The sequence below is a fragment of the Ruegeria sp. BA12 genome (genome assembly GCF_056539625.1).
The window spans coordinates 115,343-172,784 of sequence record NZ_JBQFVF010000007.1 but is presented as its reverse complement, the minus strand read 5'-3'; the positions used below and the strand labels follow the sequence as shown (position 1 = coordinate 172,784).

At 55.2% G+C, this 57,442-nt stretch carries 51 protein-coding genes, 1 pseudogene and 1 riboswitch (2 of these 53 cut by a window edge); of the genes and pseudogenes, 29 read left to right on the top strand and 23 right to left on the bottom strand.

Going from position 1 to position 57,442, the window contains the following annotated elements; all coding sequences use genetic code 11:
- The 8 genes from ACR0B0_RS14670 to ACR0B0_RS14635 form a co-directional block, all read left to right on the top strand.
- Positions 1 to 486, top strand: the 3' end of a protein-coding gene (locus ACR0B0_RS14670; protein ID WP_480648411.1) for a CocE/NonD family hydrolase. It extends 1,491 nt beyond the left edge of the window; 486 of the gene's 1,977 nt are visible here — the last part of the coding sequence; its start codon lies off the left edge, out of view; the stop codon is at positions 484 to 486.
- Positions 487 to 507: 21 nt separating this feature from the next.
- Positions 508 to 2,073: an ABC transporter substrate-binding protein gene (locus ACR0B0_RS14665; RefSeq protein WP_480648409.1), complete on the top strand. Its 1,566-nt coding sequence runs from the start codon at positions 508 to 510 to the stop codon at positions 2,071 to 2,073.
- Positions 2,074 to 2,160: 87 nt separating this feature from the next.
- A complete protein-coding gene (locus tag ACR0B0_RS14660) occupies positions 2,161 to 3,099 on the top strand; it encodes an ABC transporter permease (protein WP_170351176.1) in 939 nt (312 codons plus the stop codon).
- Positions 3,100 to 3,111: 12 nt separating this feature from the next.
- The gene (locus ACR0B0_RS14655) at positions 3,112 to 3,969 is read left to right on the top strand and encodes an ABC transporter permease (protein WP_170351177.1); all 858 of its coding nucleotides are present in this window, start codon (positions 3,112 to 3,114) and stop codon (positions 3,967 to 3,969) included.
- Entirely contained in the window at positions 3,966 to 4,946 is a 981-nt protein-coding gene (locus ACR0B0_RS14650; protein ID WP_480648407.1) for an ABC transporter ATP-binding protein, read from the top strand. The genes ACR0B0_RS14655 and ACR0B0_RS14650 overlap by 4 nt, the downstream gene beginning before the upstream one ends.
- On the top strand, positions 4,943 to 5,866 hold the full coding sequence (locus ACR0B0_RS14645; protein WP_170362623.1) for an oligopeptide/dipeptide ABC transporter ATP-binding protein: 924 nt from the start codon (positions 4,943 to 4,945) through the stop codon (positions 5,864 to 5,866). Before ACR0B0_RS14650 ends, ACR0B0_RS14645 begins: the two co-directional genes overlap by 4 nt.
- A gap of 11 nt (positions 5,867 to 5,877) precedes the next feature.
- Positions 5,878 to 7,524: an amidohydrolase gene (locus tag ACR0B0_RS14640; protein ID WP_480648405.1), complete on the top strand. Its 1,647-nt coding sequence runs from the start codon at positions 5,878 to 5,880 to the stop codon at positions 7,522 to 7,524.
- The gene (locus ACR0B0_RS14635) at positions 7,524 to 9,062 is read left to right on the top strand and encodes a M81 family metallopeptidase (protein ID WP_480648403.1); all 1,539 of its coding nucleotides are present in this window, start codon (positions 7,524 to 7,526) and stop codon (positions 9,060 to 9,062) included. Before ACR0B0_RS14640 ends, ACR0B0_RS14635 begins: the two co-directional genes overlap by 1 nt.
- Here ACR0B0_RS14635 and dld read toward each other — a convergent pair.
- From dld to ACR0B0_RS14615, 4 genes are all read right to left on the bottom strand, one after another.
- On the bottom strand, positions 9,038 to 10,732 hold the full coding sequence (gene dld, locus ACR0B0_RS14630) for a D-lactate dehydrogenase (protein WP_480648401.1): 1,695 nt from the start codon (positions 10,730 to 10,732) through the stop codon (positions 9,038 to 9,040). The genes ACR0B0_RS14635 and dld overlap by 25 nt on opposite strands.
- Positions 10,729 to 11,913 carry an alpha-hydroxy acid oxidase gene (locus ACR0B0_RS14625; protein WP_170395148.1) on the bottom strand — a complete coding sequence of 395 codons (1,185 nt, stop codon included), beginning with the start codon at positions 11,911 to 11,913 and terminating at the stop codon, positions 10,729 to 10,731. Before ACR0B0_RS14625 ends, dld begins: the two co-directional genes overlap by 4 nt.
- Positions 11,914 to 11,925: 12 nt before the next feature.
- Positions 11,926 to 13,989, bottom strand: a complete 2,064-nt coding sequence (locus ACR0B0_RS14620; protein WP_480648399.1) for a TRAP transporter large permease subunit — start codon at positions 13,987 to 13,989, stop codon at positions 11,926 to 11,928.
- Between the two features lie 118 nt (positions 13,990 to 14,107).
- Positions 14,108 to 15,157, bottom strand: coding sequence for a TRAP transporter substrate-binding protein (locus ACR0B0_RS14615; RefSeq protein WP_170518204.1), 1,050 nt, complete (start codon positions 15,155 to 15,157; stop codon positions 14,108 to 14,110).
- A 326-nt stretch (positions 15,158 to 15,483) separates the two neighbouring features.
- Between ACR0B0_RS14615 and ACR0B0_RS14610 the strand changes: the two genes are divergently transcribed.
- Entirely contained in the window at positions 15,484 to 16,269 is a 786-nt protein-coding gene (locus tag ACR0B0_RS14610; protein WP_170351185.1) for a FadR/GntR family transcriptional regulator, read from the top strand.
- Between the two features lie 5 nt (positions 16,270 to 16,274).
- Here the strand turns inward: ACR0B0_RS14610 and ACR0B0_RS14605 are convergent, their stop codons facing one another.
- The gene (locus ACR0B0_RS14605) at positions 16,275 to 16,769 is read right to left on the bottom strand and encodes a hypothetical protein (protein ID WP_480648397.1); all 495 of its coding nucleotides are present in this window, start codon (positions 16,767 to 16,769) and stop codon (positions 16,275 to 16,277) included.
- Positions 16,770 to 16,806: 37 nt separating this feature from the next.
- Here ACR0B0_RS14605 and ACR0B0_RS14600 point away from each other — a divergent pair, with 37 nt between their 5' ends.
- Positions 16,807 to 17,661 (top strand): Rossmann-like and DUF2520 domain-containing protein, encoded by an 855-nt coding sequence (locus ACR0B0_RS14600; protein WP_480648395.1) that lies wholly within the window; start codon positions 16,807 to 16,809, stop codon positions 17,659 to 17,661.
- A 157-nt stretch (positions 17,662 to 17,818) separates the two neighbouring features.
- On the opposite strand, the gene ACR0B0_RS14595 is transcribed toward ACR0B0_RS14600, so the two are convergent.
- From ACR0B0_RS14595 to ACR0B0_RS14575, 5 genes are all read right to left on the bottom strand, one after another.
- Complete coding sequence (locus ACR0B0_RS14595) at positions 17,819 to 18,001, bottom strand: AraC family transcriptional regulator (protein WP_480648393.1); 183 nt, start codon at positions 17,999 to 18,001, stop codon at positions 17,819 to 17,821.
- 98 nt (positions 18,002 to 18,099) lie between these two features.
- On the bottom strand, positions 18,100 to 20,031 hold the full coding sequence (locus ACR0B0_RS14590) for a class I adenylate-forming enzyme family protein (RefSeq protein WP_480648391.1): 1,932 nt from the start codon (positions 20,029 to 20,031) through the stop codon (positions 18,100 to 18,102).
- Between the two features lie 1,022 nt (positions 20,032 to 21,053).
- Positions 21,054 to 21,782 carry a hypothetical protein gene (locus ACR0B0_RS14585; RefSeq protein ID WP_480648389.1) on the bottom strand — a complete coding sequence of 243 codons (729 nt, stop codon included), beginning with the start codon at positions 21,780 to 21,782 and terminating at the stop codon, positions 21,054 to 21,056.
- Between the two features lie 255 nt (positions 21,783 to 22,037).
- Positions 22,038 to 23,123, bottom strand: coding sequence for a polyamine ABC transporter substrate-binding protein (locus ACR0B0_RS14580; protein ID WP_480648387.1), 1,086 nt, complete (start codon positions 23,121 to 23,123; stop codon positions 22,038 to 22,040).
- Positions 23,124 to 23,355: 232 nt separating this feature from the next.
- Positions 23,356 to 23,760, bottom strand: coding sequence for an RrF2 family transcriptional regulator (locus ACR0B0_RS14575; protein WP_170351190.1), 405 nt, complete (start codon positions 23,758 to 23,760; stop codon positions 23,356 to 23,358).
- 104 nt (positions 23,761 to 23,864) lie between these two features.
- On the opposite strand from ACR0B0_RS14575, the gene ACR0B0_RS14570 reads away from it, so the two are divergent.
- The 10 genes from ACR0B0_RS14570 to ACR0B0_RS14525 all read left to right on the top strand — a co-directional run bounded on the left by ACR0B0_RS14570 (position 23,865) and on the right by ACR0B0_RS14525 (position 34,467).
- The gene (locus ACR0B0_RS14570) at positions 23,865 to 25,076 is read left to right on the top strand and encodes a GTP-binding protein (protein WP_480648385.1); all 1,212 of its coding nucleotides are present in this window, start codon (positions 23,865 to 23,867) and stop codon (positions 25,074 to 25,076) included.
- Positions 25,073 to 25,708, top strand: a complete 636-nt coding sequence (locus tag ACR0B0_RS14565) for a DUF1826 domain-containing protein (RefSeq protein WP_480648384.1) — start codon at positions 25,073 to 25,075, stop codon at positions 25,706 to 25,708. Before ACR0B0_RS14570 ends, ACR0B0_RS14565 begins: the two co-directional genes overlap by 4 nt.
- Positions 25,705 to 25,977 (top strand): DUF6525 family protein, encoded by a 273-nt coding sequence (locus ACR0B0_RS14560; RefSeq protein ID WP_170362608.1) that lies wholly within the window; start codon positions 25,705 to 25,707, stop codon positions 25,975 to 25,977. The genes ACR0B0_RS14565 and ACR0B0_RS14560 overlap by 4 nt, the downstream gene beginning before the upstream one ends.
- Positions 25,978 to 26,142: 165 nt before the next feature.
- Positions 26,143 to 26,349: riboswitch (cobalamin riboswitch) on the top strand.
- Between the two features lie 102 nt (positions 26,350 to 26,451).
- A complete protein-coding gene (locus ACR0B0_RS14555) occupies positions 26,452 to 26,808 on the top strand; it encodes a DUF1636 domain-containing protein (RefSeq protein ID WP_170351193.1) in 357 nt (118 codons plus the stop codon).
- Complete coding sequence (locus ACR0B0_RS14550) at positions 26,805 to 27,590, top strand: ABC transporter ATP-binding protein (protein WP_170351194.1); 786 nt, start codon at positions 26,805 to 26,807, stop codon at positions 27,588 to 27,590. Before ACR0B0_RS14555 ends, ACR0B0_RS14550 begins: the two co-directional genes overlap by 4 nt.
- Before the next feature lie 18 nt (positions 27,591 to 27,608).
- Positions 27,609 to 28,556, top strand: a complete 948-nt coding sequence (locus tag ACR0B0_RS14545; protein WP_170351195.1) for an ABC transporter substrate-binding protein — start codon at positions 27,609 to 27,611, stop codon at positions 28,554 to 28,556.
- Between the two features lies 1 nt (position 28,557).
- Entirely contained in the window at positions 28,558 to 29,571 is a 1,014-nt protein-coding gene (locus tag ACR0B0_RS14540) for a FecCD family ABC transporter permease (protein WP_480648382.1), read from the top strand.
- 272 nt (positions 29,572 to 29,843) lie between these two features.
- A complete protein-coding gene (locus tag ACR0B0_RS14535) occupies positions 29,844 to 31,358 on the top strand; it encodes an FMN-binding glutamate synthase family protein (RefSeq protein ID WP_480648380.1) in 1,515 nt (504 codons plus the stop codon).
- Between the two features lie 53 nt (positions 31,359 to 31,411).
- On the top strand, positions 31,412 to 33,073 hold the full coding sequence (locus ACR0B0_RS14530; protein ID WP_480648378.1) for an acetolactate synthase large subunit: 1,662 nt from the start codon (positions 31,412 to 31,414) through the stop codon (positions 33,071 to 33,073).
- Positions 33,070 to 34,467 (top strand): aldehyde dehydrogenase family protein, encoded by a 1,398-nt coding sequence (locus ACR0B0_RS14525; protein ID WP_480648376.1) that lies wholly within the window; start codon positions 33,070 to 33,072, stop codon positions 34,465 to 34,467. The genes ACR0B0_RS14530 and ACR0B0_RS14525 overlap by 4 nt, the downstream gene beginning before the upstream one ends.
- Positions 34,468 to 34,658: 191 nt before the next feature.
- On the opposite strand, the gene ACR0B0_RS14520 is transcribed toward ACR0B0_RS14525, so the two are convergent.
- From ACR0B0_RS14520 to ACR0B0_RS14505, 4 genes are read right to left on the bottom strand one after another with little or no spacing between them, the layout of a single operon-like run.
- Complete coding sequence (locus ACR0B0_RS14520; RefSeq protein ID WP_480648374.1) at positions 34,659 to 36,461, bottom strand: metallophosphoesterase family protein; 1,803 nt, start codon at positions 36,459 to 36,461, stop codon at positions 34,659 to 34,661.
- A 23-nt stretch (positions 36,462 to 36,484) separates the two neighbouring features.
- Positions 36,485 to 37,993, bottom strand: a complete 1,509-nt coding sequence (locus ACR0B0_RS14515; RefSeq protein ID WP_480648372.1) for a tripartite tricarboxylate transporter permease — start codon at positions 37,991 to 37,993, stop codon at positions 36,485 to 36,487.
- Positions 37,994 to 38,006: 13 nt separating this feature from the next.
- Positions 38,007 to 38,522, bottom strand: a complete 516-nt coding sequence (locus tag ACR0B0_RS14510; protein WP_170362600.1) for a tripartite tricarboxylate transporter TctB family protein — start codon at positions 38,520 to 38,522, stop codon at positions 38,007 to 38,009.
- Between the two features lie 2 nt (positions 38,523 to 38,524).
- The gene (locus ACR0B0_RS14505) at positions 38,525 to 39,724 is read right to left on the bottom strand and encodes an ROK family transcriptional regulator (RefSeq protein ID WP_170551044.1); all 1,200 of its coding nucleotides are present in this window, start codon (positions 39,722 to 39,724) and stop codon (positions 38,525 to 38,527) included.
- Positions 39,725 to 39,816: 92 nt separating this feature from the next.
- On the opposite strand from ACR0B0_RS14505, the gene ACR0B0_RS14500 reads away from it, so the two are divergent.
- The 3 genes from ACR0B0_RS14500 to ACR0B0_RS14490 all read left to right on the top strand — a co-directional run bounded on the left by ACR0B0_RS14500 (position 39,817) and on the right by ACR0B0_RS14490 (position 43,443).
- Complete coding sequence (locus ACR0B0_RS14500; protein WP_480648369.1) at positions 39,817 to 40,800, top strand: Bug family tripartite tricarboxylate transporter substrate binding protein; 984 nt, start codon at positions 39,817 to 39,819, stop codon at positions 40,798 to 40,800.
- Positions 40,801 to 40,876: 76 nt separating this feature from the next.
- Complete coding sequence (gene betC, locus ACR0B0_RS14495) at positions 40,877 to 42,412, top strand: choline-sulfatase (protein ID WP_480648367.1); 1,536 nt, start codon at positions 40,877 to 40,879, stop codon at positions 42,410 to 42,412.
- 860 nt (positions 42,413 to 43,272) lie between these two features.
- A complete protein-coding gene (locus ACR0B0_RS14490) occupies positions 43,273 to 43,443 on the top strand; it encodes a site-specific integrase (RefSeq protein WP_254440255.1) in 171 nt (56 codons plus the stop codon).
- A 66-nt stretch (positions 43,444 to 43,509) separates the two neighbouring features.
- On the opposite strand, the gene ACR0B0_RS14485 is transcribed toward ACR0B0_RS14490, so the two are convergent.
- Together ACR0B0_RS14485 and ACR0B0_RS14480 are read right to left on the bottom strand one after the other, a co-directional pair.
- Entirely contained in the window at positions 43,510 to 44,616 is a 1,107-nt protein-coding gene (locus ACR0B0_RS14485) for a ParB/RepB/Spo0J family partition protein (RefSeq protein ID WP_480648365.1), read from the bottom strand.
- Entirely contained in the window at positions 44,613 to 45,920 is a 1,308-nt protein-coding gene (locus ACR0B0_RS14480; RefSeq protein WP_170351206.1) for an AAA family ATPase, read from the bottom strand. The genes ACR0B0_RS14485 and ACR0B0_RS14480 overlap by 4 nt, the downstream gene beginning before the upstream one ends.
- 466 nt (positions 45,921 to 46,386) lie before the next feature.
- Between ACR0B0_RS14480 and ACR0B0_RS14475 the strand changes: the two genes are divergently transcribed.
- The 4 genes and pseudogenes from ACR0B0_RS14475 (at position 46,387) to ACR0B0_RS14460 (ending at position 48,642) form a co-directional block, all read left to right on the top strand.
- Positions 46,387 to 47,070 carry a DnaA N-terminal domain-containing protein gene (locus tag ACR0B0_RS14475; protein WP_170351207.1) on the top strand — a complete coding sequence of 228 codons (684 nt, stop codon included), beginning with the start codon at positions 46,387 to 46,389 and terminating at the stop codon, positions 47,068 to 47,070.
- A gap of 194 nt (positions 47,071 to 47,264) precedes the next feature.
- Positions 47,265 to 47,612: a hypothetical protein gene (locus ACR0B0_RS14470; protein WP_480648363.1), complete on the top strand. Its 348-nt coding sequence runs from the start codon at positions 47,265 to 47,267 to the stop codon at positions 47,610 to 47,612.
- 114 nt (positions 47,613 to 47,726) lie between these two features.
- Entirely contained in the window at positions 47,727 to 47,915 is a 189-nt protein-coding gene (locus ACR0B0_RS14465) for a hypothetical protein (RefSeq protein WP_480648361.1), read from the top strand.
- 44 nt (positions 47,916 to 47,959) lie between these two features.
- Positions 47,960 to 48,642, top strand: a pseudogene (locus ACR0B0_RS14460) (IS6 family transposase).
- A 222-nt stretch (positions 48,643 to 48,864) separates the two neighbouring features.
- On the opposite strand, the gene ACR0B0_RS14455 reads toward ACR0B0_RS14460, so the two are convergent.
- Positions 48,865 to 49,866, bottom strand: a complete 1,002-nt coding sequence (locus tag ACR0B0_RS14455) for a LysR family transcriptional regulator (RefSeq protein WP_480648359.1) — start codon at positions 49,864 to 49,866, stop codon at positions 48,865 to 48,867.
- On the opposite strand from ACR0B0_RS14455, the gene acdA reads away from it, so the two are divergent.
- On the top strand, positions 49,848 to 51,053 hold the full coding sequence (gene acdA / locus ACR0B0_RS14450; RefSeq protein ID WP_480648358.1) for a 3-sulfinopropanoyl-CoA desulfinase: 1,206 nt from the start codon (positions 49,848 to 49,850) through the stop codon (positions 51,051 to 51,053). The two genes, ACR0B0_RS14455 and acdA, sit on opposite strands and share 19 nt — an antisense overlap.
- 61 nt (positions 51,054 to 51,114) lie before the next feature.
- Here the strand turns inward: acdA and ACR0B0_RS14445 are convergent, their stop codons facing one another.
- The 6 genes from ACR0B0_RS14445 to ugpB form a co-directional block, all read right to left on the bottom strand.
- Positions 51,115 to 51,408: an NUDIX hydrolase gene (locus tag ACR0B0_RS14445; RefSeq protein WP_480648356.1), complete on the bottom strand. Its 294-nt coding sequence runs from the start codon at positions 51,406 to 51,408 to the stop codon at positions 51,115 to 51,117.
- Positions 51,409 to 51,615: 207 nt separating this feature from the next.
- The gene (locus ACR0B0_RS14440) at positions 51,616 to 52,563 is read right to left on the bottom strand and encodes a glycerophosphodiester phosphodiesterase family protein (protein ID WP_170351213.1); all 948 of its coding nucleotides are present in this window, start codon (positions 52,561 to 52,563) and stop codon (positions 51,616 to 51,618) included.
- A complete protein-coding gene (gene ugpC, locus ACR0B0_RS14435; protein WP_170351214.1) occupies positions 52,563 to 53,618 on the bottom strand; it encodes a sn-glycerol-3-phosphate ABC transporter ATP-binding protein UgpC in 1,056 nt (351 codons plus the stop codon). The genes ACR0B0_RS14440 and ugpC overlap by 1 nt, the downstream gene beginning before the upstream one ends.
- A 3-nt stretch (positions 53,619 to 53,621) precedes the next feature.
- Positions 53,622 to 54,458, bottom strand: coding sequence for a sn-glycerol-3-phosphate ABC transporter permease UgpE (gene ugpE, locus ACR0B0_RS14430; RefSeq protein ID WP_170351276.1), 837 nt, complete (start codon positions 54,456 to 54,458; stop codon positions 53,622 to 53,624).
- 20 nt (positions 54,459 to 54,478) lie between these two features.
- Positions 54,479 to 55,360 (bottom strand): sn-glycerol-3-phosphate ABC transporter permease UgpA, encoded by an 882-nt coding sequence (gene ugpA, locus ACR0B0_RS14425; RefSeq protein WP_170351215.1) that lies wholly within the window; start codon positions 55,358 to 55,360, stop codon positions 54,479 to 54,481.
- 61 nt (positions 55,361 to 55,421) lie between these two features.
- Positions 55,422 to 56,732 carry a sn-glycerol-3-phosphate ABC transporter substrate-binding protein UgpB gene (gene ugpB, locus ACR0B0_RS14420; RefSeq protein WP_480648353.1) on the bottom strand — a complete coding sequence of 437 codons (1,311 nt, stop codon included), beginning with the start codon at positions 56,730 to 56,732 and terminating at the stop codon, positions 55,422 to 55,424.
- Between the two features lie 180 nt (positions 56,733 to 56,912).
- Between ugpB and ACR0B0_RS14415 the strand changes: the two genes are divergently transcribed.
- Positions 56,913 to 57,442, top strand: the 5' portion of a protein-coding gene (locus ACR0B0_RS14415; RefSeq protein ID WP_170351217.1) for a LysR substrate-binding domain-containing protein. The gene runs 385 nt beyond the window's last position; the window shows 530 of its 915 coding nt (coding positions 1–530); the start codon lies at positions 56,913 to 56,915; its stop codon lies off the right edge, out of view.

The window sequence follows — 57,442 nt, the reverse complement described above, 5'->3', positions numbered from 1 at the left end:
TCTGCCGAAGTGTCTTTGCACTTGCAAGAGTGCGCCCTGCATCTGCCGGTGCGTGAGGTCACACGCGAAATTCATGCCTCGGAACCGGGACCGGCACAGACATATCCGGTTCTTGAAGCTGAACTTTTGCGCCCACCTTCAGCCCAATCTGAACGCAGGATGACCGGTGACGGTCGGGTGGTTCTGGAAACGTTCGATGACTATGGCAAGACGCGCGATCCTTATCATGATCTGATTGTCGGCAGCGATGTGCGAATGCACTACGGTATCCACCCCGATGATCCTGCCACTGCGGTCTTTGAGACCGCCTGGAACTTTACCTTTGAGCGGGCGGATTGGCAGGTGGCCATCTCGACCGAGTGCCGCATGAGTTGCGATGCGCAGAATTTCTATCTCTACCGCAAACTACGCGCCACCGAAGGCACAGACGAAATCGAAGTTCTAACAAAGGAATGGTCCGAAACCATTCCGCGTGGGCTTCTGTGATTAAATCCAAGGGAGGATAAAATGAAGATCGAATGGACAAAGGCCAATGTCGGTCGCCGGAGGTTTCTGAAAGGCGCAACCGCGCTTGGGGCCGCAACCGCGCTTCCGATGGGGTGGGCGAACCGTGCGTTTGCAGCAGATGACGGTGTTTTGCGTGTGCGGGCCTATGGTGATGCACAGAACATGGATCCGGCCCATTCCGTTGGTGTTGTTGAAGAGGAGGTACATGCTTCGATCTACAACAAGCTGATCCAGTACAAACCAGGCGAGGAATGGGGCTGGCAGTTGGATGCCGCAACGATGATCGAGCAGGTTGATCCGACCCACATCAAATTCGCACTACGTGACGATATCGGGTTCACCAACGGTTTTGGTGCCATGACCGCCGAGGATGTCAAATTCAGTATGGAACGGGTCGTGGACGACGCGACCGACAGTCCGAATAAGCCCGACCTGGGGCCATTCAGCCATGTTGAAGTGACCGGTGAACGCGAAGGGACAATCGTTCTGAACAAGCCGTTCGCACCGATCTGGTCGATTGCCCTGCCCTATATCACCGGAAACATCGTCTCAAAAGCGGCAGTCGAAGCCGCCGGTGGCCGGATCGGGGCTGATCCGGTTGCAGAGTCCGGGCCGTACCTGCGGGACAGTTGGTCACCCAAGGAAAAGACGGTTCTTAAGCGCAACCCTGATTGGAAAGGGGATGCACCGACCTGGGATACTGTCGAGATTTATCCAATTGACGATGAAAACACAGCCGAGATTGCGTTTGAGGCAGGTGAGCTGGATGTAACCCGTGTGTCGCTGGGCTCGGTCGAGCGGTACCGCGCCGGTGTTCCGAATGGCGGATCGCTGGTTGAAAAACCCTCGCTTTATTATGTCTGGTTGGGAATGAACGTCGAGCATCCGAAGCTGCAAAATCAAAAGCTGCGGCAGGCGATCCAGCACGCGGTGGATGTACCCAGCATTCTAGAGGCCGCCTATTTTGGTGCCGCTGATCCATCGACCGGCATCATTGCACCGGGTCTTGCCGGGCATCGACCTTCTTCGCTTGTGCCACCCGAGGCGAATTTTGAAAAAGCGGCGCAGTTGCTGGCGGAATCCGGTGAAACCAATGTTACGCTGACCCTCGATACACTGAACAAGACGACCTTTACGACAACCGCCCAGATCATTCAGGCGACACTGGCGCAGATCGGGATCACGGTTGAGGTGAATGTTCTAGAATCCGGGGCGTTCTGGGCGTCTGGCGACAATGAGAACCTTCAGCTTGTACTGAATCGCTATTCCATGACCCCTGATCCGTACTATGCGACGTCGTGGTTTACGCCCGAACAGATTGGCAAGTGGAACTGGGAGCGTTTCAATAGTCCTGAATTCAACGAAATCCATGAAGCCGCGGCTGCGGAAACGGATATCGCAAAACGGGCTGAAATGTATCAGCGCGCGCAAGACTTGATGGAAGATAGCGGTGCCTATCGCTTTATCACCCACGAGGCGACACCGGTCATCCACAGCGCACGTGTCATTCCTGCGCTTCGGCCGGATGGCCTGTCCCTGCTTCGCTATTTCGGCAAGGCGACCTGATCTCCCCAGGTCGACCGAGGTACGGCGGGCGCGTAACGCTCGCCGTACCAAAAACAAAGCCACCAAGCCGCAAGGAGCCAGTTGGCCATGCTGAATTTCGCAACCCGTCGCTTCGGGCTGTCGCTGCTTATCCTCTTCGTGGCGGTGACCGTCATGTTCCTGATGATCCGCGCCGTGCCAGGCGATCCGGTCCAGATCATGCTGGGCCCGCGCGCCACGCCCGAGCTTCAGGCTCAGCTAACCGCGGCGCTGGGGCTTGATCAACCGATCTGGAAACAACTTTTGATCTTCTATGGAAACCTCCTGCAAGGTGACCTTGGCACTGACGTCTTCTCGGGCCGTTCCGTGACCGAGATTGTGTTTCAGCAATTGCCTTTCACTCTGGAGCTGATCTTTGCGTCTATCCTGTGGTCTGCAAGCTTGGGCATTGCGCTTGGTGCCTATGCGGCTGCGCATCCTAACACTTTGATCGACCGGATCGCTGCTGCAGTATCCGTCAGCTTTGTTGCTGCGCCGGCCTTTGTTGTTGCACTGTTGGCGCTGCTTGTTTTTGCCGTGCATCTGCAATGGTTCCCTGCCATTGGCGCGGGCGAAGGGTTCTGGGATCGACTGGACCATCTTGTCCTACCCGCCTTTGCAATCGGGCTCAGCTGGGTTGGCTATATTGCCAGGCTTGTGCGGGCTTCGATGCTGGAAGTTATGGGCGAAAGCCATGTACGCACGGCCCGGGCCTTTGGTATCGCCGAACGTCGCGTGGTCATGGTTTACGCGTTGCGTATTGCCATACTGCCAGTGGTTACCGTGATTGGGGTCGGGATGGGCTTTCTTCTCAGCTCGGCCGTTTTTGCAGAAATCGTCTTTGCCCGCCCCGGGCTGGGAAAGTTGGTGATCGATAGCATCACGACCCGCAACTACCCGATTGTCATGGGTTCGGTCCTCGTATCCACCGCGCTGTTCGTGGTGTCGACCGCATTGGCTGATCTGATCAATGCGTTGCTCGATCCACGTGCGCGTACGGCTCATTGAGGAGGGGGAGTTATGGAAAAATCTCGTTCTGAACTGAGCCAGATCATAGTCGGTGTCGCTCGCGACCCGCTTGGCTTAATGGGCTTGATCATCGTTGGCATCATCGTGTTCTGCGCGATATTCGCGGCCTGGATCGTGCCCTATGACCCGATTGCGATGGATATCAAATCCCGCATGCAAGGACCGTCCGCGGCGCATCTGCTGGGAACCGACCAGCTAGGTCGTGATACGTTTTCGCGTGTGATTGCCGGAGGCCAAGTCGCGCTCAAGGTGGCTTTGCCTGCTGTGTTTGGTGCCATGGCGATTGGCCTGACGCTGGGTATGGTTGCAGGGTACGGGCCGAAATGGCTCGACAATCTTCTGATGCTATTTTTCGACACCATCAGGTCCTTTCCGACCGTGATGTTCGCGCTTGCTGTTGTGGCCCTCGTCGGGCCGAGCCTTCAGACCGTGGTGTTTGTGGTCATGGCGACCTCGATCCCGACATACGGGCGAGTGGCGCGGACCCAGACGCTGACGCTGCGCAACTCCGAGTTCATACTGGCCGAACGCTCGATGGGGGCCAGCATGGCGCGCATCTTGGGTGTGCATATGCTGCCCAACATCATTGGCGTTCTGGCGGTACTGGCGGCGATGGACATCCCCACAGTTATCGCGCTTGAGGCTGGCCTCTCCTTCTTGGGACTGGGTGTCAAACCCCCAACCCCCAGCTGGGGCGCATTGCTCAAGGATGGCTATTCGCTGATCCGCCAAACACCGTGGCTGGTAGTGGGCGGCGGCCTGCCAATCATTCTGGCAACGCTTGGGTTCACCTTCCTGGGTGAAAGCCTGCGCGACGTGGTTGACCCGAAACTGAGGAAACAGAGATGACCGATATACTTCTGGAAATCGACCACCTCAGCGTCGACTACGAAACAGGACGCGGCGACCTGAAGGCCCTGCGGGATATCACTTTCAACGTCAACAAGGGTGAAATTGTCGGCATTGTTGGGGAATCTGGTTGTGGCAAATCCACCTTGATTTCATCTATCCTGCGTTTGACCGCACCCAATACGCGCTTCCGCGAAGGAGAGGTTAGGTTCAAGGGGCAGGATTTGCTGCAAGCCTCTGAGCGTCAGATGCGTGACCTGCGTGGGGCGGATATATCCATTGTCTTTCAGGATCCGATGCAAACGCATAATCCGGTTCTGACTATCGGGCAGCAGATGCTGGACATTCAGCACCGATCCAAGCAATCCAAAGCGGACAAACTGGCCCACGCAGCCAAGACGCTGGGTGCCGTTGGCATTCCCGATCCCGAAGCGCGATTGAAACAATATCCCCACGAATTCTCGGGCGGGATGCGCCAGCGGATCGCGATTGCGATGGCGTTGATGTCCGAACCTGACCTGTTGATCGCGGATGAGCCGACAACTGCATTGGACGCAACGCTTGAGGTGCAGATCATTGAGCGCCTGCAAGAACTACAACGCGAATTTCACTGTGCCATCCTGTTTATCTCGCACCATCTGGGTGTGATTGCTGAACTCTGCGACCGGGTGGTGGTGATGTATGCCGGTGCAGTTGTCGAAAGCGGCGACGTGCGGGAGATTTTTCACAACCCCAAACACCCCTACACGCGCCGTCTTATAGAATGCGACCCCGGTCACATCAAAGAGCGCGCCCGTATATTGCCGACCATCCCCGGCGAAGTGCCCGATCTGGCCAACCTGCCAGGTGGCTGCATTTTCAGAGATCGTTGCGATCAAGCGATGGCACACTGCGCGAGTGAGGTGCCCCCTTTGGATCAACTAAAAGAAGGCCATCATGCTGCGTGCTGGCTGAACCATGAGGAGGCCACAACATGAGCTTGCTGAACGTCGTGGACCTTAAAACCAGCTATGGACCGGTCAATGTTCTGGCGGGCGTCAGCTTTACCGTAGAACCCGGCGAGACCTACGCGCTGGTTGGTGAAAGTGGCTCTGGCAAAACGACGGTTATTCGCGCCATCGCGGGACTTGCCCCGGCGCAGGATGGTTCGGTCACTTTCGAAGGCCAGGAAATTCGAGGCGCGCCGGAAAAGGTCATGCGTCCGCTTCGCAAGGACATGGCAATGATGTTTCAGGACCCAGTCGGAAGCCTGTCGCCACGCTTGACGATCCGCAGCCTGATCACAGAACCCTATCGCATTCAGGGCATGAAAGACCGCGATCTGGATGCCGAGGCCAAGCGACTGCTGGAAATGGTCAACCTGCCCACGCATTTTGCGGATCGTTATCCTTACCAGCTGTCTGGCGGTCAGGCACGGCGTGTGGGCGTGGCCCGTGCGTTGGCGCTGGAGCCCAAGCTGATCCTGGCGGATGAACCAACCGCTGGCCTTGATGTGTCGGTGCAGGGCGAATTGCTGAACCTGCTCAATGACCTGCGCGAAAGGCTGGGTTTGGCGATGGTTATCATCACACATAACCTCAGCGTCGTGCGCCACGTGGCCGACAGGATGGGCATAATGTATCTGGGCCGATTGGTCGAAGAAGGCACAACCGAGACGATTTTCAACGACCCGCGCCATCCTTATACGCGCTGTCTTCTGAGTGCCAATCCAGAGCCCGACCCGGATGCGCGATTGGAACGGATCGCCCTTAAAGGTGAACCCCCGAGCCTGCTCAAGCGCCCTTCCGGGTGCGAATTCCGCGAGCGCTGTCCTTTTGCCAAGGATATCTGCACCCAGACACCAGAATGGGAAGTGGGCGAAGGCCACGGCCTGCGTTGTCTGGCCCCGCTGTCCTAATAGGTAGTCCAATGCCAAGCACACTCTATTTCAATGGCACAATCCTGACGATGGATGCACAGAACTCTTCGCCTGAGGCAGTTTTGACTGCCGGTGACAGAATCCAGGCGGTAGGGTCCGAAGCTGACCTGCGCGCGCGCATGCCTTCTGATGTCCAAGAGCATAACCTGCAGGGGCGCACTCTGATGCCTGCGTTTATCGACCCACACGGGCACTTCCCGGATCCGGGGTTTATCCGACTGTTCCGTGTTGACCTGTCCCCGCCCCCATTGGGGGATTGCACACAAATGGCCCAGGCGCTGGACAGACTTCGAGAAAAAGCCGACGCGACGCCCGAGGGTGAATGGGTCATGGGGGTGTCGTTTGACAATACGTCCATTCTAGAACACCGAATGCCCACACGGGCCGAGTTGGACGACGTATCATTACGCCATCCCATCTGGGTTATCCATGCGTCGGGTCACAACGGGGCCGCAAATTCTGTTGCACTCGAGAGGCGCGGGATAAACCGTCAAACCCCTGACCCGGAAGGTGGCCGCTTTGGTCGCGATCCCGATACCGGCGCCTTAACGGGGTTGATCGAAGGACTATCGGCCATGGGTGAGATGGGCGACACGGATTTCCTTATCAACCGGGAAAGATTCTGGCAGGGCTTTGATGCCTGTCGTGACGAATACCTGGCCCATGGCGTGACCTATGCGCAGAATGCCTGGACGTCGCAAGCCATGCTGGATCACTTTGCCAGTTTGCCCGCGGATCAGGACCCGGGAATAGACATTGAGCTTTTGCCCATCGCAAGCCTGGAGCCCAAACTAAGCACGCATTGGATCGGCGCGAATTGGCCCGGCAACCCACATTTTACACTGGGTCCGCGCAAGCTGTTCACGGATGGGGCGTTTCAGTTGCAGACCGCCTATCTGTCGGCCCCCTATTATCGACCGATAGATTCGGATCATCCATGCGGAATGGTCTACACCTCGCAACAGCAGCTGGATGCTGACGTTCGCAAGCTTCATGAAAAAGGTCTGCAAATTCATTGCCACTGCAATGGCGATGCCGGCGCCGAGATGTTCATTGATGCGGTTGAAAAAGCCCTGCAGGCACACACCCGCGCAGATCATCGCCATACCATTATCCACGGTCAGGCCCTGCGGGATGATCAGCTAAGGCGTATGGCCCAGCTTGGCCTGACCGTCAGCTTCTTTCCCGCTCATGTGTATTTTTGGGGGGATCGCCACTTTGACACCTTCCTGGGGCCCGAGCGGTCTGCGCGAATTTCCCCTGCGGCGTCAGCGGAAAAGTTCGGCGTGCGATACACGATCCACAACGACGCCTCGGTCACGCCGACACGTCCAATCCACTTGGCCCATTGCGCGGTAAATCGCAAAACCGCTTCGGGCCGTATGCTTGGCGAGGGTCAAAAGATCAGCGTTCTGTCGGCCTTACGCGCACAAACTATCGACGCAGCCTGGCAAGTCTTCAAAGAGGACCAGCGCGGGTCTATCGAGCCGGGTAAGGTCGCTGATTTCGCCATTCTTTCGCGTAACCCCTTGCACGCCCCGGATCACCTGACAGACACGCGGGTGCTGGAAACAATTCGCAACGGTCAAATAGTATTTTCAGCACTGCCCACCGAACAAGAAGTCGAGCATACCTAATGACGGCCAAGCGTATCGCGATCGCGGGGTTTCAGCATGAAACCAATTGCTATGGTGTGACAAAGGCTGGTCTGGCCGAGTTTGAGATGGCGGATTCCTGGCCTAGTATGCTGCTGGGCGCGCAGGTTATTTCGGAAACGGCTGGCATGAACCTGCCCGCCGCAGGTTTTGCTGCAGCGGCTACCGCAGTAGGGTTTGAAGTCGTGCCGATACTGTGGTGTTCGGCAGAGCCGTCTGCTCATGTAACAGATCACGCATTCGAAACGATTTGCGGGATCTTATTGGATGGAATCCGCGCTGCGGGTCAGATTGACGGCGTGTATCTTGATCTGCACGGCGCGATGGTCACCGAAAGCCTAGCTGATGGTGAGGGAGAGGTTTTGCGTCGCGTCCGCAATCTCGTGGGCCCAGAAATTCCAGTGGTGGCAAGTTTAGACCTGCATGCCAACATCTCGGCTCAGATGGTTGAACACGCAGATTACCTGTCGATCTTTCGCACCTACCCTCATCTGGATATGGCGGAAACAGGCGCAAGGTGTGTTCCTGTGCTACAGCGTTTGCTGGCAGGTGAAACACTGAGCAAAGCGTTTCAAGCGGTGCCATATCTTATTCCGCTGCATGCACAATATACCGGCTCTGCGCCATTCGACGAAATCTATCAATTGCCAGCAAGATTCGAGCAGCAGGATGTACTGACAGAAATCGCGCTTGGCTTTACGGCGGCGGATTTTCCCGACACCGGCCCGTCCTGCGTTGCCTACGCAACCACAGCGAATAAAGCGGCCGTTGCCGTTGAAGATATCGTCAACTTGTTTTTGGCCCAGGAAACCCGCCTTGATTGTTCCATGCTGTCTCTGGAAGAGGCTATTTTGACAGGCCGCCAAAGACGGGAAAAGCCGGTTGTATTGGCTGATGTTCAGGACAACGCCGGTGCGGGTGGGACGTCTGACACCACTGGATTGCTGGCAGCCCTGATTGAGGGTGGAGTCACAAGCGTTTTGATGGGCCTATTCAATGATCCCGAAAGCGCAGAGCAAGCCCATGCGGCGGGTGAAGGTGCATTGGTCAATCTGGCTGTTGGTGCAAAATCCAACTTGGCGGGTCACGTTCCGGTCAAAGCAGAGTTTGAAGTTCTGGCATTGGGTGATGGCACATGTCGCTATACGGGTGAAATGTATGGTGGTGGCATTGCAACGCTCGGCAAGACGGCGGCCCTTCGATTGGTTGGGCACAAGGCCGAGATTGATCTTGTCGTCACAAGTATACGCAACCAATGCCTGGATCGCGCGCATTTCACGCATATTGGTTTAAATCCAACGAGTTATTCGGTGATTTGCGTGAAGAGTACAGCCCATTTCCGGGCAGATTTCGAACCTATTGCAGAAGAGGTTTTTGCGGTTTCTTCACCAGGCACCTTTCTCTGCGACCTGGAAAAAATCCCCTACACCCGTATCACCAGAAGGCTGCCCATCGCTGCTGGGTCTGCTGCTGACGACGTTCCCGACACTGTTGGCTATTCGGGTGCAACCCCGGCATAGTTCCGTGCTTTGGACATCTTTCCAATTCCGGGGTTGAACGAATTGGTGGGATCACAACATTTGTAATGTGCCGCCAGATCGGGTTTCGCGGCATACAGGTGGCCCACATTGTGTTCGGCCGGATATTCCGCGCCACGCGCATCAAACAACTTGAGCATCGCCGCCTTCAATGCCTTAGGGTCCGCCCCTTTTCGAACCACATAGTCCTGATGCATCACGTGGCACATGAAATGTCCATAATAGAGCTTGTGGACAAGCTGATTACTTATCTCGGGTGGTAGGTTTTCCAGCCAATCCTGATCATTGCGTCGCAGGGCGACGTCCAAGGCGATGATGTCCTCGACCTCATCTGCGTGAATGGCCATATAGCGCACGGCGGCCCCCGCAGCGGCGAAACGGTGCAGCCCCGCAATCTTGGCCTCACGCGCTGTGCATTCAAAGAAATCGGCGTCACGATCTTCCAGAAATCCGGGCAACCAATTGGCCGCTTCATCTATCCCGGCATCCTTCATTTTAAGGATCAGGTGATGTTCAAATCGGTCGCGGAAACCCAGCATTCTTTTGGGCAGAACTCGTGGCCACAGCGCCACTGCCATTTGCATGAAGCGGTCGGTAAAATTGCGCAGGAACGGAACCCGTCGCAACCGCACATCCACAGCCCCTTTCATGGCAAAGAACATCGGCAGGCGGTCAGTGCCTAGCTTATCGATCATCACGACCGTGTCCTTGCCATAGCGCGCAGTAATATCGAACACGTCGCGGTGCATGTATTCTGCGGACACTGGCAAGACTTTAAACTCGGACAGAATATGGCGGCGTATGGCGGCCAGATCACCGGGATCGTTGGCACCGATGTAAAACACCTTCTCAGCATCGTTCTGGGGAAAGGTATCAAGGCGCACGGCGAATACGGCCAACTTTCCAGCAGAGCCGGCGGATTCGAACAGTTTTCCCGTGTCGGCGTTGAACCGCGCAGGCGTTTGAGCATCCACATCGCGCACGATCTGCGCATAGTCACTGGCCGAGGCGCGTTTGTTAGAGGATTCTGGTGTCCGGTTGAAGGTTCCGGCGTCCAGATTGGTCAGAATTTCTTCGGGCGTCTCGCCCAGATCAATACCCAGATGATTGACCAACTCTAGATCACCCTGTTCGGTGATCCGGGCATAGACCGAAAGTTCGGTGTAAACTGGGCCGCGTTCGACCAGGGAACCTCCCGAGTTATTGCAGACTCCACCAACAATCGACGCCCCGATACAGGACGACCCAATTACCGAATGCGGCTCGCGTCCCAGCGGAGCCAGTAGTTTTTCCAGTGCGAAAAGTGTGGCACCCGGAAAGCTGACAATCTGCGCGCCGTCATTCAATGGGACCAGGGTATCCATCCGGCGAGTGTTAATCAGGACCACATCTCGGTCATAGTGGCCGGACGGGGTCGAGCCCTCGGTCAGGCCGGTGTTGGCTGCTTGCATGATGACGATTTTATCCGCCGCGACGCAGGCTTGCAGCACTCTCCACTGTTCCAACAGCGTACCCGGTCGGATGACACACAATGCCTCGCCCTCACCCGAGCGAAAGCCGCGGCAAAACCGTTCAGTCGCGCGTTTGTCGGTCAGGACATGGCGAGAGCCGACGATGGCGCGGAACGTCCCGATCAGGTCCTCATTGGTCATGCTGCGTCCCTTTGTACATTCAAAGTGGGTGCAGTGTCCCTGAACCGGACATTATTGCGGTTCAACTGGTCGATACGTGTCACACCCATCAGTTTCATATCGCGTTCAATCTCGGCCTGCATCAATCCCAACGCGCGTTCGACACCTGCCTGCCCCGCAGCGGCAAGCGGATACAAATAGTGACGCCCTACCCCAACGGCCTTTGCCCCCAGTGACAGCGCCTTCAACACATGGGTTCCGCGCTGGATACCGCTGTCCATCATCACGTCCAGCTTGTCTCCGACCGCATCGACGATCTCGGCCAGTTGGTCGAACGGCGTGCGCGACCCGTCCAACTGACGACCGCCATGGTTTGACAGGATAATCCCGGTGCACCCGATCTCGGCCGCGCGACGCGCGTCTTCAACGGTCATGATCCCTTTCAGGCAGAATTGACCGTCCCAATCCCGCACCATCTGAGCGACGTCGTCCCAGGTCATCGACGGATCCAGCATGTCGGTGAAATACCCGCCGATCGAACTGGCACCTCCACCCATGTCTACATGTTCCTCTAACTGCGGCAGGCGGAATTTCTCGTGGGTCACATAGTTGATCCCCCACATCGGCTTGATTGCGAACTGGATCATACCCCCCAACGTCAGCCGGAACGGAATCGAAAAGCCGGTGCGCAAGTCACGCTCGCGATTGCCGCCGGTGATGCTGTCGACGGTCAGCATCATGACTTCGACACCGGCCTCTTTGGCGCGCTGCATCATGGCGGCGTTCAGGCCGCGGTCCTTGTGGAAATAGAATTGATAGACTTGCGGGTTCTTGTGCTTTTGCCGCAGCTCTTCAAGCGATACGGTGCCCAGTGACGATACGCCAAACATGGTGCCGTATTTCTCGGCCGCTGCGGCCACCGCGCGTTCGCCCTGATGGTGGAACAGGCGCTGCAGTGCTGTGGGCGAACAATAGACGGGCATGTCCAGCTTTTGACCCATCACTGTGACGGACATATCAACATCCGATACCCCGCGCAGAACCGAGGGCAGCAGATCGCAGCGGTCAAACGCGTTTGTATTCTCGCGATACGTCACCTCGTCATCTGCACCGCCATCGATATAGTTGAAGATGGGCCCCGGCAGCCGCTTTTTGGCCAGCCGCCGAAAGTCATGAAAGTTGTGGCATTGGCTCAGACGCATCACGCGAACTCCTTAATAGGCGACCGAAGGCAACCAGGTGGCAAGGGTCGGCCATAAGAAGACCAGGGCCAGACCGGTAAGCTGCAGCAGCACAAAGGGAATGATCCCCTTGTAGATGTGCATCAGCTTGATCTCGGGCGGGCAGACGCCTTTTAGATAGAACAGCGCGAAACCCACGGGCGGTGTCAGGAAGCTGGTTTGCAGCGTTACCGCGACCAGGATCACGAACCACACCAGCGCGGGTTCGTCCAAAACGCCAAAGCCCGGAATGTCGATGCCAAGGCCGTTCACGATGGGGCGCATCAGGGGTAGCACGATCAGCGTGATTTCGATCCAGTCCAACACAAACCCCAGCAGGAAGACGATGAACAGAATAAAGAGGATGGTACCGTTTGCATTGAATCCGGTGGATTGCACCACATGTTCAATCAACTCGTCGCCGCCCAGTTCCCGCAGGACATACGAAAACACGGTTGCACCAAGGAAGATGGCAAAGATGTAGGCGGTGGTATTGAAGGTCGACACCAGCACGTTCCACAACTTGTGGAAGGTAAGCTTGCGATAGCCCAGGGCCAACAGCGTCGCGCCCAGTGCGCCGATGCCAGAGGCTTCGGTCGGCGTGGTCAAACCAGCAAAGATCGAACCCAGAACCGCAAGGATCAGCATTAGCGTCGGGATGACGGCGATCATTACGTCTTTGACCGCAGCCCAGTCGGGGGCCTTCGCGCCTTCAGGCACGGGGGCCGCGTCACGTTTCACCAGTGCGAGTATGAAGATGTATGTCAGGTAAAGGCCACCAATGATCACACCCGGGAAGACCGCGGCCATGAACAGGTCACCCACCGACAGCGCCATCTGGTCGGCCATGATCACCAGCATGATTGAGGGCGGGATCAGAATACCCAGAGTACCGGATGCCGAGACCACGCCCGCCGCAAGCGTCGGCTGGTATTTCTGTTGCATCATCGACGGCAGCGACAGCACGCCCAGCAACACCACAGATGCACCGATGATACCGGTCGAGGCCGCCAGAATGATACCGATCAGGGTAACGGTGATGGCCAATCCTCCACGCACTGTACCAAACAGGCGCTGCATCGAGGACATCAGACGTTCCGCAACACCGGATTCGTCCAGCATCAGACCCATAAAAATAAACATCGGCAACGCAACCAGAACCGCATTGGACATCGTCGCATAGACACGGTTCACAACCGCACCAAGGGTCAGATAGTCGAGCCCTGTAAAGGTGCTCTCCAACCCGGTCCACAGCATCAGATCGTTGTCGAACAGATAGGCCAGACCACAATAGGCAACGCCGACACCCGCCAGAACCCAGGCCACCGGGTACCCGGTAAACAACAGCGCGATGAAGTTCAGGAACATGGCGATGACAAGCTTTTCCTCGGTAGTTTCCACGAGGAAGGTCAAGCCGACGCAAACAGCGGCAAACACGGCCAGAACCAGCAGGATACGACGCAAAGATGCACCTTCGCGCTCTGAGGCCGGTCCATACAAAAGCGCGTGCCCATCGTGGATCAGTCGCGCAAGCGCCGCCAGTGCTAGAAGAACAAAGCTGATCGGGATTACTGCCTTGAAAGCCCAGCGGGCAGGCAGGCCGGTTGGGCTGTCCGAGCGTTCATTGACCCGGAAGCTTTCGTAGAAATAGTCGTACCCCTGATCGATCATCAGATAGATGAACGGGGTCAGCAGGGTAAGAATACCGATCACCTCGATGACCCGCTGAGCCCGGCGTGACAGCTGCATGTGCAGAACATCGACGCGCACGTGACTGTCGGTGATCAAAGCATAAGAGATGCCGATCATCGTCACGATGCCGTAGAAATGCCACTGGATCTCGTCCAACTTGGGGTAGTTCTGGCTGAGCAAATAGCGCAGAGCGACCTGGGTGAAAATTGCCCCCATCAGCAGGACATTTGCCCACATGACCACATGGCCGACAGCCTTGACGCTTGCGTCTATCGCGACCGCGATCTTCTGACGATCGGTTTCGGGATGTTCCAGGATGCCTTCATAGGCTTCGACCGGATCGGTAAGATTGTTTTGTGTGGTCATGGTCATACCTCGCTCAACAGCCCGGCGCGCGGGCAGTGAAAGGTTAGAAATTCCGAAGATCAGGAAATAGGTACCGGAGCGACGGATCACGCCGCCCCGGTTGCGTCAGTAAGGGAGATTACTGACGAGGGAGGAACGCGTTCGTTTTCCAGAGGTCGTAACCGTCGCGGAACTCGTTCATGTCGGCCAAAACCTGAGCGAAGAAGGCGTCGTTAGCGGCTTCTTCTGCTGCAACCTCATCCCAAGTTGTGCGGAAGGTATCCAGCATCTCAGGCGACCACTGTTTGATGGTGACACCGTTGTTTTCAATATTGTCGATCAGCGCAGCGTGCTGAATGGCTTCGCCTTCGGCAAAGCTGTCCGCCATCGAAGCTTTACACGCGCTTTCAATGATCGCTTTGTGCTGGTCGCTGGTTTCGTTCCAGACGTCCTTGTTGATCAGCAGTTCGAACACAGTTGCCTGCTGATGCCAGCCGGGGAAGTAGTTGTATTTCACCAGCTTGTGGAACCCCAGACGCGCGTCGATGGCAGGCATCGAAAATTCGGTAGCGTCGATCGCGCCTTTTTCCAGCGCAGGAAAGATCTCACCACCTGGCAGCAGCGAGGTCGCCACGCCCAGTTTCTGCATCACTTTGCCGCCCAGACCAAAGAAACGCATCTTCAGGCCGTTCAGGTCTTCGGGTGAATTGATCTCGGATGCGAACCAGCCCGAAGTTTCAGGCGCAATGATCGCGCAGGGCAGAACTTTGACGTTGAAGCCCGCCTGATCATACATCTCTTGGTAAAGAGTCAGGCCGTTGCCGTAATACAGCCAAGCCATGTATTCGCCCGCCTCGGGGCCAAAAGGAACGGCCGAGAACAGCGGCGCGGCAGGGATTTTACCCGCCCAATATCCGGCCGTAGTGTAGCCAGAATTGATCTTGCCGGTAGATACAGCGTCAAGAATTTCAAACGGCGGAACCAGTTTGCCTGGCTCGTAGACTTTCATCTTCAACGTACCGCCCGACATCAACTCAAGCTGTTCGGCAACGCGCGGGATCGGTGAACCCAGGCCCGGCAGCTCGGTCGAAAAGGCAATCGGGGTTTTCAGCAACAGTTTGTCTGCGGCAACCGCAGGTGCGGCCAGCAGGCTGGCAGCTACGGCGAGGCTCGTCAGGGTCTTCTTCATGAATTCTCCTCCAGGGTAGGTCGGAACATTGTCCCGATCAGCGGCGCAGGTCCCTCCCACACCATTCCGGTGGTAAACTAACTTTACCAATAAAAACCAGTCAACAACTTTATTTACCATTGGAATTAAGTCGACGTAACAACGCAGTCACCTCAGCTACAAACGTCACTCGCAAAGAAGAAAAGAAAATCGATCAAATTACGTTCAAAAACAGTCATCTGTGATACGGTGATCTACCGGATCTCACTGCTTGAATCTAAACAGATTATGGTTATATTTATTTACCAGTGATCTTTACTTAAGACATCGAACAGAGGCACAGCACCATGAGCCCCACAGCGATATTTGAACCGGTTGGACACGAATCACTGGCCGAGGCTGTTGTGTCTCAGATCGAAGATTTGATCGCCTCGGGCATCCTGAAACAGGGTCGCAAACTGCCTTCGGAACGAGACCTCGCGGAGATGCTGCGCGTTTCACGCCCGAAACTGCGCGAGGCTCTGTCTGTTCTGGAAGAGCGCGGCTTGGTCACGACGCAACATGGTGAAGGAACCTTTGTCGCGGCTCTGACAGGTCAGGCCATGATGCCGGCACTACTCGCACTTTATGAGAGACATGAGCCCGCCTTTTTCGATTATCTGGAATATCGGCGCGAACAGGAAGGCTTTGCCGCCCGCCTTGCAGCGCGCCGCGCGACAAAAGCAGATCAAGAGAGGATTGCCGAGATTTTGGTCGAAAATGAACGCGCCTGGCGTGAAAACGACACCAAAGCCTCTCAAGAGGCAGATTTTGCGCTGCACTCTGCAATCGTCGACGCCAGCCAGAACGCAACACTGATCCATATCATGGCTTCAATCTACGAACTTACGCGCAAGGGCGTATTCTACAATCGCGACTTTCTTAAGACGATCGATGGCACCGGCAAGAAGCTGCTAGATCAACATATGGAGCTTGGCCGGGCGGTAATCGACGGCGACGAGGAACGTGCAGAAAAGGCCGCAACCGACCACATCGATTTCGTCGAGGAGTCCTTTAGGTTGGGGATCGAACGCAGCCGCAGGGAAGCAATGGCTGAAAAACGCCGTCTGCTGTCGGATCAAAAACCCTCGTAGCGCTTTCAGATCATGAGGATGGGCCACACATCTTTGCCTAAGGAAAATGCGATCTGTTGCCCAAGGCAGCGCAGCCGAATATTCCGCTGCTGGTTGTTGGTGGGTCGCAACAATCGATCCCGTGGATTGCCGAACATCTGGCTCAGGCCGGAGCAAAACTGCGCGATAACAAAGTCTAGTGGATCAGCGAATTTGTCGACCGTTGTATAAAGATAGCCCTGCGCGCTTTTCAACTTCGGGCTAGTCGCATCTAGCCACCGGCGACATTCGCACTGTTCAAATAGAAGCCAAGTATTCTCATAGCTGTTCTCATATTTCGCAAATGATGGATGTCGAGCAGGGTTTTGCAAATTTTTACAATCGCAAAAATCATCTGTGACATGTCTGATCCTTCCTGACGGATGATCGATTGCGGCAACCACCATCTGAAGCTGCAAGCCCTGAATGTAAAACTGCGCGGTCCCAAAATCTTTGAGGCGGACCGGGAAGCCACGTGGCATATTGCACCTATCGAATTTTGCATTGGACCGAATGGATATGGACCAGATCAAAGCAAACCTGATCGGCGCGGGCCGGGTCGGCCAGACCTTCCTGAGCCTGTTGAACTCATTACCATATTGCCAAATTCAAGACGTCCTGAGCGCGCGTTTCGCTTCCGCTCAGGAAGCCGTTGAGAGAGCAAACGCCGGTCATGCCGTGCAAAGCATTTCCGATTTACGGCCCGCCGATCTTTGGGTCATCGCTGTCCCTGATACTCAGATAGCAGCGGTTGCCTCTGATCTGGCAACAAAGCTTTCCGCGACAGATGGCACACCAAAACCACCCATCGCCTTTCACTGCAGCGGGTATTTTGCGGCCGATGAAATGACTCGGCTGCGCGAATTGAACTGGCGTCTGGCAAGTGTCCATCCGGTTCTGTCCTTTGCAGATCCCGACAAGGCAAAGGATCAGTTCAAGGGTGCGCTATGTGGGCTGGAAGGAGACGCCGACGCCCTTGAATTCCTTCGGCCCTTGTTGGGCAATCTTGGCGCTGAATGTTTTTCGATCCGTTCCGACGCCAAAAGTCTTTATCACGCCGGGGCTGTGATTTCGAACAATTTTGCCGTGGTATTACAAGCAATTGCGCAAGAAGCATGGACGGTGGCCGGCGTTTCGGAAGGTGTTATCGCGCCACTGAACGCCAAACTGATGGAAAGCACTGCTCAGAACGTCATTGCCCTGGGCCCCCAACGCGCGTTGACCGGTCCAGCAGCCAGAGGAGACGATCAAGTTGTCACCTCGCAGGGTGAAGATGTTGCGGACTGGCACCCTGATGCTGGGGAGGTTTACCGAATTTTGAGCGACATGGCCCGGTCACTCAAAACGAGTGGCGTAACCAAATCTGATCGTTGAGTTTCGATAGTCAGCTTTCGAGAGATCGCATTGCCCCAGCAAGAACCAAAAGAAGATGGTGGAGCAGCGCGTGATCTAAAGGCCTGTTTCAAACTGCACAGGTTTTCAGTGGTTCGTCGTCGACCTGGTCAAAGTTCAGTGGTATTTTCTAACTCAGCTATGTCGGAGTGTTCTGATCGGGGAACCGTTCTCCCGGGGCAGCTTTGCTGTTGACGTCCAGTACCTCTGTCGGGCCGACATTGAAAACTTTGCGGAATGTAAAGGAAAAGGCGCTGGTACTGCCGTACCCACAATCCTGTGCCACAACACCGACGGGCGTGTTTTTGGCAAACGCCTCCAAAACACTCCTCTGGGCCGGAACCTTCCAACATTCCTGGCAGGCTATTGACCCTCAAACTGTTTCAGGCGCTGCGTCAATAAAGTCCGACCCTAGGAACATCAGTTTTCAGACCGCGAGTTAACACAGGCTTTCGGTCCAAGAGCTTCTGCAAGCTCGCGCCAGGTTGCTGATTCCTGACGATCAAAGACGTTTGCGGGTGGGATATTTCCAAACTTCTCTTCAATGCTCAGCATGAGTATCAGGCTAAGGATGGAATCGAGAAACGGGTGTGTGTTGTCGGGATCAAAACCTGCGCGCGGGACCAACCCCTCGTGACCTGCGAAGTTTCGCAACACCTCAAGCATAGGGGACAGAGGTGACTCAGACACAGTAGCAGCCTTCGGTTGCCGCGTTGGCAAACCAGATGTGTCTGTCCCCCCATTTTCCAATATTGATCTAAGCTTTTTACGATCCAATTTCCCACTGGGAAGACGCGGCAGTTCCTCTGTGTGTAAAAATCTCAATGGCGCGGCGGCGGGAAAGAAATTTTCGGTAATGGCCTGCCGCAATTCCTTTTCCAGAATGTCGACATCCTTGCGTTTGGTTTCAATGGCAATGGCAACCGCATCTGCCTCGCGAATTTGCGCGACGGTGACAAAGGCCCGCTCGATCCCTGCTACGTTTTCTGCGATTTCGGTAACGGCATTCAGCGACAGTCTACGCCCCCGGATGTTAACCACATCGTCCACTCTTCCCAATACATCTAAACTCCCGTCAGGCAGAATGGTCACCCAATCATCAAGAAGAATGGGATCCTTGAGTGGATCAAAAACCGGCTCACCTGCCTGCAAATTCTTGAAATTGCCCAGGGTCCGGTCGTAGCCAACGGCCTTGACCCGGCCAATTTCGCCGGGTTGCAAGTCGTGACCGTCTGCATTGACTGCTTTTGCACCAGCCAAGAACATTCCACCCGGAGATCCCTGATACTTGGCAAAACCTTCGGCGGGAAGCTTTCCATGTGAAACTTCAATAAACTCCGAAGCGCCGTAGGTCGCGTTTAGTTCAGCTTTGGGAAAACGCTTCACTAAATCCCTGATGAGACGCGCGCGACTCGGTTCCCCCCAGGGGTAAAAGACGAACAATCCGGGCAAAAACTCGGGTGAGAAATCGGGGTTTTGCAACATACCGTGCAATACGCTGCACGGTGCGGATAAAGCTGTGGTGGACGTTGCGACCATAAGATCACAAAGCTGCTTTAGATCGGAGAACCCGGTGATTGGAGGCAGAACAATCGTGTGCCCCCCCACAAAAGCAGGCAGTGTTTCCAGCGCAGTTGCCGTGTCCCAACGCACAACTGTTAGCAAAGTTTGCGGCCGATCATAATCGAACACCCGCATCCGCGAGGCCATGCCCGCTGCCAGGACAACGCCTTTGGGCTCGCCCGAGCTGCCAGACGTGTAAACAACATAGGCGGGACACCGAAGATCAAGGGGTGGTAAAGCCGGGGCTTCGGCAAAACTGTCTAAAAGAAAGTCCAGAGCAGCTGCGTCGCAATCGTCGCCGATGATCACAGCGTTCACATTCTCAAGCTCTGGGTTTGAAGCTATCAAACGACTCCAAAGTGAAAACGTGACAAGAACCAAATCAGGGTCAAACGCTTTCAGGCGATCGACAAGCTGTTCGTTTGAATCCTCTGGCAGACCAACGCAAAGCAGACTTCCGGTTGCCGTCGAGGCCAGTTGCGTCACAATTGCCGCAGGGCTGGCCGGTAGCAGGCACAAAACCCGGTGTTGGCACCCAAATTTACGCACGGGGTCTGAGTGATTGGGGGCAATATCCTGAAAATGCAACAACATGCTGGACATGCGCAAACACAGGCTTGCCAAAACCCCATAGGTGATAAACCCAGACGCGGTTTGAATAGCGACATGGTCCGGGTCATGATTGGATAGCCAACACAACTTACTACGGCGCACCGTGTCGCTGCGCGTCCAGGTTTCCAAATCAACCAGTTCGCGCCTTGGCATTGCTCCTCCGTAAGCGGCGATCAAGTGCCGCTGAACCGGCATTTTCTGTGTCAAAACAAAGCTTCGGCAAGTGCGGGCCAGTTGCTGGGTAAGCCACAACCGCTGAACCAGATTTGAACCCGAACGAGGCGGCAGTTTGAGCGGGACGAGGTCAATGACCGGCACGCCATCCTCGTCAATCCATGTCGCAGCAAAGCAGACCTCCGCACCGCTGGAAATCGCAAGTTGCGCCGGAAATCCGGGCAGTTTGCCGGGGCGTAAAAGCCACGGTACCAACAACCGTTTGCCGGGGGCTCTTTCTCCGTCGAAGTATATTTGAAGCACTCCGCCCGCCCGCAAATGGTCCAGGTATCGGTTTGAGTAGGAATTGCGTTTCGTCACCCGCCGACCCGATAAAGTGATGTCGTAGCCTTCGCGACGCGCGGCGGTCAGAAAGTCCGAGGGTTCAGCAGGGTCGCCAGCTTCGGGTGCAACCTCGACAAGTGTTTGTACCGGCTTCCCCATTCCCGCCAACGCGACTTGCAAACGTCTTGAAGCGAAAGTCAGGTTCTGAGAGTGAGGCGAGTACACTACGATCCCGCTGGTGTTTTCAGCATTTTTTTCCAGCCAGGATTTTGCCCGATCGGTAAGCGCAGAGCCGACACCGTATGCTACCCCTTTCGACGAGGTTGCATAGTCCTGATCTGCTGGAAATGCGGTGGGCATTGATTCTGGACCAACCACGCGCACACCCTGAGTTTTCGCCGCCTCAATCAATAGATCATTTCCAAACGACACCCAACCCCTCGCAAGGCGTAACAGTTTGTCGAACAACCGCTTCTTGGCCGCGTTCTTTTTTGGCGGAGATATTCGACCCGACATCGCACGAGTAAGCGATGCTTCGACATGATAGGTTTTACCGTCTGAGATTGCCTCATCTAGCGCGTTAACCAGATGCTTTTCATCGACCCAATGCCAGTGTGAAAAAATCACGAAACGCGCCATTGGCGGAAGGGGCGATGCAGAAAAAATCAGCGTGGATTTGTAGCTGGCATCCAAACCATCGTTCAGAAAAACAACCAATGACAGGGCGCGCTGGGGATCATTAAAATGTCGCAAAGCAACGCATCGATATCTGAAGTGTTCCCTGCTTCGTTGGCCAAAAGGGCATTCACAATTTCCTGGTTAGCTGTTCGCCACTCCGTTTCAAAAGGTTGTTCAGAGCCGGGTTTTCCAACCGAAGCTTCGCCAGGACGGCCCGCCAGCCTGTGACCGCATTCCGAAATTGGATCCCCAGTCTCGTGCCTGATTAAGCGTGTCCTAAGCGGTTCATATTTCTCACGCAGTTCGGTCTTATTTTGCGTCAACAATTTGCGCGCGCTATCGAAGGCGCGCAAGCCAATAAGGCTTTGAACTCTTTGCACAATACGATCGGAGTTATCATCCGGCGTGCCGACAATCGCCTTGTTCACCACATTTGGGTATTGGTCGTTCAACGAGCCCGCTGCATCGTCAATTGCCTGTGACAATTTCCAACGGGGGACTTTTGCAAGACCCACATCCCGCATTGATTTCAGAACAAGTCGGCCCAACCTTCTGCGCGGTGTTGCGCCAAACAAAAAAAGCAACCAACCGACTGCGCAAATCTGGTTTTGTCGTACCTGGTAACCGAAATCTGGGCTGGAGAGGTTTGAATTTGGGTATTCAGGCGAAGTCTCTGCTTGCCGATCCAAACCCACGGCAATTGCGCACAGGATTTTTTCTAACGTACTCGCGCTGCCATCATTCGGCGTCATCTGACTTTTCCTGCCCCAAATTAGCTGTTTGGTCGCGATCCCTTTTCAAACCCTTGGTTTCCGCTCTGAAGCTAAGTCTTATTGCGTCGTCAGCCGGGGTCAAATGTGAAAAAAGCACAGACTGCGACCTACGACACCGGCTGGGGCCTTCTGCAAAGTGCATTGGGGCAAGGTAAGCTTTTCCCAGCCCCAACATTTTGCACGTATCAGTCGTTTTGTGCTTCTTAGACGAATAGGTTAGCGTCAAAAGACGACCTACACGCCAGATTTAACCCGCGTCCACATGCGCGTCACGAAACGCTGCATCTCAGCGTCCCAAGGCATCTTCATATAGAGGTTCTTCATCCCTTCTTCAGACGGATAGAGGCCCGGGTCATTCAAAATCGCTTCGTTCAGAAACTCTTGCGACGCAAGGTTTCCGTTTGCATACCAAACATAGTTTGAAATTGCGGCCGCGTTTTCTGGCTCCATCAGGAAGTTGATGAACTTATGGGCCAGTTCCGGATGAGGGGCATCCGCAGGGATCGCGATCTGGTCGAACCACATGCCCGAACCTTCTCGGAAAGCGCTATACTCAATTACAATCCCGTTTCCGGATTCGGCGGCCCGGCTTCGGGCTTGCAGGCCATCACCTGACCAGGCCATTGAAACGCACACTTCACCGGTCGCAAGGTCCGAGATATAGCCTGTCGAATTGAATTTCCTGACATAAGGACGAACCGCGTTAAGAACCGGTTCAGCTTTTGCGATAACATCGAGATCGCGCGTATTCGGATCCTCTCCGACATAGGTCAGGGCAGCGGGGATAAGCTCGGACGGAGCATCCAGAAAATTCACGCCACAATCGGACAGCTTGGACACATACTCCGGGTTAAACAGCAGCTCCATCGAATCCAGTGGGATATCGTCACCAAGCGCCTCGCGAACTTTTTCGACATTCACAGCAATGCCCGTTGAACCCCACATATAGTTAACTGAGTAGCTATTCTCCGGATCGAAGGTCGCGGTTCGTTGCTCGATAGCATCCCACAGGTTAACCGAGTTGGGCAGCTGGGCTTTGTCGAGCGGTTGGAAGACACCGGCTTCTATCTGACGTTGCAAAAACGTGCCCGAGGGAAACACGACGTCATAACCAGACTTGCCTGCAAGCATTTTGGTTTCAAGCAAGTCATTGGAATCGAAGTTATCGTAGACGACTTCGACCCCCGTTTCGGTGGTGAATTTCTGCAGCAGAGACTCGTCGATATAGTCAGCCCAATTGTAAACATAGACCTTTTCCTCAGCGTACAGCGCGGTTGTGAAAAGCAAGGTCATCGACGCAGCCGTCAATATAGATTTCATTGTGTACTCCTAGGGCTTTGCAACATGTTCCCGGTGGGTTGTGAGAAACGCGGTTCACCCGTCTTATGGTCATGAGGCAGATCCAACAAGCCTGAAGTTAAAGCTGAGCCTTACCAAAGGACGTATCACCACCCCAGTTAGTGCACCCCTTAAACAACAGGAATGTTGCACCCATAGCGTCAAACGACGTGGTGAGAATGAAGAGAAACTTGCCGCGATACTTGATCAGGTATTACTTGCCTCTGACTTCGGAGATGGTTGTCTCGCCGAGACGGTCGACTAGGCTTTGCTCGATCTCCTTCATGATACTCGAAACGCGACGGTGCAACGCATGTTCCACTGAACATTTGGGGGCATGGTCTTCTCTGCCAGAGGCGATCAGACTTTCGTCCAACGCAAGATACACATCCGCCAGGGTTATGCTGTCTGGTTCGCGTGCCAGACTCCACCCTCCTGCGTGGCCTTTTTCCGAAGTTAACAGACCCGCGTCACGAAGCCGTCCCAAGACGCGGCGTACCACCACCGGGTTCGTCCCTGAATGCTCGGCGATATCCGCAGATGTACGCTTACGATTCGGATCTCCGGCCATGTGGCCGAGCGTGTGCAGGGCGAGGGATAGGCGGCTATTGCGCTTCATTTGTCGTTCTTCTCCAGGCAGATATCACACGTAACAATAACTGTTGCATTCGTCTAGTAACTGCGTAAGTTACGTGAATCTCAATGCGCCATTCGGAGCAACCCATGTCAGATACCCGACTTCCTGTCACCGTCCTTTCCGGCTTCTTAGGGGCGGGCAAGACCACCCTTTTGAACCGAATCCTGAACAACCGCGAAGGACGTCGGGTCGCGGTTATCGTCAACGATATGTCCGAGGTGAATATCGACGCCGATCTGGTACGGGCCGATACCGAACTCAGCCGGACGGATGAAACTCTGGTAGAAATGTCGAATGGCTGCATCTGTTGTACCCTTCGGGACGATCTTTTGGAGGAAGTCCGGCGCCTCGCTGCGGAAGGACGTTTTGACTACCTGCTTATTGAATCCACAGGCATTTCCGAACCATTGCCTGTGGCAGCAACTTTCGATTTCCGGGATGAAGCGGGCGACAGCTTGTCGGACGTGGCGCGGCTCGACACCATGGTAACGGTTGTCGATGCGGTGAACTTGCTGAACGATTTCTCGTCCCACGATTTCCTACGAGACCGAGGCGAAACGATGGGAGAGGAAGACGAGCGAACTCTGGTCCACTTGCTTACGGATCAAATAGAATTCTCTGATGTGGTGATCCTGAACAAGGTTGATGATGCGGGGTCAGAAAAAGTTGATGCGGCCCGCAAGATCATCCGCAGTCTGAATGCAGATGCCGAGATCATCGAGACCAACCATTCGGAAGTTGCCGCAGAAAAGATCCTGGACACCGGCCTGTTTAACTTCGAGCAAGCCCATGAACACCCAATGTGGGCAAAGGAACTGTACGGCTTTGCCGACCATGTGCCTGAGACTGAGGAATACGGGGTTGCGTCATACGTTTACCGGGCGCGACTTCCGTTCGTTCCCGAACGCATTTTGGACGTTCTCAACGGTGATCTGCCAGGGGTGATCCGGGCCAAAGGCCACTTTTGGATTTCGACACGCCCCGATTGGGTGGCTGAATTTTCACTCGCCGGCGCATTGTCCAGCGTCAAACCACTCGGCACCTGGTGGGCATCAGTTCCCGAAGAGCGACGCCCCGCACATGACAGCGCCCGCACCTATATGCAGGCCCACTGGCAAGAGCCGTGGGGCGACCGCCGTCAAGAGATCGTTTTCATCGGTGCCGGGATCGACTGGCAAAGTTTGAAGGCACGATTGGACAATTGCCTTATTCCAGCAGTCACGGCGGCAGGGCCCGACAATTTGCCGGACCTGCCGGACCCCTTTCCGATTTGGCGCCGGGCAGAGGATGCCGCATGAACTTCGTTAGAAAGCCAGTGGAAGACAAAGTCACCGGTGTGAGCTTCGCAGATAATCCGTCTGCACTCCGCACTTTTGCACAGCCAAACTGTGCCGCTTTGATTTGGCGCCGGCGAACCCCGCCGGATATGCAAAGCTGGCTTGACCAACTTGATCCCAAGGCTCTGCCAAGTGGGCGATTCATTCTTCCACCAAGCACCGTTAAGACGACCGTGGGGCAACTCTGCGATATCTCCGGCATGCCTAACGGGACTGAAAGAGCGTGGCTTCAAGATGATATCGCTTCTCTGGCCGACATTTTCTGTGAACTGATGAACGCCAACTTCTTGCGGCTGCGGCTGGATGTTGTCACCACCAATGCTTGCCGTAAATTTCATACCGATGCTGTCACCGCCCGGTTGGTCTGCACCTATCGTGGCACTGGAACACAATACGGCACCTCGACTGATGGAAAGGATCCCGCGCTTGTGTTTACCGTTCAGACCGGCGCTCCGATCCTGCTACGGGGAACACTCTGGCCCGAGCGCCCATCGTCAGGGGTGGTGCATCGCTCGCCTCCGATCGAAGGTACCAGTGAATCCCGTCTCGTCTTGGTTTTGGACCCAGTGGAAAATCCGGAAACCGAAGCATGAGACGTAACCTCGGGCAATGCAGCTTGCGCCGCAAGCATCGATCAACCGATCCGATGGATGTGTTTGACGGCCTTCCAGCCCCGTTGCGACAGTGGTTGTCAGAAGCTGCATTGCCATGGTCCCCGGTATCCGCGCGCCGCATCTGGTCAAAATCGCGGGCCAAGGGGCTTTCATCAGAAGAAACGCTCGTGTCACTCAGCCAGGCCGAAGCCCGAACGCTCGCGCGTGACCGGCAATCGACTGTTTTCAAATTAAATTCTCAAACATGAAGGAAAAAATGCCACCTCTAACACAGTATGCTGTCGCGACCCATGCGACACTGGGTGCCGCACTTGCAGCGAAAACGCATGCGGCAGACTTCGAAACCCTGAGCGTTTGAGTTCCGATCGAAAAGTTGTTGTTTCAAATCGTGATTGACATGGCCCCCAGTCTAAGACAAGCAAGGGCCAGATGGTTCCCGATGGTGCGCCCAAGGGATGAAAAGGGAATACGGTGCGGTTCGCCACTTTGGCGCCAAATCCGTGACTGCCCCCGCAACTGTAAGCGGTGAGCGACGCCAAAATCCACTGGTCATTGGGCCGGGAAGGATGGCCAAGCATCGACCCGCAAGTCAGGAGACCTGCCATCACATGTTCAACCAACCCGGGGCGGGGCGTCCTGGAAGGAGGCTTTGATGGCACGTCTGAAACGTGTGTACATGATCGGCACCTTCTGTCCGCGCTTGGCTTCAAGCGGAGCGGACTATGCCGGAAACACCTGACCATTTCCTTCTGATCTGCTCGACCTGTACCGGCGCATTGTCTGTTGATGTCATGCGCAATGCGTTGATCGGCAGGTTGCCAACCGGGTTCGCAGTGCGCACCGTTACCTGCATGGCGGGCTGCGCGCGACCAACGGCCGTCGGATTTCAGGCTGTCGGAAAAGCACACTACCTGTTCGGCGATATTGAAACTGCCGAAGATGTCGACGCGCTGGCGGAATTCGCACATCAGTACCGCAACGTCGCAGACGGTTGGACCAACGCGACGGCCCGGCCGCAACCACTATTTACAAAAACCCTTTCTCGTTTGCCTCGAATTCAATTGGAGGAGCCATCATGACGACCTCATCTTTTCTGGTTGCGCGTGATCTCGAATATTATGCGCTCAATGGTGACGTTCTTCTGCAAGGCGTCTCGTTTGAATTGGCCGAGGGCGCGATACTGGCAATTGCCGGTCCAAATGGGGCAGGAAAAACCACGCTTTTGAACCTTCTGTGCGGGGCGGCTGAGATTGTATTGGGCAATGTATTGGTCAAGGAACGCAGCCTGAAACATATGCCCGCAATGGAACGCGCCCGCATGATCGCTGTTGTGGGCCAGCAAGAACAACCGGATGGCAGGTTGCTACTGCGGGACTATGTTGCCATGGGCCAGATTCCGATCTGGGCCGACCGTTCGGCGGATGAACATGCCAGAGAACTTAACAGAATCCTTGAACTGACCGACCTTGGCGCGCTGGCAGACAAGCGCATGGCGGTACTGTCCGGGGGCGAACGTCAACGCGCGCATATCGCCCGGGCACTGGCACAGAACCCATCGTTGTTGTTCCTGGATGAGCCGACCAACCATCTCGATCCGGATGCCAAGGGTCGGATGCTGTCTCTGGTCGCCGAACTCGGCATCACGGTTGTGATGATTGTCCATGATCTTGTCATGATCCCGGAATTCGCCACCCACGTGGCCCTGATGAAATCAACGCGGCTGACGGGATTTGGCCCCGTGGCCGAAGTGCTGACCCCCGAGCGGGTCCGCGATACTTTTGGCGTTGAATACCTGTGTTTTCACCACGAAGGCCGCGTGATTCCAGCGCTGGATATCCGAAAATCCACAATCTCAACCTAAACCAAGGAACATTCCCCAATGAAACACATCTGGTCCGTGGCGCTGTTCACAGCCATGGCAGGCGGCGCGTCCGCCCACGAGGTCACCGTCGACAACTGCGGAGCGCCGCTGGTGTTCGAAGCCCAGCCAGAGCGTCTGGTTGTGCATGACATGAACATGACCGATATGGCCTTCGCGTTGGGCCTGCAGGACAAGATCGTCGGTCTGACCGGCATCACCGGCTGGTACAAAACCAGCCCGGAATTCGACACCCTGCGCGGCGATATCCCCGAACTGGCACCGAAATACCCAACGGTCGAAAACCTTGTTGCCGTGGAACCCGACCTGTTCTTTGCTGGCTGGTATTACGGCATGAAGCCGGGCGGAGATGTGACCCCGGATACGCTGGAGCCCTTTGGTATCAAGACCATGATCCTGACCGAAAGCTGTGTGCATCTGGACAAGGATCGCCCCGAAGCCAGCATGGACCTGCTGTTCAATGACGTCCTGCGCCTGGGTCAGGTCATGCACGTTGAAGACAAGGCCGAGGCGCTGGTCACGGGCTGGAAAGACGAACTCTCAGTGATCGAAGCGCAGACTGCCGACCTGGCGAAACCCCGCGTTTTCTTGCTGGACGGCCCGGCGGACGCGCCATTCACCGCAGGTAAGTTCGCCATCCCCGATGCTATGATTGCTGCCGCGGGTGGTGAAAACGTGACCCACGACATGGAAACAAGCTGGGGCCGAACCTCGTGGGAGGCGGTCGCCGCCGCAAACCCGGAATTCCTTGTGCTGCTTGATTATCAAACGGGCAATGGCGCTGCGGACACGTTCAAATTTTTGCAGGAACATCCAGTGATGTCGCAGACTGAAGCCGTGAAAAACGAGCGCTGGATCGGTTTGCGGTACGAGGAATTGACCCCCGGACCGGCAAATATCGAAGCGATTTCGAAAATGGCCCAGGCCATGCATCCAGGCCTCAACTGATATGGGCCGACTGGGCCTGACACTTGTGCTGGGGGCGGTCATGTTGGCCGCCCTCTTACTGATGTCCACCATCTATGGCACCACATCCATCCCTGTCACGGACACGGTCACGGCGATCTTGCTGGGAACGGGGCTGATTGAAGGAGAGATGTCGCCGCTGCACCGGATCGTCTTTGACCTGCGCCTGCCGCGCGCCTTGTTCGCGGCCGTGATCGGGGCTGGTTTGGGCATTGTCGGTGTGGTTTTGCAAACCACAACGCGCAACGACTTGGCCGACCCGTTTTTGTTTGGCCTGTCCTCGGGCGCGGCGGCAGGTGCCGTGTTCGTCATCACAGTGACCGGGGATATTCTGGGTTTTTGGACCTTACCGCTGGCCGCGTTTTGCGGAGGGCTTGTGGCGTCGGGTATCGTGCTGGCACTGGTTCACGGGTTGCGTACAAGCGCGCCCGAGAAACTGATATTGGCCGGTTTGGCCGTGTCCTTCTTGTTCTCTGCAATCACCAACTATCTAATTTTCGCAGGCGACAGCCGCGCCGCGCATTCGGTGATCTTCTGGATGCTGGGCGGTCTGGGCCTAGCCCGGTGGGAGACGTTCCCGCTGGTCTGCGCCGGATTGCTGCTTATTTTGGCCTACGCGCTCTATCGCGCCCGCTGGCTAGACGCATTGCTGACCGGAGACCTGACAGCTGCAACGCTGGGCGTGCCGGTGCAGGGGCTGCGGTTCAGCATGTTCTTTGTCGCGGCCCTCGCAACAGCTGTGTTCGTCTCGGTGGCTGGCGTGATCGGTTTCGTCGGCTTGATGGTCCCTCATATCGCCCGTGGGATCGCAGGGCCGTTGCACCGGCATCTATTACCCACTGCAGCGATTGTCGGGGCGGCCTTGCTGACAGGTTCAGATATTCTCAGCCGCCTTTTGCTGGCTCCGCAAGAACTGCCCGTTGGGATCGTTACCACCTCGATTGGTTCCGTTTTCGTGTTCCTGCTTCTGTTCAGAACATCGAGAAGCCAGCGGTAGCTTTTAAGGCCGCTGACCAACCGACCCGGGCAAGATTAAAGCTTTTGCCCGACCTGCTGAGGGATGCGCATTATTCCACCAACAATTCAATTTGTTTCAATGACCTCACAGATACGGAAAATTCTGTCTCGCGCTTGTCAGCGGGTGTGATCCAAATCGCGCGCAGGCTTACTAGTTCACTCGGATCGGCGCCTTTAAGTGTTGTGAACGCCGCGTGAGGTTACCTTGCGGCAAAGCAGGTCAGTGAAACAACTACAGGAGCCCGCTTCGACATGAATATGGCAGAGTTTTCAGGAGCAGCCTTTCAATTGCTTGAAATACTTACGTACTCTTTTGTCCTTTGTGTCGGCCTGGCGGCGCTTTGGGTTGTGGTTTTATATGTTCGCGACCGGACGCAAACCGAAAGCACGCTGCGCCGCAACTACCCGGTCATTGCGCGGTTCCGTTACGGGTTCGAACATGTCGGTGAGTTTCTGCGGCAGTATTTCTTTGCACTAGACCGAGAGGAGATGCCGTTCAACCGGGCGGAACGATCCTGGGTTTACCGGGCGGCCAAGGATGTGGATTCCACTGTCGCCTTCGGATCAAGCCGGGATTTGAAGCCGTCGGGAACCGTGTTCTTCGCCAACTGTCCATTTCCAACGCTGGAGAAAGACGCCGAGGAACCCGCCGAGGTCGAAATCGGACCTTTTGCGCGTCATCCCTATAAGACCAGTTCGATTTTCAACATCTCGGGCATGAGTTATGGAGCCATCTCAATCCCGGCGGTGCGTGCCCTGTCTTTGGGTGCAAAAAAAGCGGGAATCTGGATGAACACGGGCGAAGGCGGGCTGTCGCCATATCATCTGGAAGGCGGCGCCGACATCGTCTTTCAGATCGGAACCGGCAAATTCGGCGTTCGTAAACCCGAAGGCGGGTTTGACGAGGACAAGCTGCGCGAGGTTGCGGCGCATGATGCCGTCAAGATGTTCGAGATCAAACTAAGTCAGGGGGCAAAACCCGGCAAAGGCGGTATTCTGCCCGGCGTCAAAGTCACCGAAGAGATTGCCGAAATCCGGGGGATCGAACCCGGGCAGGACGCGATCAGCCCGAACCGGCATCCTGATATCGACAGCGTTAACGATCTGCTGGACATGATCGCCTTTGTGCGGGAAGTTACTGGCAAGCCGGTGGGCTTCAAGGCGGTGATCGGCGCGCAAGGATTCTTTGAAGACCTCTGTGCTGAAATTCTGCGGCGCGGTGTTGAAAGCGCCCCGGATTTCGTGACCATCGACAGCGCCGATGGTGGCACAGGCGCAGCCCCCATGAGCCTGATCGACAATATGGGGATGCCGATACGCGAAAGCTTGCCTCTGGTCATTGATGTGCTGAAGGCGCATGGTCTGCGCGACCGGGTCAAGGTCTGCGCCAGCGGCAAGATGATCAACCCGTCCGAAGTGGCCTGGGCCTATTGCGCAGGGGCCGATTTTGTCAACTCGGCCCGCGGGTTCATGTTTGCCCTGGGCTGCATTCAGGCATTGCAGTGCAACAAAAACACTTGCCCAACCGGGATCACCACTCACAATCGCAAGCTGCAATTTGGGTTGGACCCGGCCAATAAATCGGAACGCGTGGCCAGCTATGCAATGAACATGAAGAAAGAGATCGGCATTATCGCCCATAGCTGCGGTGTGGCTGAACCCCGACTTCTCAGGCGACACCACGCGCGGTTGGTACTGGAAAACGGCCGCTCTTTACCGATGAGCGAGCTTTATCCCGAACCGCAACAGGTGGCGGCGGCTGAATAACCCGCAATTGCTGTCTATAGTTTCCTTCAAACCCCATTTAGGTGAGTGTTTCCATGTCTGCCAAATCTACTCCGACCAAAGCCTCTGACCTGCTTGTTGCCGCCCTCGAAGCCGAAGGGGTCACCCGAGTTTTTGCTGTGCCTGGCGAAGAAAACCTTGATGTTCTTGAGTCGCTGCGCACGTCGTCCATCGAATTGGTGTTGACGCGCCACGAACAGGGCGCGGCCTTTATGGCGGCCACCTATGGCCGTTTGACCGGAAAGGCAGGTGTCTGCATGGCGACGCTGGGACCGGGGGCGACAAACTTCGCAACTCCAGCTGCATATGCCCATTTGGGGGGGATGCCCCTGATTATGATTACCGGGCAAAAGCCGATCAAGAAGTCCAAACAGGGGCAATTTCAAATCATCGATGTGGTCGGTCTGTTTGATCCGATCTGCAAGATGTCTAAGCAGATCGTGCATGGCAACACGATCCCTGCCCTGATCCGCGAGGCGTTCCGCGTGGCCGAGGAAGAGCGCCCCGGCGCGGTATTGCTGGAACTGCCAGAAGATATTGCGGCAGAAGCCACCGATGCACCAGTTCTGCAGCCTCATCCGCGCCACTATGCTGTGGCGGATCATACGGTTTTGCAGGAAGCCGCTGAACTGATCCGATCGGCAAAGATGCCCCTGCTTTTGCTGGGGGCCGGGGCCAATCGCAAGGACGCGCGCAAAGCGCTCAGCCGGTTTGTGGCAGACACTCAGATCCCATTCTTTGACACACAAATGGGCAAAGGTGTCATTGATGAACGGTCTGAGCTGTTCATGGGAACGGCTGCGTTAAGCGACGGCGACTATCTGCACTGCGCCATCGACCGGGCCGACCTGATCATCAATGTCGGCCATGATGTCGTGGAAAAGCCTCCTTTCTTTATGGAAGAGGGCGGCACCAAGGTCATTCATGTGAACTACAAGGCGGCGCAGGTCGATCAGGTCTATTTCCCGCAGATCGAGGTTGTCGGCGATCTGGCCAAATCAATCACGCGCCTGGCCGAAATCCTCGACGGTCCGCTGGAGTTTGATGACAGCTATTTCCGGCTTGTGCGCGAGGAGACGGAAAAACACACATCCGAAGGGGCCGATGATCCGCGCTTTCCGATCATCCCGCAGCGTATCGTTGCCGACACCCGCAAGGTGATGGGTGACAGCGATATAATCGCGCTGGACAACGGCATCTACAAGATCTGGTATGCCCGAAACTATAAAGCGTATGAGCCCAACACCGTGCTGCTGGACAACGCGCTGGCGACGATGGGGGCGGGGTTGCCCTCGGCGATGATGGCGGCGATGCAGTATCCTGACCGCCGGGTCATGGCGATCTGTGGCGATGGTGGATTCATGATGAACAGTCAGGAACTGGAAACCGCCGTGCGGCTGGGGTTGAATCTGGTGGTGACCGTGCTGAATGATGGCTCTTACGGAATGATCCGCTGGAAACAGGCTCATGCAGGGTTTGACGATTGGGGATTGGAATTCAACAATCCCGATTTTGTGCAATACGCCAACAGCTATGGCGCAACCGGCCACCGCGTCGAACGCACCGAAGACTTGGTTCCGACATTCGAGGCCGCCTTTGCATCGGGTGGCGTGCATCTGATCGACGTACCTGTCGATTACAGCGAAAACCAGCGCGTCCTGATCGAAGAACTGGAAGCCAAGGTATGCCTGATATGAGTACCAGCCTGGATGTCGTGAACCCATTCAGCCTTGAGAAAATAGGCGCGATTGACCTGCGAACATGGGACGAGATCGAGCCGATGCTGGATCGTGCTCACTCTCTGTTTCGGGACAGGTCCGCGTGGTTGCCCGCCTATCATCGGATTGAAATTCTGGAAAAAACCGCTGCTCTGATGTGGGCCCGGTTCGACGAATTGGCGCATCTGATCGCCGATGAAGGTGGCAAACCCTTGATTGATGCGCGGGTCGAGGTGACGCGCGCCATAGATGGGGTGGGTTTGTGCATCCACGAGATCGGGCAGATGTCCGGGCGCGAAATCCCGATGGACCTGACCGCCGCCGGAGCCGGGCGCTTGGCATTTACGACCCGCGAACCCATCGGGGTGGTTGTGGCAGCCAGCGCGTTCAATCACCCGCTGAACCTGATTGTGCATCAGGTCGCCCCTGCTGTGGCAACCGGGTGCCCGGTGCTGGTGAAGCCAGCCCTCGACACGCCTCTGTCCTGCAAGGTCTTTGTCGACATGCTGCACGAGGCTGGCCTGCCGCAGGAATTCTGTCATTTCGTAGCCTGCGACAATGCAGTGGCGGAACAGTTGATCACCGACCCGCGCACGGCTTTCTTTACCTTCATCGGATCAGCCCGTGTGGGGTGGATGCTGCGATCCAAACTGGCACCGGGTACACGCTGCGCATTGGAACATGGCGGTGCCGCACCGGTGATTGTGGACACCGATGCCGATCTGGACGCAATGATCCCGGTTTTGTCGAAGGGCGGGTTTTATCATTCCGGGCAGGTCTGCGTTTCGACACAGCGGGTCTTTGCGCCAATGGATATGGCCGAAGAGGTCGCCACGCAACTGGCCGAGGCTGCATCTCAGCTAAAGGTTGGAAACGCCACTGATGAAACGGTTGATTGCGGTCCACTGATCCGTCCGGGCGAAGTTGACAGGGTTGCAGAATGGGTAGACGAGGCAATCGCTGGCGGCGCGCGCGTTCTGACCGGCGGTAAACGGTTGGGGCCGACAACCTACGCGCCCACCGTATTGCTGAACCCTCCGGCGGATGCCAAAGTCTCGACGCTGGAAATTTTCGGACCCGTTATCTGTGTTTATGGCTATGATACTTTCGATGGCGCAGTTGAGGCCGCGAACGCATTGCCTTTCGCCTTCCAGTCTGCGGTTTTCACCCAGTCACTGGATCGCGCGCTGACGGCGGTACGCACGCTGGATGCCACGGCGGTCATGGTCAATGACCATACGGCCTTTCGGGTTGACTGGATGCCCTTCGCAGGCCGCCGCCAATCCGGTTACAACACCGGCGGGATCAGATACACGATGCACGACATGACACAGGATAAAATGGCAATTATCCGGCTGCCTCAGGATAAGTGACGGCCCTGTATATCCCGGTTCTGGCTCCATTCACTGCAAGGTATCTCCCTTTCAGGTCAGCGGGCGTTGGTTGAATTGAAAATCCACGCTCGAATTGGTTCAGTGCCAGTCCAACTGACGCGCCCTATTGTTTGACCCGTAGGGTAGTTAGGTTTGAATAAGTGCAGCTGCTTCGCCAACCGTATACGCTTTCATTTATTGCCGACATGACGCGCGCGGACAGTTTCCAAAAGGGGGCGCGGGTTATTGTATCGATCAATCGCACCGTTGCGCACAAAGTAACCACGATCGACATCGGCAAGGGTATCGCAAAACACCCGCGTGTTTTTAAGCATTGCGCTGGTTCCCATTGCCTCAAGGACCCGGGCGTTGGTCGCGTCATCATCCCTATGGGGAATGGCAGGGTTGTCTCCGGCGACGCGCAGATGCACCGATGCTTTCAAGCCGTGGGGCGTAACCACCCGATCTGCGGCTTCTAATCTATCCGCAACCGGCTCGGTGTTGCCCAGCCGGAACACAGCACCCGCAAGTCCGCAGGAATTCGGAAGGGTCTCTAGAATTTCTATCTGGTGCCTGTCCTGTGTATCGAACCCGTGATTTATCACATGAAAATACGTACCATCAGCTTTGATATCCTCTTTCGTGCGCATCCGGGAAATGTAGATTGGCAAGCCGGTTTTTTCGTATGCCTTAGACAGCGCATCAACAGATCCCTCCACGTCGCGCCAATTCAACGTGATCTCCCAATCAAACAAGTTGTCAGCGACGGACGCGATCAAATTCAGGTGGTTTTCAGGAATACTGTAACCAAACAACGTGATGCGAAATCCAAGATGTTTCAGAAGGCCGATCCGGGCGCGGCGCACAGGGTCCAGAAGATCATGCAGAGGGAGACGCACGTCCCGGATGCCCATCTCTTGCAGCGCCAGAAGATGATAGTCATTGCGAACCGGTTTGCGATCGAATTCGTCCAAGCCACCGCTGGGAGGCACCTCTGATATCTCCGCCCAATTCTTACGAAGGTCAAAGCCTATCAGTGGCCGGGTGTTTTCCCTTGGGTCAGGGGCCAAAGGCTGCAGATCGCCGGTTGGTTTTTCACCGGGTGCCAGCTCTGCTCCGTTGGTACGCACAAACTTCGTGACGTGGCCGTTTTCATAAACACTCACCAAAAAATAACCCAGTTTCGCAGCGTCATTGCGACCGAATTCACTGCCTTCCGGTGGAATTGCCCTCAGCATTTCTGAATAGTCCTGCCGGACAAAGCTGGTCGCTGGCGCCAGGTAAAAATCCGTCTCGCTATAACGATCGTACCAGAAGTTGTGGGCGTGACCTGAAAACATGGCCTCGATCCCATGCTTTTCGAGCAGCCCCAACAGCCATCCCCTACCCGGCTGATCGGTATTGTCATAGTGGTCAAGTTCGTCGGGATAACACAAGTAGGCCGGGTGGTGCAGCATGAGCATAATTCGTTGCCCTTGCGCCGCGGCTAGCTCGTTTTCAACCCAACGTCTTTGATCCGCTTCATCCTGCAGCCCGGAATTGATCAATTGCGCGTTCAGCAGAAGAAAACGCACCCCACCCTTTTCGAAGCTGTGGTATTGGGCGCCAAACTCCTTTTCCCACGCTTCGATCATTTTAGGCGTGGTGGGGCTTGCTGGCCCGCCACTGATTGGCGTGTCGCCGATATCGTGGTTTCCCGGCAGCACATGGATTGGCATCGTCAGGTCCGACACAATTGCGCGGTAAGCTTCGGCGGCCTGCGCAAACAGCTCTCCAGTCTCAGGCACGGGGTGAAGCAGATCACCGAGGTGGACAACAAAGTCCACCTCTCTGCGGTTGATATCTGCGACTACAAAACGAAACCGGCGATTGGCGCGGGCGTTCACGGGAAAGGGCGAGTTGCAGCGATCTTCGTCTGGATTGACATGGGTGTCCGAGATCACCGCAAAGCTGTAGACAAAGTGGCCCAGACCGGCCTTTCCCGTATTAACCATGATGTCTTCCTTGTATCTCGGGATTATCCGCCAGTGGTCAGAACCGATGCCTGCCCTGTGCGTGAGGCACGAATGCGGGATCGGATCAGTACAAAGATCGACAACGCTGTCAGCAGCCAGAACAGCCAGCAAATCGCGTTTCTGACAAAAATTGAAAGACTCCCATCAGACAACAACAGTGATTGACGGAAGTTGTCCTCAAGAAGCGGTCCTAGAACGAAAGCGATCAAAAACGGCGCGACCGGGATATCAAGCCGCATCATGGCGAATCCAACAAGACCCATGCACAGCATTACCAAGATATCGAACAGGTTGTTGTTCACCGCATAGGCACCATAAACACATAGTGTAAACACGATCGGGTACAGAATGCGGTTCGGGATCAGCGCGACGCGGCTGAAGGTCTTGATCGCGACCTTGCCTACGATGAACAAATAGGCCGAGCTAAGCAGGATACCCATGAACAGCGCATAGATCATTGGCAGGCTTTCCGCGAAGAGAATGGGGCCCGGACGCAACCCATGGATCATGAATGCGCCCAGAATTACCGCCGTGATCACGTCACCTGGTACGCCCAAAGCCAGCAGCGGGATCATTGTCGCCCCGGCTACACCATTGTTCCCAGCCTCGGCAGCAGCGACGCCTTCAGGCTCACCCTTGCCGAAGTTTTCGGGGTTTTTCGAGTTTCTGCGTGCTTCGCTGTAGCTTAGGAAAGCCGCCGGGGCGCCACCAATACCGGGAATTGCCCCCAATATCACGCCGATGAAACTGCCGCGAACAACCGATTTCAGCGTTTTGCGGAAATCGGCAAAGCTTGCACCACTCCCCAATTCCTGACGCTGTGCCCCGGGTGGCCTTGCGCGCCGCGTCGCGCGATCCAAGATTTCGGGGATAGCGAAGAGACCAATCAGAACAGGAATAAAGTTCAGACCGGACATCAGCTCGTAGTTTCCAAAGATGAACCGGTTCGTGCCGTAGATCAGATCAAGCCCGACAGTGGCCAACATCAAACCCAGGCACGCAGACAAGATACCTTTGGTCAAGCTGGGTCCTGCAACACCTGCGATGATTGTCAAAGAAAAGACGATCAGCGTGAAAAACTCCGGTGGACCAAAACGCAATGCGAATGTCGCCAGAAAACCGGCGAACATGATCAGCGCTATGTTCGAGATCAGATCAGCCAAACAAGATGCATAAAGCGCTATGTCCAACGCCTTTCGTGCTTGCCCCTTCTGTGCCAGCGGATAACCATCCAAAATGGTACAGGACGCCGCCGGGGTTCCGGGTGTCTTGATGAGGATCGCCGTCAAAGACCCGCCATAAAGGCCGCCCTTATACACACCAAGCAGTAGCAGGATGCCGGTCACTGGCTGCATCGTAAACGTAAACGGCAGCGCCAGAGCTACGCCCATTGGCGTCGTCATCCCCGGTATCGCACCGATGATGGTTCCAATCAGAACCCCGATGCCGATCACCAGAATGTTTTCGAAGCTCAGGAAAAGCTGAAAGGCAGTGGAAATATTCTCGATCATGCTCAGCTCCTACTCAGCTAAACGTTTCGAATATGCCAAGGGGCATTGGCACACCTGCGACGTGCAAAAAGAACAGATAAAGAAGAATAGGAAGAAGGATGCTGATTGGGACGATGTAGTACCATTTTCGCTCACCAAAAAAGAGCATCATGGCAAGCATCAAAACAATCGAGCTGGCAACCACGCCCAGCGTCGTAAGCGCAAAGTAAAACAGGAAAAGTGCAAAGATTAGAATTACGGTTCGTAGCGTTCCCGGCAGCGTCTCCAACTTGTAGATTGCATCTGCTTCCGCGTCCTCATCCGCATCCACCTCGGGTGTTTTGAGGAAGTATGATTCCGCCACCAAACTCAGCGCGACAAACACAACGGCGAAAGCAATGACGCGAGGCCAGAACTCGGGTGACAACGCCGAGATCTCGACATTGCCCGGAGAATCCACCCCTGACGGTATGAGTATCACGATTGTCAGAATCCCAAGGACCAGGAACAGTGCCCCCGCGAAAAAATCTCTCCGTTTTGATGGCTCCACGGTCAGTTTCCTCCCTTCAGCAAATTCAAATCCAACTCAGCGTTTGCGATGTTTTCGCTGAGCGATAACAGCCGAGCCGCGCCCATATGCGTCATCTCGCTGGATTTGATCTTGATTGGTTGCTGCAGATCCGACTTGAGGGTGTCGATCTGCTTTCGAAACGCTTCTAGGTAGATGGGCGATTGGGCCAGCGGCCCTGCCAGCAACACCAGTTCTGGCTGCAAAACCGTCAAACTTAGCGAAAAGCAGTTTGCTGCCCGCGCGCCAAATTCTTCCAAAACCGATTTGTAGTCACCATCCGTTTCATCCGCGCCCGAGACGACCTCCCAGATTTTTCGCGCCCGGTCCCGATCGGAAAGCGCATTGAAAACGTCCGAAGAAAGCAATTTCTGCAGCAGCGCTTTCCCGCCGCACAAATCTGACAACGTCACGGGCAGATTGGACCCCAACCCGTCGGTGGTCTTAGCTTCGGTCAGAACACCACCAACCCGACTGATCCCACTATAGGGCTGCCCATTGATCTGAAGTCCGATACCAAAGCCAAGCGCGCAGTAGATCACTACCACGTTTTCAATGTTGCGTGCGGTCCCAAATGCAGCCTCGGATTGACAGATCGCAGCGCTCGGCGTTTCCAGCGCAACCGGAACTCCAAGCTCTTTCTGGACCAGATCCCGAACACCAACTTCGTCATCCCACCCAAGTGTCGGGGCCGAAATGACGGTGCCACGCGCCTTGTCCAGATTTCCTGCAATCGTAAGCCCAACACCAAACAACCTGTCTCTGTCAGGAACATGTTGTTCAATGAGCTTTCGGGCCTGATCACAGCATGTCTTCAGAAAGCCTTCGCCTTCGGACAGGCCTTCACCACCAGCATCCCAGGACGCAATTCTGTTGTTTGAAAGATCGGCCAGTGTAACGACCTGCTGATAGGCGTTGATACCTATTCCGATAACGTATCCACCAGTGCGATCGACAGACAGTCTCTTGGTGCGCGGGCCCCGCCGCCCCTCTGATTTGGCGTCGCCGACTTCCTGCACCAAGCGCGCCTCGATAAGTTCGCGCGTGATCCGGGACACGCTTGCCGCGTTCAATTCCAGCTTGTCGGCAATTTGCGACCGGGAAATTGTACCAGACCCCAATATCTCACTCAGAACCCTTTGCCGGTTTCCGCGCCCGATTTCTTCCAGTGATGAACCTGCCATTTTGAGCCTCCCATTTCATATTGACTTAATTATTTACTTACTGCAAGTAATTTATTAAGGTGAATTCATTCGATTCAGGGAGACGCTATAAAATGAAACTGAAAAATACAGTAGTCGCTACGCTGAGCTGCCTTGCCCTGCTCGCAATCCCAACTGTGGCATCTGCGCAGGAATATCCAAGCAAGCCAGTAACATTGGTCGTTCCGTACGGCCCCGGCGGTGCCGCTGATCTGGCCGCCCGCACTATGAGTACAGAAGCCCCCGAGTATCTGGGTGAGAACATTCTGGTCGTCAACAAAACCGGCGCTGGCGGAGTCGTTGGCTCGACTCAGGTCGCAAAATCACGCCCGGACGGCTACACTTTGCTTATGGCGCGCGTGGGCTCTCAGGCCACGGTTCCTGCGATCAACCGCACAATACCGTACAAGTGGGACGACTTTACCTTTCTCGGCCTGATTGAAAAGAACCCGTTTGTCTTGGGCGTAAGTGCAGACTCGCCGTACCAAAACTTTGACGAACTGAAAGCAGCAATCGAGGGGGGCGAGCGCCTTTCTTATGCGTCTGCCGGAGTTGGCACTTTGTTGCATATGGCAATGCTGATCATGCTGGATGATCTTGGGGTAGATTCCGAAACCCTGATCCATGTGCCCTTCAAAGGGGGCGGAAAGGCGACCGCTGCCGTTGTTGGCGGGCACGCCGATTTGATCTTTCACAACCTTTCAGGTCTGTCCGGCGCAATTGAGAGCGATCAAATTCGCCCATTGCTGACCACCACGCCGGAACGGTTCTCAGCCATACCGGACACCCCGACCGCGCAGGAGCTTGGTCATCCAAATCTGGAAAATGTCGTCGGTTGGACAGGCGTATGGGGCCCAAAAGATCTGCCGGAGGACGTTGTAGCAAAATGGGTCGAAGTGCTGGGCGCGATTTCCGCCGATGCAAGCTGGGTTGATACGACTGAAAAGCTGGGCTCGGTCCCTATTGTTCTGTCGCCAGACGAAACAAAATCGTTTGTCGAGGGTCAGGTCAAAACCTTCAGTGACACCGCCGAAAAGCTGGGAATGGTAATTCAATAAGCAGCTCGGCGTCCCGGGCGGCCGCTCCTCCCCTTGGCCGCCCGGGACAATTTTCTTTCACATTTGGGAACCCACAATGGCACGTCCGAACATCCTTTTTATTCAGGCCGACCAGCTTGCAGCAAATGCGTTGAAAACATACGGAAACAAGACGGTGAAGGCGCCAAACATCGACCGCCTTGCGCAGGCAGGTGTCGTGTTTGAAAACTGTTATTGTAACTTGCCCATGTGTGGTCCGTCCCGCGCGTCGATGCATGCCGGAAAGCTGCCTTTCTCCATTGGCATGTATGACAATGCCAGCGAATTCCACGCCGATATTCCAACATTTGCCCATTACTTGCGCAGCATGGATTACCGGGTTGAAATGTCGGGCAAGATGCACTTTGTCGGCCCCGATCAGCTGCATGGATATGACAAACGCCATACGACAGAAATCTACCCGGCAAACTTTGCCTGGACCGTGGATTGGTCCAAAGGGCGTGAATACAAGCCCACGAACCTGACCATGGCACCCATTCTGGAAAGCGGCCCGGCAGTGCGCACCATGCAGATGGATTACGATGACGAGGTCGAATATCACGGCATTCAGGCGCTGTATGACCTGGCGCGCACGGGCGATGACCGGCCCTTTATGTTGACCGTTTCCTTTACCTCACCCCACTCTCCGTTCGTGATCGGACAGGAATACTGGGATCTCTACGACCATGATGAGATCGAGTTTCCAGCAGTGCCACCACTTGAGCTAAACGAGATGGATCACCTCAGCCGCAACTTACATTATTGCCAGTCGCGCCACGAATTTACCGTCACCCCCGAAGATCGTCGAATGGCGCGCCATGGGTATTACGGCATGATCTCGTATATCGATGATAAAGTCGGCCGCCTTGTGGAAGTTCTAGAAAAGACGGGTCAGATGGAAAACACCATCATTATCCTGACCGCCGATCATGGTGAGATGATGGGTGAGCGTGGCATGTGGTTCAAACAACACTTTTTTGAATGGGCCGCCAGTGTACCTTTCATCGTCTACGCGCCAAATCGGTTCAAACCAGCGCGGGTGAAAAAAAATATCTCACTGATCGATCTTCTACCAACACTCACAGACCTTGCCGCTGACGGCGCGTTCCAGGATTTTGCGTCGCCCATAGATGGCCAATCCCTGGTCCCTGCCCTGAACGGAGACACATCTACACTGTCGGATGTCGCGATCTCGGAGTTTGCGGCCGATGGTTCAACCGGGCCCAGCCGAATGGTTAAAAAAGGGCCGTGGAAGCTCATGTGGCTCGAAGGTGAAGACACATTGCTCTATAATATCGACGAAGATCCCACCGAGGTGAGAAACCGCGCGAACGATCGTGACTGCACCGAGATCCGGGCCGAGCTTGAGGCTATCTTGTTCGACGGTTGGAATCCGGAGGAATTAAAAACAACCATTCGCGCCAGCCAGGTTCGCAGGCTTGCAATTCACAACGTGACGGGTGGGGATCCGACATATGTTCATACAGTTCGCCACGATGATGGTGGACGCTACATCCGCAATGCAGGGGCGGCAGACACCAAGGCGCGGGCGCGTCTACCTTACGTGGCTCCGGCAAAGCCAGATCAGGCGTAAATGCACCGCATGACTACACCCTTGTTGGCGCATGCACTGCGGGGTTCTTTTGCGTCGCATCTGCCTTCGGACCAAAATTCCGACCGAGCCAATTGAAATGGAACGCGCTGGCCACCGTAGATATCGAAGACAATCCGTTGATCCTTTAAAAGGACATCAGGGCTAACCGTCACAGATCAGCCCAAATTACACTTTGCTTTCCGGTGGCCGAAACCGGACGTTGCCACGCCTCTTTATTATTGGCGTCAGCGTCGTGGTTAGATGGGCAGAACATAAATGCGTCGTCCCGGATTCCTGGCCCGCAAGAATGTTGGAGCGCAAGTCATCCCTGTTGGTTAGGGAAGCACTGGCTAACAAAATGGCACGGATCGTCTGGGCGTTGATCGCGAAAAATTTGCAACAGAGCCCCCACCAAAGCCTTGGGTTTCCTTTCATAGTAGGTTCAGCAGTATCACTATTCTTATATCCTGGATTACCTCCCGGTCGCTTTATACGCAAAATTTAATGATTTTGCTCATTACTTTTACTTTACCATAATCCGACCGCCAAACTCGATGAGTACCGCTTTTCGGGATTGATATTTTTTTGTCCGGAAATGAGATCTGAATACACCCATGACAGACCCCGCGTCCTATCTCCCTGCCTCCTCCCCTGCTCTGTCACCTGCAGATCAGGAGACGCTGGACGCTCTCTATGTTCGCGGAACTCTGTCCAACACCTTGCGGGTTTATGAGCGGGACTTACTCTACATCACCGCCTGGAAAGCGGCCCGCTTCGGCACCGTGCTGGAATGGTCAGAAAGCAACGCCACGGCGCCAGCCTAAATACTCGATCACACCCAGATGAATCAGGGGTGCGCCTTGCCCCACCGGCTGCGCTCGGGCTTTCTGAACCAGGTCGCGCTGGACGGCGCGCCGATCCAAGCCGCCATGCGGCAGTCCTTACGCCGGTCCGTGGCTCAGGTTCTGGCTCAGACTTACTATGATGATGTGGACACTGCGGAAAACCCGGCAACAGATCTGTTGGGATGACGCGGCAAAAAAGAAACGCCGGGTTTCGACCCGGCGCTTCCTTGCCCAAGAATTCAGGTGTGAACCTTACCCGTGGGTAAGATCGTCTTCTTCCTGCAAATCGTCGATCAAGGTGGCAATCGCTTGTTCCAGCTTGGCCCGATCAACCCGTGTAAAGTCCAGATCATAGCGCAGCTCGATCCGCCCGCTCGAGGCCGAGCATTTCGCGACCCCTGCCCGCCCCGACACCTGAAATGTGGTTTTGGCCCGGCGCGTTTTACTAGCACCTGACGGTTCCGGCTTTTTCGTCGCGGTGCTATCTGCTTCTATAAAAGTCCGCAAAATGGCAATTTCGCGCGGGCCGTCGCGATCCGGTTCGCTCATGATTGCGGTGCTGACCTGTCGAACCAATCCGGGATTGGCGTCAAATTTTCGCTTTAATTCGACCCCCAAATTACGCGGAATTTCATTGGGGTGCATCAGCACCTTGTCCAACATCATCAGCAAACTGGCGAACGCGCGAATATAGCTGCGCTTGGTATAGCTGGCGGATTTGAACAGGACCGCAACGGCCTTGTCTACGTCAGCACAATCGTTTGACGGGTCTTCGGCATACGCTCTGGCCAATGCGCCCATCTCAGCAAACGAGATATCTTTGCGGATCAGGTTTTCATCTACCATGCGACGGTAGCTGTCGTTCAGGTCTGCCGCTTCAGAGATACCCGCTGGAATACGCGCATAAAGCTCATCCCCCGTTTCCTCATGCAACGCGCGATAGGCCGACAGGCGGCGCATGCCCTGTATCAGGTCGAACCGGCCATCCGTACGGCGTTCCAACCGGATGGGATTCGACAATCCGATATCTTGGATCGAGGCCTTCAATTCCTCCAACTCCGGATCGGGGCCGGGCTTGCGGTCACGGGTCAGTTTTTCGGTGACCACATCTGACAAGACTACATGTTCGGTCACCAAGCCATCCGACCGCAACCGGACCAGCTCATGCGCCAGACGATCATTTTCGGCACGAATGGTTTCTTCGGTCGATTGCTGGTCGCGCAACGCGTCCGCGTTTTCCGATATTGCGGTGGCCATCGGTCCGCGCCGCTTTTCCAGCACCTTGTCCGGAACCTTGCCGACCGGAATGTCATCCATGGCCGACATGTCGATGTCAAACATTCTGCGTTTGCGGCTCATGCGTCATCCTCCAGCTTTTCCCAGGCCGATAGCATCACGTCCCGGAATTCTTCATATACATTGTCAAAGGTCGAGCGCGCGCGTCGCCAGGTTTCGCGCGTCATCTCCCGGTAATCCATCTCATAGACAGAACTTAAGAAGCGGCCGGATTGCTCGACTGCGCGGGTCATCTCAACCGGGTGTTCGGCCACGTGGTCACCAAACACTTTCCTAAACGCATCGAACATCGCCAGGTGCAGGGCATTGCCCGGCTCGTAACGTGTCAGCAGAAAGCGCAGCTCACAAAAGGTTTTGGGCAAGCCGATCTTACCCGTGGGTAAGGTCTTGTCGAAACCATAAGCGAGGTCTTCCAACGCCTCGGCCAGCTGACCGATGAACGACGTGGTCGAGTCATATTCCCAGTAGCCGGGACCAGAGGGGACATAGAGCATGTCAGCTGCGAAAACGGCGTTCATGGATTGGTACCCAATCGCCGGGGGGCAATCGAATAGGATCAGGTCGTATGCATCATCCGGGATCTGATCCAGATAGCGCGATACGGCGGCAAAGAACGACCACTCGGGGTTCAGGTGCCGATACTGCGCGGAAGCAAATTCAACGAAGGCGGCGTTGGCACAAGACGGGATGACGTCAATAGTCGACCAAGAGCTTTGCTTGATGAAGTCCGCAATGCGCAAATCGCCCAGCCCCATATCGGTAATCGAGGGTGGCAATTCACGACGGGGCAGGGTGGTGCCGGATTCGGCGGCAGCAGGGCGGTTGTTCATCCGCTCGGTCTCACGGATCAAATCTCGGGCCATGATGCCCCAGACGGTGAAATCTTCGGTCACGTCGGTCAAACCCATCGAGTGGCTCAGCGTTGCCTGCGGGTCGAAATCCACCACCAGCACCCGGTACCCATCCAGCGCCGCGGCATGGGCCAGATGCAGAGCAACGGTCGACTTGCCCGCGCCGCCCTTGAAATTGGCCACCGCCGCCCGGATGGCGCGCTTGCCCACGGGGCGGGGTGGCATCAGGGATTTGCGGTTCACCTTAAGGCGGCGGCGCAGCTCGTTCACCTCTTCCAGGCTGAACCAACGCTGGCGGCCATCCGGCTCAACCTCACCACTGGGCAGTGACGGGTCCGCAGCCAGCTTGCCGCGAAAGGTCGACTGGTTGACGCGAAAGATCAGTTCGGACACCTCCCAGCTTGAAAAGCGGCGGAGGGTCTTTTCCATCTCGGGGCTGAAGGTCTGTTGGCGGATCCAGCCCTGCAATTTGAGGGACTGATTGCGCAATGCGTTCAGGTCTTCGTGCGTGTACATGCCTCAAGTCTCATTCTTTTGGACGCTATTTTATACGTTTTAACTATTTACGCTTGATTTGCGCTTTACGCAAAAGAAAATATGATAAGAGTGTAATCTTACCCACGGGTAAGAAAACAAGGCGTTACACCGCATGATCCGATTCGGCTGGCATCCGATTCGCCCCCAAGGGTTTCCAGGGCAGCGATCCAAGATTTAGGGGGGCGCTAAACCCTGAAATGCCCCATATAGGGGGTCAAAAGTGGATATTAAGGGGACACCTTAGACGTCCCCCATCACCAATACTTCACCTATTTTCATTTTTAAATTGAATTGGATTGGGGGCCGCAGCGATTCAAAATCAGACTCCGCTTGACAGAATCGTCGGTTTGGACGCTAATCAGGTCATCAAGACGAAAAGCGTTGGCAAACAGCGTATTATTGGCGGTATAACCCGTCTGAGGCAGACAGAGCGGTGAGAATAGGAATGCAGGTTGCAAAACCGGTAGGGCGAAATGCGCCTGCCATAAAATACGACATTCTATCAGCGTTGACAGTTCACGCCCTGTCTGGCGATAAACATCGCCAGCGCAGCATTTTACGCATCATTGCCTTGATCACTACCCGGTACAACTGGCGCAACAATGAGTTGTCGATTGGGCGGGAAGAGATCGCGCGTCTGTGGTCCGTAAACGAACGCACGGTGAAACGTGAAATGGCAAAGCTGCGGTCGATGGGCTGGATTGCGGTCAAGCGAGCCGCTGCGCGCGGGCGAGTTGCGGTGTATGAGCTGGACCTGAAGCAGGTGATGCTTGATACTTCGGACATCTGGCCCATCATCGGGTCCGATTTTCAGGCCCGAATGTCGGATGATCCCGAACCGGACACAAATATCGTCCCTTTCAAAGTCAAACCTGCACCATTTGAACCGTCGGACGAGGAGGTCTGGACGCAGGTGCAAGCCATATTGCACGGGCGCGATCCTGAACTATGGGCGAGTTGGTTCCAACATTTGACAGAGGCTGATAGGGTAGGGGGGGTCGTCACCCTGATGGCACCGTCGCGGTTCATGGCGGATTACATCGCCCAAAAATGGTCCGCGCGGTTGTTGGCCGCCTACGGCCGGGTTGACCCCTCGGTGCGCCGTCTGCGCTTTGAAACCGCTGAATAGACAGGATTACTGACGCTTGAATTTTCGACTGCTTTGAAAGACCTGACGGTATGAAAGATTTCAATTGTCCCAATTGCGGGTCTTTGTGCCCGATCTTATTGGACGCGGCCAAGGTCGTGACCTGCTCATCCTGTGGCTCGACACTATTTTAAAAGGGGACCATATTGCGCTTGCGGGCGATCAGGGTGTCCTGCATGACGCGCCGCTGCTGTTCGGGATCGGGGACACGGTCGAGTTGGGGCGAAAGCGATCCAGATTCTTGGACACGCGCGCTATTCCTATGGTCGCGTTTCTGGGACGAGTTCTGCGGAACTTCTCAGAAAGGCGCGATCTCCTGGGTTTCGGTGGATGAGGGTGATGTGGTCGAACAGATCCGCGTTTCCGACGAACGGATGCCAAAGTTCCGACCGCCTTTCAAACCGGGCGAGACGCTGGAGTATGAAAACAGCACCTACACGGTCACCGAAGTGGAACAAGCCGAATGTATTGCCCTGCGAGGGCGGTTCGACGAGGAACTGCAAGTGGGTGAGGCTTATGACTAGGTCAATGCCACGTGCGAATACAACAGATTGCTGTCGGGCGAATTTTGGGGGGGCAGGGTTGATGTGGTTTCAGGGGCGCTGGTTCGATCCGTTTGGCATAAAGATACAGCAAACATGACAAGGTCGCCCGAGCTTACCTCGATCAATTGCATCTCATGCGGTGCCGGGATGGACGTTTTTGGCGGTGGTCGGGTAATGGTCCAAATCTGCGAATTTTGCGGATCAGAGCTGGACGCGCAGGACAGTTATAAGGTGTTGCGCAAGTTGGTTTTGTCGCAAACTTTGTTCCACCTGTCAGACTGAGTGTCGTTTTGGTAGCGCATGCTCAGATAAGACAGGAGCAGACCATGACCATCTCATTCAAAGGTGCGCACTTTCCGAAAGACGTGATCTAGTACGCTGTTTTCTTCTATCTCCGATGCGACGTGCCAAATCGGGATCTGGAGGAAATCATGGCGGAAAGAGGCGTTGAACTGGATCACGGGACGCTGAACCGTTGGGTGAGCCGATATGCCGGTTTTGTAGCTGATGCTTCGCGGCACAAGAAGCGTCCTACCGACCGTTCGTGGCGCATGGATGAGACCTATGTTAAAGTGAAGGGTGAGTGGGTTTACCTCTATGGCGCCATCGACAAACACGGCAAAACCCTGGACTTCATGCTATCCGAACGCCGGAATAAAGCTGCTGCAACGAAGTTCTTCGCTTGTGCGCTTGAGATGAAGGGTTTGCACGGAAGATTGTCATCGACAAAAGCGGCGCCAACACTGCTGGCATCAAAGCTATAAACAAGATTCTGAAAGGCTTTGGTTATCCGATACCGATCGAGATGGTGAGGCAGAAGTATCTCAACAACATCATTGATTAAGAACATCGATTCATCAAACGTCGGATCAGGCCCATGTTGGGTTTCAAGTCTTTCGATTCAGCTGCATCTGCCCTGGCTGGCATCGAGCTGGTCAACATGATCCGCAAAGGTCAATTCACACCCGGACTCTCCCCGTTTCAGCAGTATGTTCAACTGCTAGGATAATCAAACCGCCTGCGTTGCCTTCTCGTCCTTCAAAGGAATTTGCGACAGAACCGTTTCGGGGAATGGGGGTTTGTGCTGGCCTCACCCGCGCCACTGTCGGGGCGAAGTTTGGGTGTGCCGGATGGGCTGAGTTATCTGACACCCGAAGTCTGGCAGGCCGTACAGGTGTTTAGTGCCGCTATGGACCGCGTTGCGGGCGATCCACCAAACGATTTAAGCAACTTAGATTTCTGTGTTTTCCAGACCGGTTATGCTGGCCTCAAGCAATGCCTTCAGCTTTGGGCGCCATATTTCAGTCAGGGCGTCTTCGCGTGTTACCAGTGAGACGTTGCGAAACAACGGCTGCGGCTTACAAGGCAGAACAAGAACCTGATCAGCGCCATACCGCAATACGTCTGTTTTTGGTAAAAGCGCGTATCCGATGCCGTTTTTAACGCAGTTTACGATGGCTTCGATACTATCAAGGATAATCACTTCCTTCGACTTCAATTGCATCTGATCACGGTATTGGGCGATCAGCTTGCCAATGCCCGACGACGGAATGAAATGCAAAAAAGGGTGTGACCCGGAAAGTCCGCTTAGTCCTTTTACCTTGCTGTCCAGCGGTGCCGCGATCACCATTTCCTCACGGATCACGGTTTCGCAGCAAAGATCAAATGTCGCATCTGCGATTTCAGTTACGATTGCGGCATCCAGTTGACCGTTCCGGACCTGTTCGCACAAAGTCTCTGACAATCCGGTACTGGTTCTCAACATTGCTTTTGGAGCCAGCTGTTCTGCCGTTCCAAGAAACAGGGGCAGAATGCGAGCAGCGGCTGAGGGAACAAACCCGACCCGGTACGTTCCGGTCAGTTGATCGGTAGGCACACATCTTGATTTCAGAACTGAGTAGGCATCAACTATTGTCTTGGCGTCCTGAGCAACCCTCACTCCGAGTGGCGTCAGTTTGGGCGGCCGATACCGGCGGTCGAACAACGCTGTGCCAAGCTCTTCTTCCAGCGATTTCATCTGCATGCTGACAGCAGACAGTGTCATGTTGCGCACTTCTGCGGTTCGAGAAAATGAGCTGTGCTGTGCAATCGCAACTAGTGTTTCAAAAGCTGAAATCTGCATAAGTTCAATAAAACTTAATTTAATCACAAAGTAAATTCGATTGAAAATAACATGCGGGCTCTCACATAATTGTGAGTAGAGAGGATGACCCAATGCTTGATCAGGGAACAAAGACGTATCAGGAAATCGCCCGTGAACTAGCTCCAGGATTTGCGGAACGTGCAGGTCACTGGGACGAGACCCGCGCCTATTGCTGGGAAAACGTACGTGAACTGACCGACGCTGGACTTATGGGCATGACAATCCCGCCCAGGTTCGGAGGGCTCGGCGCCTCATACCTTGACGTGGTTTTGGCCGTCGAAGAAATCGCCAAGGCCTGCGCGTTGAGTGCCAGGATTGTCGTCGAGGCCAATATGGGCGGCATCAGCGCGATCATGGCCTATGGCACAGATGAGCAACGGGATTTTGTGGCCCCGCTTGTCCTGTCCGGGGACAAGCCCGCGATCTGTATAACTGAACCCAACGCCGGCAGCGCGGCGACCGAGATGCAGACAACGGCCCGGCGTGTTGGCGGGAAATATCTGATCAACGGCAGCAAACACTGGATCACGGGCGGCGGCGTTTCGAAGCTTTACCTAATTTTTGCGCGTGTTCTGGATGAGGACGGAACCGATCTCGGGATCACCGGTTTTCTGGTTCACTACGATCCTGAAAACGGTATCGCCCCCAAAGGGTTCGATGTGGTCGGTCGCGAACGGACCATGGGGCTGTGCGGCATGCCCGAAACTGAGCTTCGTTTTACCGATCTGGAAGTTGATGAGCGTTTCGCGCTGGTCACCCCATCGGGAATAAAACGTGGCTTTGCCGATCTGATGACCGCTTATAACAGCCAGCGTGTCGGGGCGGGAACGGTAGCCATGGGAATTGCAGCCGGTGCGCTGGAGCACTCAAAAAGATATCTGCGTGAGCGTCATCAATTCGGCCGCCCGTTGCAGGAGTTTCAGGGTCTTCAATGGATGTTTGCAGACATGGACACGGCGGTCCATGCGTCCCGTCTGATGTTGCATGAAGCCGCTGGATCCCTTGGTTCGACTGGGTTTCCCGACATGGCAATGGCAGCCAGGGCAAAAGCCTTTGCGTCTGAACAGGCGATCAAAGTCGTCAACGACTCCTTGCAGATATTTGGTGCGCGCGGATACGGCGCGCAGGAGCCAATCGAGCGCATGTATCGCGACGTGCGCATGTTTACCATCGGTGGTGGAACTGCGCAGATTCTGAAAACACAGCTTGCAGGTAGTTTGTTGGGCATTAAAACGCCACAGACCAGAGACGGGTACGCGAAGCTGGCCAGGGGTTGATAGCCTCAAGCCGCTGCGATTGCGCGTATTGATCTGTTCATTCTTGGATTGTTTTTTAGGTCTAAGAGCAAGTCTTCCAACTCTGGCTGTTTGAGTTCTTTCGCAGTTCCTTTCGGTGAAAGCCAGTGTCTTTTTCTTTCGTGCCTTTCCTTCCACCGGGCTTCACCTTATCGATGTAGAGCGGGTAGACGGTGGCTTTCACTTGGACACTGGTACCGTCGTTAAAAGTCTTAGCGTTCTCAAACTCACCGATCGGCTTGCGAGAAACTGTATCTTCCACACCAGCCTCCGCCAGCGCTTCAATTTCTACCGTGCACCAGTCTTGCTCGCCGTCCATCGGCCAGCCCTTGGGCATGATCCAGCGTCCTGTGTAGCGCGACGTGATAAGAAGTACTTTGGGGCGACCGCCGAACAATTGCAGAGGCAATGCTGCAACTTGTTTAGTACGCTGAGCCGTTATGCTTCTCGCCCTACGCAGGAGGTTGAAGTGAAGATGTGACCAACCCTTTCCGATTGCGACTGGAAGAAACATAATAAACGTCACGAATTAGCAATGCAGAATTCACTGGTTGTCGATATGCCAACCCATGCCTAAATCCGACAGATGCCTTTGAACCCGCCCAGGGTAATCAGATACGATTGCATCCACGCGCAGGTCGATCATCCTGTCTATTTCTTCGTGCTCATTCACCGTCCAAACGGCAACACATAGGCCCAGATCTTTTGCGCGCGCCACATTTTCAGCCGTTACATCCGCGAAGTACGGGCACCAAAGCGAACCGCCAGCTTGCTTGACCAAATAGGGAATTTCATCACAACGACCACGAAAGTCAGGGCAAACCGCTTTCGAGGAATCCTCCCCAACATCATCCGCGTTATCTGGAAGCTGTGTAAGGTAAGAAGACGGCATATCAGGAGCTTTTCGCTGACATTCCTCCAGAAGGTTCCAGTCAAAACTGTGCAGTACTGCGCGCGACGAAAGACCTTTGCCGCGAACTTCCTGTAGAACTCGCCCGACAAAGTTCTCCCTATGAAGCGGATCATGGGCCACGTCAGGATCCGACTTCAGTTCGAGCATCAGATAGGCATCGCCGTATTTTGGTTCACTCACCAATTCTAGCAAGTCCATCAGCCTTGGGACTCGAACGCCTTCCAATTGGGCCTGGTCTGGAAAGCGTTGGCCATAGGCAGAATGCCCGTCTAACCGTCCAATATCGAATTGCTGAATCTTTTCGAAAGTCAGTGACGAAACCTTCGGTTCCTCCCCGGTCAGAAACAGGCCATCTGCGCCGCGAAAGCTCGGTGCGTGCAGACGATGATTATGGGTTATGACCGGCACGTCATCCGCCGTCAGGACAACATCAAACTCAAGAAGCGGGACACCGATAGACAGCGAGAAATCAAAACCAATCATGCTGTTTTCGGGCAAAACGCCTCTTGCCCCTCGATGTCCCACGACCCGGATCAGGTTTTCGCCACCACGGAAGGCTTCGACTTGAGGAAACGTCATTAGCCGCCCAGCCTTTCACCAGTTGATTGGTCAAACAGATGCATGTGCTCTGGGGCGACCGAGAACCGCAAGTTCGGATGCCGGCCCTCGATCGGATGGACTCCCGGAAGGCTTATCGTGATCGCTCCGCCGACTCTCGCTAGTTGACCGTGCAACAAAGTGTTGGCCCCTAACGGTTCCGCCATCTGAATCGCCGATTCCAGCGGACCATTATCATCCAACAGCAGATGCTCTGGGCGTATCCCCAGCTTCAACGCGGTATCGGGACCTGCAGAACGGCCGACCGCAATTTCACCGATCTTGATCGTCCCGTTTTCACGCTGGGCGTCAAACACATTCATCGCAGGGCTGCCAATGAACTGTGCCGCGAACAGAGTTCTCGGTGTTTCGTAGACCTCTAACGGCGTTCCAATCTGCTCGGCGATGCCACCATTCATCACGATCATCCTGTCGGCCATCGTCATGGCCTCGACCTGATCGTGGGTCACATAGAGCGCCGTGATCCCCAGCTTTTCCTGGAGTTCGCGAATTTCCAGACGCATCTGAACCCGCAGCTTGGCATCTAGGTTCGAAAGCGGCTCATCAAACAGGAAAACTGCTGGCTCGCGGACAATGGCCCGCCCCATCGCCACCCTTTGACGCTGACCGCCTGATAGTTGTCTGGGTTTGCGATCCAGCAAGGGTTCCAGCTGCAATAGTCTGGCGGCCTCGGTCACTTTTTGATCGATTTGATCTTTTGGCAACCCGGCGATCTTCAGCCCGTAACCCATGTTCTGACGCACCGACATATGCGGATAAAGCGCATAGTTCTGGAACACCATGGCGATGTCGCGATCCATCGGCTCTTTCTCGTTGGCCCGTTCTTCGCCAATCCGGATTTCGCCGGATGTCACGGTTTCCAGGCCCGCAACCATCCGCAACAGCGTGGACTTCCCGCAGCCCGAAGGGCCAACGATTACAATGAACTCACCATCCGCAATGTCGATATCGATGCCATGGATGACGTCCGTCGGGCCAAAGCTCTTTTTGACGTTCTCAAGGGTTACTGTTGCCATTTCTTACTTCTCGCTATCGACAAGGCCGCGGACAAAGAGCTTTTGCATCGACACCACCACGATGACTGGCGGGATCATTGCCAGAATGGATGTGGCCATGATGACTGGCCATTCGGCCACATCATCGCCAGAAGGGAACATCTGTTTGATACCCATCACAATGGTGTTCATTTCAGGGTCGGTGGTTATCAAAAGCGGCCAGAGATATTGGTTCCACCCATAGATGAACAGGATCACGAACAACGCTGCGATATTGGTCCGGCTCATCGGCACCACGATATCGATGAAGAACCGCATCGGCCGGGCCCCGTCCACGCGGGCAGCTTCGGCCAGTTCATCCGGGATCGTCAGAAAGAACTGCCGGAAAAGAAATGTTGCCGTGGCCGAAGCGATAAGAGGGAAGATCAATCCGTAATAGCTGTTGAGCATACCGAACCCGGCAACAACTTCGAACGTTGGAACGATACGCACCTCGACCGGTAGCATAAGCGTCAGGAAGATCAGCCAAAAGAATGTTGTCCGCCCGGGAAAACGGAAATAGACAATCGCAAAGGCTGACAGCAGCGAGATGATTATTTTGCCAACGGCAATCCCGATGGCCATCACCAAACTGTTGAACAGCATCGTTGCAACCGGGACATTCACGCCGGAAAACAGCGCGGCCTTGTAGTTTTCCCAGAACTGATCACCCGGCACCAACGGCATGGGCGGTGTCACGATTTCCGGTTGGGTTACGGTCGACGCGACAAAGGCCAGCCAGATCGGGAAAAAAATGATCAACACCCCGAGGATCATCATGGCATGGGTCAGCCAGATCCCCATCCCGCGTTTTTCGACCATTCCGTGTTGTTGGGCTGCCATCAGTAGTGCACCCTTTTTTCCACGTATTTGAATTGGATGACCGTCAGCAGGCCGACGACGATCAGCAGGATGACCGATTGCGCCGAAGACGAACCCAGATCCTGTCCCACGAACCCATCCGAGAAGACCTTGTAGACCAGAATGGTTGTTGCCTGTTGTGGTCCACCACCGGTAATCGTGTGGATCACGCCGAAGGTTTCAAAGAAGGCGTAGACAACATTAACCACCAGCAGGAAGAACGCGGTGGGTGACAAGAGCGGCAGCACTATGGTGAAGAACCGGCGCCAGAAACGCGCGCCGTCGATCGCGGCGGCCTCAATCACGGACCTTGGAACTGACTGCAATGCCGCGAAGAAAAACAGGAAGTTATAGCTGATGCGCCCCCAGGCCGAGGCGACAACAACCAGCCCCATGGCCTCGGTTCCGTTCAGGACATGGTTCCAGTCATAGCCGAGTTGGCCGAGGTACCACGAGACGACGCCGACGCGTGTGTTGAACATGAACAGCCACAGCACGCCTGCAACAGCGGGGGCAACGGCGTAGGGCCAGATCAGTAGCGTCCGGTAAACGCCCGATCCTTTGATCAGGCGGTCCGCGATGACCGCCAGAAACAACGCCGGGATCATCGAGCAGAGAGTGACAAGCGTTGAAAACACCGCTGTCGTCACGAAAGAGGCTCGGTAGAATTTATCGCTCAGCAGGAATTCAAAGTTACCGAGACCCACAAACTGGGACGACAGCCCAAAGGGGTCAGGTATGAATAGAGATTGCCAAACAGCCTGCCCCGCCGGATAGAAAAAAAATACAGCGGAAATGACGACCTGCGGGGCGATTAGCGCCAATGGCAACAGCCAGCCGCGAAAGGTGACGCGTTTTTCCATCCCTATAAACCACCGAATATAGAAAATGCGGGCCCGAAACAGGCCCGCATCGAGTTACGACTTATTGATTGGCGGATTCGAACCGGCGCAGCAGAGCGTCACCTCGCTCTTTCGCGCTGTCCATCGCTTCCTGAGCGGTTTTCTCGCCGGACCAGACGGCCTCGAGCTCTTCGTCGATGATGCCGCGAATTTGGTCGAACGACCCCAAACGCAGACCTTTCGAATTTGCGGTGGGCTCTTTCGCCGTCATCTGGATCACAGCGATATCGGTTCCCGGGTTTTCGTCGTAAAAGCCTGCGGCACGCGTGGCTTCACCAGCTTCGGCCGTGATCGGAAGATAACCGGTGTTCTGGTGCCACGCCGCCTGAACGTCCGAAGACGACAGGAAGCTGAGGAATTCGCCGACGCCTTTGTATTCCTCGGGGTCATGACCTTCCATCACCCAAAGGGACGCACCGCCGATAATGGTGTTCTGCGGCTCGCTTGTGACGCCTTCCCAATAGGGCAGCGGGCGAACATCGAATTCGAACTCGGCTTCGGAGCTGATGCCAGCGTAACCGGCCGAACTTTCGGTAAACAATGCGCATTCGCCAGCCCGGAAGTTTGCACCACCTTCATTTCTGCGTCCGGTATAGATGAACTTGCCATCCTTGGCCCAGTCACCCATTGCTGTCAGGTGTGCGACCTGCGCCGGACCGTTCAGCATCAGCTCGGTATCCAGACCGGCAAAACCGTTGTCCTGCGATGCGAACGGAACGTCGTGATAGGCCGACAGGTTCTCGAGGTGAATCCAGCTTTGCCATGCAGTCACCAGCGGGCAGTCCTCGCCGCCAGCCTTAAGCTGCTCAAGTACGTCGCCAACCTTTTCCCAGGTCGATAGATCTGTGTCCGGATCAACACCCGCCGCTTCGAAGGCATCGCGATTGACCCACAGAACCGGTGTGGACGAGTTGAAAGGCAGTGAGAGCATTTCTCCGTCCGTTGTAGTATAGTACCCTTTGACAGCGCCAATGTACGCGTCAGGATCAAACGACGCACCGCTTTCAGCCATCACTTCATAGACGGGTTTGATCGCACCTTCGGCCGACATCATCGTAGCCGTGCCCACTTCGAAAACCATTAGAATGTGGGGCTGCTCACCGGCGCGGAAAGCCGCAATACCCGCGTTCAGAGTTTCCGAATAATTGCCTTTGTGGCTTTCGACCACGACGAACTCATCCTGGCCGGCGTTGAACTCTTCAACCTGCGCTTTAACAAGCTCACCCAGTCGGCCGGTGAAGGCGTGCCAGAACTGAACTTCAGTTTGGGCCATCGCCGCCACGGGGGACAACGCAGTAGTTACGGCGAGAGCGCCGAGAAATTGCTTATTCATGATTCCTCCCATGCATCAGTGTTGATGCTTCGTTGAATACCGACCGCAACGCGTAATCAGCACACATGACGATTTCACGACGTTAACGTTACAAATTTATAATTCAAGCATTTAATTTTTGAGAAAAACATAACATTACATTATAAAACAACTAAGCAAACAACGAACCAGGATCAAAGTATGAGTCAAACTTTGAGGATCCGCCAATTGGAGGCGCTCATGGCAGTTTCCACAAACGGATCGGTCACTGCTGCAGCTACGGATCTTGGGATAAGCCAACCTGCGGTCAGCCGACTGCTTTCCGATCTGGAAAAATCGCTTGGCTTTCAACTTTTTGATCGCCGTGAAGGTCGCTTGGTGCCTTCGCAGGAGGTGCGTTATCTGCAACCCAGCGTAGAGCGCGTTTTGGAATTGATGAAGCAGATCTCGGACGTTAGTCAAGACATAACCCAACGCAAAGCGGGACACATCCGCATCGCATGTTTGCCCGGGTTCGCCACCAGTCACCTTCCCAACGTCATCGCCACGTTTTTACAAGATCGGCCAGGTGTAACCATGACGATCGAACCTGACAGACCGGAACGCATTCTCGAGTGGATGATCGGTGAGCAATATGATTTCGGAATCACAGATAACTTTAACGGGCATCCGGCCGTCGAAAGCAGAGACATCGATGTCCGTACAGTTTGCGTGTTTCCTACTGGACATGA

Excerpts from the sequence above, each read along its gene's own strand:
- ACR0B0_RS14560 (WP_170362608.1), top strand. The coding sequence starts at position 25,705 with ATGAGACGTAACCTCGGGCAATGCAGCTTGCGCCGCAAGCATCGATCA.
- ugpC (WP_170351214.1), bottom strand. The coding sequence starts at position 53,618 with ATGGCAACAGTAACCCTTGAGAACGTCAAAAAGAGCTTTGGCCCGACG.
- ACR0B0_RS14565 (WP_480648384.1), top strand. The coding sequence starts at position 25,073 with ATGAACTTCGTTAGAAAGCCAGTGGAAGACAAAGTCACCGGTGTGAGC.
- ACR0B0_RS14475 (WP_170351207.1), top strand. The coding sequence starts at position 46,387 with ATGCAGGTTGCAAAACCGGTAGGGCGAAATGCGCCTGCCATAAAATAC.
- ACR0B0_RS14655 (WP_170351177.1), top strand. The coding sequence starts at position 3,112 with ATGGAAAAATCTCGTTCTGAACTGAGCCAGATCATAGTCGGTGTCGCT.
- ACR0B0_RS14610 (WP_170351185.1), top strand. The coding sequence starts at position 15,484 with ATGAGCCCCACAGCGATATTTGAACCGGTTGGACACGAATCACTGGCC.
- ACR0B0_RS14605 (WP_480648397.1), bottom strand. The coding sequence starts at position 16,769 with ATGCCACGTGGCTTCCCGGTCCGCCTCAAAGATTTTGGGACCGCGCAG.
- ACR0B0_RS14440 (WP_170351213.1), bottom strand. The coding sequence starts at position 52,563 with ATGACGTTTCCTCAAGTCGAAGCCTTCCGTGGTGGCGAAAACCTGATC.
- ACR0B0_RS14575 (WP_170351190.1), bottom strand. The coding sequence starts at position 23,760 with ATGAAGCGCAATAGCCGCCTATCCCTCGCCCTGCACACGCTCGGCCAC.
- ACR0B0_RS14545 (WP_170351195.1), top strand. The coding sequence starts at position 27,609 with ATGAAACACATCTGGTCCGTGGCGCTGTTCACAGCCATGGCAGGCGGC.
- ACR0B0_RS14580 (WP_480648387.1), bottom strand. The coding sequence starts at position 23,123 with ATGAAATCTATATTGACGGCTGCGTCGATGACCTTGCTTTTCACAACC.
- ACR0B0_RS14470 (WP_480648363.1), top strand. The coding sequence starts at position 47,265 with ATGACGCGCCGCTGCTGTTCGGGATCGGGGACACGGTCGAGTTGGGGC.
- ugpE (WP_170351276.1), bottom strand. The coding sequence starts at position 54,458 with ATGGTCGAAAAACGCGGGATGGGGATCTGGCTGACCCATGCCATGATG.
- ACR0B0_RS14650 (WP_480648407.1), top strand. The coding sequence starts at position 3,966 with ATGACCGATATACTTCTGGAAATCGACCACCTCAGCGTCGACTACGAA.
- ACR0B0_RS14485 (WP_480648365.1), bottom strand. The coding sequence starts at position 44,616 with ATGAGCCGCAAACGCAGAATGTTTGACATCGACATGTCGGCCATGGAT.
- acdA (WP_480648358.1), top strand. The coding sequence starts at position 49,848 with ATGCTTGATCAGGGAACAAAGACGTATCAGGAAATCGCCCGTGAACTA.
- ACR0B0_RS14445 (WP_480648356.1), bottom strand. The coding sequence starts at position 51,408 with ATGCCCAAGGGCTGGCCGATGGACGGCGAGCAAGACTGGTGCACGGTA.
- ACR0B0_RS14625 (WP_170395148.1), bottom strand. The coding sequence starts at position 11,913 with ATGCGTCTGAGCCAATGCCACAACTTTCATGACTTTCGGCGGCTGGCC.
- ACR0B0_RS14640 (WP_480648405.1), top strand. The coding sequence starts at position 5,878 with ATGCCAAGCACACTCTATTTCAATGGCACAATCCTGACGATGGATGCA.
- ACR0B0_RS14645 (WP_170362623.1), top strand. The coding sequence starts at position 4,943 with ATGAGCTTGCTGAACGTCGTGGACCTTAAAACCAGCTATGGACCGGTC.
- ACR0B0_RS14480 (WP_170351206.1), bottom strand. The coding sequence starts at position 45,920 with ATGTACACGCACGAAGACCTGAACGCATTGCGCAATCAGTCCCTCAAA.
- ACR0B0_RS14570 (WP_480648385.1), top strand. The coding sequence starts at position 23,865 with ATGTCAGATACCCGACTTCCTGTCACCGTCCTTTCCGGCTTCTTAGGG.
- ACR0B0_RS14505 (WP_170551044.1), bottom strand. The coding sequence starts at position 39,724 with ATGGCAGGTTCATCACTGGAAGAAATCGGGCGCGGAAACCGGCAAAGG.
- ugpB (WP_480648353.1), bottom strand. The coding sequence starts at position 56,732 with ATGAATAAGCAATTTCTCGGCGCTCTCGCCGTAACTACTGCGTTGTCC.
- ACR0B0_RS14500 (WP_480648369.1), top strand. The coding sequence starts at position 39,817 with ATGAAACTGAAAAATACAGTAGTCGCTACGCTGAGCTGCCTTGCCCTG.
- ACR0B0_RS14555 (WP_170351193.1), top strand. The coding sequence starts at position 26,452 with ATGCCGGAAACACCTGACCATTTCCTTCTGATCTGCTCGACCTGTACC.
- ACR0B0_RS14530 (WP_480648378.1), top strand. The coding sequence starts at position 31,412 with ATGTCTGCCAAATCTACTCCGACCAAAGCCTCTGACCTGCTTGTTGCC.
- ACR0B0_RS14515 (WP_480648372.1), bottom strand. The coding sequence starts at position 37,993 with ATGATCGAGAATATTTCCACTGCCTTTCAGCTTTTCCTGAGCTTCGAA.
- betC (WP_480648367.1), top strand. The coding sequence starts at position 40,877 with ATGGCACGTCCGAACATCCTTTTTATTCAGGCCGACCAGCTTGCAGCA.
- ugpA (WP_170351215.1), bottom strand. The coding sequence starts at position 55,360 with ATGGAAAAACGCGTCACCTTTCGCGGCTGGCTGTTGCCATTGGCGCTA.
- ACR0B0_RS14550 (WP_170351194.1), top strand. The coding sequence starts at position 26,805 with ATGACGACCTCATCTTTTCTGGTTGCGCGTGATCTCGAATATTATGCG.
- ACR0B0_RS14540 (WP_480648382.1), top strand. The coding sequence starts at position 28,558 with ATGGGCCGACTGGGCCTGACACTTGTGCTGGGGGCGGTCATGTTGGCC.
- ACR0B0_RS14600 (WP_480648395.1), top strand. The coding sequence starts at position 16,807 with ATGGACCAGATCAAAGCAAACCTGATCGGCGCGGGCCGGGTCGGCCAG.
- ACR0B0_RS14665 (WP_480648409.1), top strand. The coding sequence starts at position 508 with ATGAAGATCGAATGGACAAAGGCCAATGTCGGTCGCCGGAGGTTTCTG.
- ACR0B0_RS14520 (WP_480648374.1), bottom strand. The coding sequence starts at position 36,461 with ATGGTTAATACGGGAAAGGCCGGTCTGGGCCACTTTGTCTACAGCTTT.
- ACR0B0_RS14585 (WP_480648389.1), bottom strand. The coding sequence starts at position 21,782 with ATGACGCCGAATGATGGCAGCGCGAGTACGTTAGAAAAAATCCTGTGC.
- ACR0B0_RS14535 (WP_480648380.1), top strand. The coding sequence starts at position 29,844 with ATGAATATGGCAGAGTTTTCAGGAGCAGCCTTTCAATTGCTTGAAATA.
- dld (WP_480648401.1), bottom strand. The coding sequence starts at position 10,732 with ATGACCAATGAGGACCTGATCGGGACGTTCCGCGCCATCGTCGGCTCT.
- ACR0B0_RS14635 (WP_480648403.1), top strand. The coding sequence starts at position 7,524 with ATGACGGCCAAGCGTATCGCGATCGCGGGGTTTCAGCATGAAACCAAT.
- ACR0B0_RS14465 (WP_480648361.1), top strand. The coding sequence starts at position 47,727 with ATGACAAGGTCGCCCGAGCTTACCTCGATCAATTGCATCTCATGCGGT.
- ACR0B0_RS14660 (WP_170351176.1), top strand. The coding sequence starts at position 2,161 with ATGCTGAATTTCGCAACCCGTCGCTTCGGGCTGTCGCTGCTTATCCTC.
- ACR0B0_RS14620 (WP_480648399.1), bottom strand. The coding sequence starts at position 13,989 with ATGACCACACAAAACAATCTTACCGATCCGGTCGAAGCCTATGAAGGC.
- ACR0B0_RS14525 (WP_480648376.1), top strand. The coding sequence starts at position 33,070 with ATGAGTACCAGCCTGGATGTCGTGAACCCATTCAGCCTTGAGAAAATA.
- ACR0B0_RS14615 (WP_170518204.1), bottom strand. The coding sequence starts at position 15,157 with ATGAAGAAGACCCTGACGAGCCTCGCCGTAGCTGCCAGCCTGCTGGCC.